Below are 57,671 nucleotides of genomic sequence, written 5' to 3' on the forward strand. Positions count from 1 at the left end.
TCCTCCTTCACACGGGATGTAATACTGGTTCTCGGCATCAAAGCAAGATGAGAAGGCTGTATGGATGCAATGACACCAAGCTCTTTAAAACGTGGAAGATCATTCGGGTTAATGACTTCGACGTGCTCTAAAGCATGTCGGGAATCCCGCTGTCCATTTATTTCTTGTGCCTCTTCAAACGCATCTAATCCTAACTGAACCGCTCCATCCCCAATCGCATGGAAGCGAATTTGAAAACCCTCTCGGTCTGCTTCTGCTACCCAAGACTTGATCATTTCCGGCGAAAAGGCGACATGCCCCTTCGTTTCTGGTTTATCAAGGTAGGGATCAAGCATGTAAGCAGTATATCCAGTAATAACACCATCAATATATTGTTTTAGTCCTGCTAATCTTAGTTTATCTGAATTAAATCTATTCCGTAGTTGTTTCACCCGATTTAGATCTCCATTCAAAGCAGGATAAAAATGGATACGAGTGGTTAGACGGCCGGCTTCATCAAATTCCCCGAAGGTATCAAAACTTTCCAGCTTTTCAAGAGCACGCTGGGCGTACAAATCGTTCACGGAAGTGATTCCTTCTCTTTTAGCCTGCTGAAGAAATCCATTCAACAGCTCATACTGTCTTTCTTTAGAAAAAGCAAGTGCGATATCCGCTACCAAAGCAACCGCTGTTTCAATTAACACACCTGACGGTTCCCCTTGTTCGTCCTTCAAAATAGTTCCAAAAGGAGGATTCTCTGTTTGGCGAGTTATTCTGGCAATTTCTAAAGCTTTACTGTTTACCCAGGCATAGTGTCCTTCAGCATGAAAAAGCAGAACTGGACGATCAGGGATAACCTGATCTAGGGAGAAACGGCTAGGAAACCCTTTCTTCTCCCAATTTCCGCTATCCCATCCATTACCGATAACCCAATCGTCATTTGGTCTCTTATCCGCAAATTCCTTCGCCATCTTTGCTGCCTCTTCTTCAGATGCCGCTTCCCCTAAATCAACACTAAAGTTGCTAAAAAGACTGCCAAGCATCACATGCAGATGAGCATCATGGAACCCTGGGAGAATTAGTTGGTTATGGAAGTCATACTGCTTTGTTTCTTTCCCCGCATAAGACTTGCTCTCTTCAATCGAACATACAGCGATAATCTGATTTCCTTGAATGACGATTGCTGCCTCTTCCGGATGATCAGCAAGGCCGGTAAATACTTTATTTCCTGTTAGGATCAAATCTGCATTCATTTCATATCTTTCCTTTCTTTATATAGAAGATTAGAGATTTTCTACAGAATCCATTTGGATTTCTGGAGGTCTTTGTTTAAACGCTTTCGTTATCACCATTAAATAAACCAATCCAATACAAAACCACACGATGCCCAATGTCAGAGAATAGGAAGCAAGATTACAAAGAAGCCAAACATCCGAAACCATTCCAACAATCGGGAACAGCAGGTATTGAATTGTTCCAGTAATGGAACGTTCCTTTCGTCGCAAATAAAAGTGAGCGATCACGGATAGATTAACGCAAGTGAAAGCGAGAAGAGCACCAAAGTTGATCAGCGAAGTAGCGGTTGCCATATTAATAAATAAGGAAGCCAAACTAATCGCACTAACAATTAACAGATTGTTAAAGGGTGTTTTATATTTTGGATGAATAAAGCCGAAAATTCTTTTTGGCAATACACCATCCCGGCCCATTGAATAAAGTAAACGTCCCACACTTGCCTGAGAAACCATTGCTGATCCGAAACAGCCAATAGAAATCATCACGATAAACAACGAGGCCAAAAAGCTCCCGCCCACAGACTGAATGATCACGTATGATGCGGAATCGGGATCACTAAACGAGGCATAATTCGGATAGACAATCTGCGCTAAGTATGCAACTAGCGTAAAGATAGCTCCGCCTGAAAAAGTAATAATCAGAATGGCCTTGGGCAGAACTTTTGTGGGGTTCTTAACTTCTTCCGCGAATGTAGTAATTGAATCAAATCCTAAAAAAGAGAAACATAGAATCGATGCACCCGCTATGACTGCAGAAAATCCTGCTTCAGGCTGATAAAATGGTGTCAATGTAAACAAGGAGAAAGCGCCTTCATTTGTAACCATATATTTGATAGAAAAAAAGCAAAATAAAATAATAAATAAAGCAGAAAAAGCATTGATAAGAAAATTGACTTTGGTGGCTAGTTTGACTCCTCTCACATTCACAAATGTAACTAGGATAATCATCCCCAAAATCCAAATAAACTTAGGAACACCTGGTATAGCGGCATGCAAAAATGTACCAAAAATCAAATAATTGACCATCGGAAGAAGTAAATAGTCAACCAGAATACTCCATCCTACCAAAAAACCAGCAAACGGAGAGATGGATTTCTGCACATACGTATAAGCAGAACCAGCTACTGGATAAGCGGAGGCCATTTTGCCATAACTTAATGCTGTAAAAAACATTGCAACCAATGCTAAAATGTAAGCAGAAGGAACCATACCGTGGGTTAGTTTTGCTGCTATTCCATATGTACTAAATACCGTTCCAAGCGCCATAAAGGATATTCCAAACATAATAAGTGGTAACAACGTAAGTGAGCGTTCCATGTGTGTGTTTTCCAAATTAAAATCCCTTCCTTGTAATAAGTTTTGCTAATGTTAAATTAAGATAATAGTTAAAATCTTTATCCTCCTTTATTGAGCGAATTGGCTGAAATTTTAAACATCTCGAATAAATACTAAAAGATTGTCTATGGTGGAGGTCAATCTGTATTTTTAAATAAATTTACGAAAAGCATGGAGTATACTCCAGGAAAGAAGTGAAAGATGAGAATTAGTTCATTTGCTAAAAAATTCAATGTATCTATTGATACGATTCGCTACTATATGAATCTTGGATTGCTTATACCTGTAAAAACAGGGACATATTATGATTTTGATCAAACATGTGAAGACGATATGAAAATCATTACTGAATTAAAATCGTTTGAATTTACATTAAATGAAATCAGGGAAATCATTGATTTAAAAAGGATTACATTGCTGCGTGACCATGAAGATTTGGCTCTCTACATGCAAATGCTTGAACGAAAAAAAGAAGAAATCTCCTTTGAAATTTCTAAACTTTACTCGACGATACAAGAAATTGATCAGAAAATTGATGCCGTTCGCCAAAAGGAAACCAGCAAACCAGGAACGGGTTTTTCTTTGTCGTTTATCCCTTTTCTGCGTTGCCCTGTTTGTTCCGGTTCTTTTCAATTTCAAAACGCACTGATTCATAATGATTCGATTATCGATGCCTCTATTCATTGTACATGCGGCTATCATGCAGAAATTCATAAAAGCATATTGTATGCTCCTGACCTTGATGACTCCACTCAAAATAGCGCATACTTGTATGAGCAAAAAACGGTAAAAGAAATGAGCCCTGAACTCGTCAAAGTGATTGAGAAATGCAGTCTCTTCACTTATCAAAAACTGAAAAATGTCGATTTAGAAAATAAAGTTGTTATGGAACCTTGCATTGATACCTTTGTATTTCTGCCAAAGTATTTACATCTGTTATCAGAAAATGCCTATTACATCTTTTGCGGCAGTAAACAAGAAATGGTCGAGAAGCTGAAGGCGAAAATTGACTCAATCAATCCAGCTTTGAAAGTCCTTTATATTGTCAACTCGTCTCTTCATTTGCCATTGGCAAATAAGAGCATTGATTATCTCATTGATAGCATTTCCTTCAACGACTATGCACTATTTAATCATGTGTTCCCTCTTGCAAAGCTCACAAATCTTTGTAAAAAAGATGCCACAATTATTGGATGCCTCGCTTATTATAAACAAGGCGCAAAATCTATACGTAAAATGAAGGAACTCTATCCGAGTGCCTATCTTAAAAACTTTGAAAAGGATTTTATCAAAGCTAATATCGATAACTATCAATTTCAGCTAACAGAGACTCTTTCAATCGGAGAGGTAAAAAAGCCGGGGATCTATATTGAGCATCATGTTGAGGAAGAAAGTATGATTTTCGAAGGGTACATCGCGAAAGAGGAGAACCACAGAGAATGAGAAATGGAATAATTTTTTGTTTAACATCCTATTTTCTAATGTTTACAATTTTAGTTGCGAGGCAATAGCGATATGAAGTGGTTGTAGTCGTCTCTTTACAAGCACAAGAAACGGGGTCCCTAATCAAATGGGACCCACCCAACTACCTGATTCACTATCAACTTGGTAACTCTAGTCTTTCTTGCAATCTTTTTGCCACTTCTTAATCAATGAATCTGTATGAATTTTTAGTGTGTTATATGCATCCTCGGATATCACCCTATTTTTTTTATGCTTGTCAAGCAACTCGTTAAACTTTTGCATGTGCTTGACCACTCTTTCTGCTGCTTCTCGCTTTTCCAAACGTACCGCTTGATCCAAATGGGCCTGCAAGGAACGGGCAGCACCATGGTTGGAAATTTCCCCATCTTTTTTGAATTGCTCAACAAGAGTTTTTATATAGGATGCGTTAATAAGCGTGGGATGACGGAACACTTCTTTCCCTTCGAACAAAGTCAGCAAAACTTTCGCTTCGCCAATTGTCGTTACAGGAATCTCAAAGAGATTTTTGTCCAAAACAACCAAGTCCGCTTTTTTCCCCACCTCTATAGAGCCTCTTTCATCTTCTTGGAAAATCAAATGGGCTCCGTTAATTCTATAGCTTGTAATCATCTCATCGAGAGTAGCTTTTTCCTTAGGCCATGCTACTTTATTTAGATCGGCTTCAGTGGTTGTGTCCGGATCTAATCTTGTTATCCCTACTTCTAATCCCGTTAAAGGATACATATCTCTTTTAAAAGTATCTGTTGAAGGAAAATCACTCGATGAAGCAACGGGTATTCCGGCTTCAAAATAGCTATTCAATCGATTAAGGTTCTTCAGCTGCTCACCACTCACACCCTGATACCAGCCTTTACCAAACCATGCAGGCTGAGGAGCAGGTATGACTCCCAAATTCTTAAACCGGGTAACATCATCTTCTTTAACCCAGTCTATATGGGTAATCACATGACGGGAATCTCTTTTACCGTTTGCTTCAGCCGCGTATTCAAAAGCACTTAAAGCATTATGAGATGGGTAAAATCCCTGATCGCCAATCGCATGGATATAGACGCGAAAACCTTCTTTATCCAAAGCAGCTACGGTCTCCTCTAAAACATCTTGATCCCAAACCAGTTTGTGTTCACCGACACCGTCAGCAAATATTTTAATGGTATCTATCTTGTACGATTTTCCTTGATATTTGTCGCGTAATTCTTTTAATCTTCCAATCTGTTCCGTTCCTTTGTTTTCATCAGCCCATAAACCTAAATCGTATCTTACAGTCAATTTTCTCTCATTATCCAGATCTTCAAATGCTTTAAGCAGATTTTCGGTTGGATAGTGAATCGGTACAAATGTCGAAGTGATTCCATCTTCAGCAGCTATTTTTTGCCAAGTTAGGATCGTCTCTTTATATTGCTGTACTGTAAAATCTGGTTGAGGAAGAGCGTTAATCACAAGGTTTTGGGCGGAAAATTCATGCAAAATCCCTGTAGGCTCTCCTGTTTTAGGATCACGTTCAATAGTTCCTCCCTGCGGATCAGGGGTATTTTCATCTATCCCTGCCATCTCTAGTGCCTTTGAGTTGACCAATATACTATGGTGACTATTTGCAATGAAGACAGCAGGTATATCAGGGACAACTTGATCGAGCAATTCTTTAGGAGTGACCCCTCTGGATTCACTATCGCGTTTAATTTCATCCCAGCCTACACCGCGTAATTGTTTAATATTGGGATGTCCCTTTAAATAATCCTTGATAGCCTGTTGACGTTCTTCCACAGTGGTATAAGGATTAAGACTCAGCCAAAAAAGACTTTCCGCCATAAGGTACGCATGGTTATGGCTGTCGATAAATCCAGGCATAAGCATTTTTCCCTTTAAGTTCATCACTTTAGTATTGTTGCCTTTGAAAGCTGCAACCCCCTTGTTATCACCAACATAGAGAATCTTGTCATCCTTAATCGCAACCGCTTCCGCCCAACTTCGATCTTTACCAACTGTATACACATCGCCATTTTTAAAAATCAAATCAGCCGCTTGATTCGAATGTTTCTTCGCTAACGTACTCCCTGTAAATACCGAATTAAAAAGTAGCACTATCAATAGAAGAAATAAATATTTTTTTATCATAATCAAACCCTTTCAATTGATTTTAAACTTTTACTGTTTCCCCTTAAAAATCAATCTATTTTACTTCATACTGCTTACAATGGATATTCATGGTCTTTCTCTTCTTCATCATCCGCATTCTAGTTATAAATTTGTTACTAGACTTTTACTACCGAAAACAGAAGAAATTTAATGATCCAAGGCATTTGATGAATCCGATCTTTACTTCAAGGACAAAACCTTCTTATGGATTACTTCCATAAAAAGGTTTTAAAAGTTTCTCTGCTTAATGTATGCGCATACATTATTCTTAATATTCAGATATATGGAAGCGGTATCTTTCCACTTTGTTATTTAGCCACTGTATCCTCCTGAGATAATGGGTGATCTACATGAGTATTCACTGCTTGATTTCTGCGTAAGAATGTAACAGAGATAAAAGAAACGACGGAAAGAATAGCAATAAAACTAGCGAGAGGAACCCAAGAATTATGATAAGCACTTAACAAAACAGTCGCAATCATCGGAGCTGTTCCTCCAAACAATGCGGAACCTGCTTGATAGCCAAGTGTTATTCCCGTGTATCCAACATTCGTGCTAAACATTTCGGTGAACATTGTTCCAATAATACTTGCAATGGCAGACCACAGAATTCCTAAACCAATAATTGAAACGGTATATGCCCAAAAGATTGATTGTGTTGATAATAAATAATAGTATGGAAAAGAGAATAGAGCAATCCCTGCTGCCCCTATCATAAAAACGCGCTTACGGCCGATTATGTCAGATAATTTCCCCATGATTGGGATGCACAATGTTGTAACAACTGTTGCGATCGTAATGATATTTAATGCTGTAGTCCTTGAGAAACCAATATTATCTGTAGCATAAGAAATAAAAAATGTTGTGAAAATATAGAATGGACCCACTTCTACACATTTTGCTCCTAATGAAATTAAGACAGCTTTCCAATGATATCGCAATGTCTCAAAAAGAGGAACTTTTACAACATTACCTTTTTGTTTTTCTTCACTGAATGCTGATGTTTCCTCAATTCCGCGCCGTATCCAGAGACCCGTAATGACTAAAACCGCACTTAGTAAAAAAGGAATTCTCCATCCCCATGATAGAAATTGTTCTTCTGGAAGTAAACTCACTAATGAAACAGCAGTTGTTCCGAGCAGCATGCCAAGAGGGATTCCCATTGCAGGGAAGCTTCCATAAAAGCCCCGTTTTTCTTTCGGTGCATTTTCAACTGCTAGGAGAACAGCTCCCCCCCATTCCCCTCCAACAGCAATTCCTTGAAGCAGCCGTAAAGATACAAGCAAAATGGGTGCTAAAATTCCGATTGCATGATAAGTTGGTAGCAATCCAATACATACTGTTGAAACTCCCATTAAAAGAAGTGAGATGACAAGGGTATTTTTTCTGCCGAATTTATCGCCCATATGACTAAAAACGAGACCGCCAAGGGGGCGGATAAAAAATGTTACTCCAAAAGAAGCATAAGCTAGTAATAAGCTGACAAATGGATCATGACTAGGAAAAAACAGTTTATTAAATACGAGTGCAGCTACCGTGCCATAAAGAAAGAAATCGTAAAATTCAATTGTACTACCTACTAAACTAGCGAATAATACTTTCCGGGAACTTACGGTTGATTTTTCTTTTCCCATTATTTTCATTCCTCCAACTATTTTCTTTTTATGGGTAAATTCATATCTACTGATCTGTTTAATTAACTCCATATACATTCCTTAGTTTAAATAGAGATCGTGTCGGTATAAGCTACTTTATTGAGAAATTTGACTGTAAGTTCTTTTTGACTCCCTTCTTTCAACCACTCTAGTTTACTGCTGCTCAGTTCATATCTACCTTCATGAGCGCTGTCACATTTAAAAAAACCTTGAATGGTTCTATATCCATTTGTTAGTTCGGCTTTATATAAACCTCGTTTGGGTAAAACATACTTCCCTTGAATATGAAACTCACTATTATTCAGCTTCTTTCTTGTACACAAATCCGTTGGAAAATGAGCAATTCCATTAATTTCATAATGTTTCCCCAAGTAATACGGTACGAGGTGAACCTTTCCATCACTTATTAGTTCTCTTATTAACGTTGAACTTATTTTGTTGTCATTCGTTGTCCTTTTTGGAATTACAGTAACTTCAAAGGGATTATTCATGCTGGCATTTCGTAAATAATCTACATTGCCCTGAGCTTTATAACCAAAGGTAAAGTCAAAACCTGCAACAATATGGGTAGCGTTGAGATCTAACACGTATCGATTAATGAATTCACTTGCAGGAAGGGACGCAAAAGGTAGGGTGAATTTCATCACAAAAATTCTTTCTACACCAAAACTAGATAGCTTTTCAAGTTTGGAAGACAGCGGGGTTAAATATCTTCTACTCGTTTCACATTTAATAATCTCACTTGGATGAGGGTCAAAGGTCATAACAGTAAATTTTAGATTTTTCTTTTTGGCGATGTTCTTTGCTTGCTGTAATAAATATTGGTGACCTAAATGAACACCATCAAAAAACCCTAAAGCCATGACATGAGGTTCTTGAATACGAAACGATTTATCCAGTTGGTGTGTTAAATGTAGAATTTCCAATATGCCTCACCTTTCCTACAATATAATTGAGATAATTTATCACTGTTGTTGTTCATTTTCTATTAATCAATATTTTTTCATAAGTTCATAGAATTCTTTTGTTAAAATTTATACTTTCCATTGACTAGAAAAAGCAACATAGACTTGGATCGACTGGTCAATAATAAAAAGAAGACTACTCCGCTTTTGAACTCTGTATGGTGTATACACAAAAATATAAGGAAAAGTAATTCTTCATTCATTAAAGAGAGTCGAAAGGCTTCTCGTTCTTTATGTCACGAGAAGCCTTTTGTAATGATGGATTCATCTATGAATGTTAGCTTTTATCCATTCAAAACGTTTACCTATTTATTGGTCTTTAGAGTAATAACGAACTTCAAAAATCTTACAGCCATCTGGAGATTTCCACGGTCCATGCTCCATTCCAGGAGGACGGCACGCCACCATTCCTGCTGTAAACTCTTCATTTAAACGTAAATCGATTAGCGATCCTTCAATAATGTATAACTCTTCCCAAAAATCATGGATTTGTACTCCATTAGGAGAAGTATCCGTCCCTGGAGCATTATGAAGAATTCTTGTCGCTACTCCTGTAGCAGGGTCAGAAGCAATGATTCTTTCAGAAAGACCTTCAACCTTACTAAAAGGCTTCACTTCAAAAGTGTGATAATCAACAAATTCGTGTTCTTCTTTTTTCTGATCTGCATAATAGCGAACTTCAAAAATTTTACAGCCATTTGGTGATTTCCATGGTCCATGCTCCATTCCTGGAGGACGGCACGCCACCATTCCTGCTGTAAATTCTTCATTTAAACGCAAATCGATTAACGATCCTTCGATAATGTATAATTCTTCCCAAAAATCATGGATTTGTACTCCATCTGGGGATGTATCAGTCCCTGCCCTCAGTTCAAGAATACGAGTTGCTACATCAGTGCCTGGAATCTGTGCAATAATTCGTTGGGATGCACCTTCTACAGTTTTTGAAGGAACAGCCTCAAACGTTTTATAATCCACAAATTCAAGTTCTGGTTTTCTAACAATTTCTATTTCCGATTTTCCCATGTCATACTACCTCCGCATCTGTCAAAATATGAACCTGATAATTTAATTGGATTTTGTTGTCTGTTAAGCGATCGTATAATTCTGCTGAAAATGCTTCCCCATAAATAAACTCACCACTTTTAATGGGAAGGGTTCCACAAAATACAACCATATCCTCACTGTGATATCCACGTTCCTCTATAATTTTAAGCAATTCTTTAGGATTCAAGAATTCTCCGAGTTTTCCAGTTTGGTACTCTTTTTTAACCCCATCAACAATCATCCAACTTCTCATTTCGATGTCATCCCAGCGATCTTCTACGTCCTCTAAAGGCCAAAATTGTGTTGAGATAGGCTTACTGCACACTTGTTTGGATTTCTGGATGGATACTGTTTCAAGCTCACGGTCCGTATGATCGCTTCCAAGCCCTAAATACCATTTTCCTTTCACACTCATAATGATCGCTTCCGCTTCTCCACTGCTACTTTCTTGAATAACCGAAATAGACGGACTTGTTGTAATAAGATTTGTTGAAAGATCGTAAATCATTGGAATTTGCGGAGGGGCCGGAACGCCGATCTCTTTCAATTCATCAATATGCTTTTTTACAGATTCTTGATCTTTTCCTGTGTAACCCGCAATAAGTAATCGTTTAGGATCTGCCGCAATGGTTCTCCCATGAACGTTAATGTTTATCAAATGAATTCCTCCTGTCTATCCAAGACCCGATGCTTCAAGTTAGGAAATACATCACGAATATAAGCGATCTGAGATGGGTCAATTTCTGTTTTTACAATAGTCTCTTCATCTCCTCCAGCAGCCACAACAATTCCCCATGGATCAACCACTTGACTGTGACCACCTAAAAGGACGCCCTGAGTATTACCGACACAATTGCTTGAGATCAAGAAACACTGGTTTTCTAATGCTCGAGCGGAATTGAATATTTTCCAATGCTCCAATCTTCCATGTGGCCATGCAGAGGTAACAAGCAGTAACTCTGCTCCTAAATCTACTTGTGCACGATACAATTCAGGAAATCGTAAATCATAGCAAGTTGATAAGCCTACTTTCCCAAATTCAGTATCTACTACAGCTGTTTCATTGCCTCTTGTCAATATTTGCCCCTCTTTTGAACCATAACGAAATAAATGCATTTTTCGATAGGTTCCTATTAATGCCCCATCAGGAGAAAATAGAACACTGGTATTGTAGTATTTTCCATTATTTTTTTCTATGAAGCTACCTGCAAATATATAGGACTGAATCTCTTTCGCCTTTGAGGAGAACCGTTGCACAAAATTCCCATTTAACTCTTCTGATTCGTCAATATAACTATCAAATGCAAAGTATCCTGTTGCCCACGTTTCAGGTAAAACGATCAGATCTTGCCCTTTTAATTCATCAATCATTGATTCTACACGACCTATACGATCATTTTTAGATTCGCTGTCTTTGATCTCTAATTGTATTGATGCGATTTTCATTTTTTTCAACATCCTTTTATCTATATTTCCTAAACTGGTTCCTCCACATGAGAGGGAAGAGAATAACTTTCTAAAAATTTATCCACCATTTGAACGGGCTCATCATATCCGTAATTTCTAAATGAATAGCCTTTTGTAACGAAAGGTGCGCCGTTATAGAACAATTCATACTGTTGATGTCTCCCTCCGAATTCTGAACCAATGATATCCCACACTAACTTAAACAACTTAATTTTCTCCTCAGCTCCAACTCCCGTAGAACGAATATATTGATACATATCATCTTTCGTTTCAGGATTGATGAGTTCTTTGTATGAAGATGGTAATTGTAATACACCTCCACCGCATAATTCTCTTAAAATTCTAATAACAGAAGCATAAATAGTCTCCTGTTGACCGACTACACCATAAAGGAAACGCGGGTCCGGACGTGCCACACCGTTTTTGTCAATGACACAATTATATTCAGAAGCTAAAAGATTACCTTCTACAGAAGCTGCAATAGAGGCCAGTTCTCCTAACTTCTCTTGGACAGAAGGGATTTTATCTATTCCATTCATAGCCGTAACTTTTCGAGCAGCACCAATCAAAAATTTTAATTTATTGCTAAATCTTATTTGCGCCTGATTATTTCCTAATACGTGAGCTGGTGTTTCATGGAACTGTGCCCTTAAGATATCTATATTTTTGTAAACAAAAATGTCTTTCCATGGGATAAAGACGTCGTCAAAAACAACCAATGAATCACTTTCATCAAAACGAGAGGATAATGGGTAATCAAATGTACTCGGTGATTTTTCAGCATAACTAGGTCTTGCATAAAATTTTAATCCCTTTGCATGGATTGGCAGTACAAAAGACAAAGCATAATCTTCATCACCAGGCCGAAGTGGAGTAAGACAACTTACAAATAAGTAATCTGATACGGCTGATGCTGTACCGAGCATTTGGGAACCTCGAACAACAATACCATCCTCTCTTTCTTCGTATACTCCCACTGGGAGGAATTTATCTTCCAGCTCATGAGCCGCTTTACTTCGATCAATTTGTGGGGGAATAATGACGTATGTTACATATAGATCCTCATCCCGTACATGTTTGTAAAAATTCAAAACATTATTTCCGTAACCTTCTCCTCCGCGATCAAACACTTCGGGTGAACTAGCAAATGCAGCCAAAAAGCTGGCAACATGATCGGGACTTCTTCCGACAAATCCACAAGTCGCTTCCGACCATTTAGAAATCGCCAATCTTCTCTCTTTTAGTTCTTCCCGGCTCTTTGGAATCATATAAATTTTGTTTGCTAAAGATCCATCTTCAGTCTTATATATCATCTCTTGAGACTCATCTGATGCTAAATCATATAAACCTGCAATGGTATGGGCAATTCCTTTAAAAGCTGGATGGGTCGTTACATCTTGAACTCGTTCTCCATTTATGTAGATTGCTCTATCATCTTTCAATGCCTGTAAATATTCTTTGCCTGTTCTAACCATAATTAATTCCTCCCCATATGTGGAATAAACAGATGTAAAAAGATAAGAAAAAACTACCAGTGAGTTAACTACTTTTATGTGTTCTGTATTATGTGTTGTGTATACATTGATTTGTTTAAATATTTAAAACTTTATAGCTATAAAAAAGGCCTGAAACGCAAGCGCTTTCATTGCTAATAAAATGTAGTATCACTTATAACTCACTACTTAATACCTGAACAATTCTTCCAAACTTTTATCGTTTAAACGTTTTCATTATTCAAATATTTCATCCATTAAATAGTGGTAAACTACCTTAGCACCCCCCTTCAAAACATTTGTTAAAGAATCAAGAATTATCAATAACAATTAATGTTTCTTTCGTTTTTTCTAAATGGTTTAAAATCATTTGTGAAGCCAGTTCAGGATTTTCTTCCTCTAAAGCTTGAATAATCTGTTTATGTTCCATTAAAACGTTTTTCATTCTTCCTTGCTTACTGACTGCTTTCAACCCCATAAGCTGAGTAAGATTATGAAGGTTGTTCAAAACTTGCTCTATTATAGTAAAGTTTGCTAATCTTGTCAGCGAGAGATGAAACTCATGGTCTAGCTCAACAAACCTAACAGCATCATCATTTTGCAATGCTTCTTCTTGTTGCTCCAAAATTAATTTTAGTGACCTCAACTGCTCAGGTGATGTAATTACTTTTATTAACTTTTTTACAGCCTCCACTTCAATAGCACTTCTTAGTAAAAAGACTTCCTCCTGCTCCTCTTGTGTAAGCTTTCTTACCGTCATTCCCTTCCTTGGAATAGAAACAAGCAGTCCTTCCTTTACCAAGTCTTGGATAGCTGCCCTTACCGGCGTTCTTGAAGTATTCAACGTTTCTGCTAATTGAACTTCTGTAAAGATTTCTTCACTAGTAATACCACCAAATAAAATTGCTTTCTTAATTTGCTTATAAACTTTGTCTTGTGTCGTTTTTTCCTTCGCAATTGGTTTTAATTGAACCCCTTCCATATCAATCCATCCTTTTTGATAAGTCTTTACCATATGAATAATTTGAATTTATATGAATGGTTTAAACTCTATATGTTTTATGTGTACATAATACAATTAAACGGCTATGTAAGTCAAATATATTTTTTATTTTTTTCTGAAATTTCAAATCAATCCATCGTATTCGAATCATTATAAAGTAAATACACCCAATCACAGAAAATTGTTATCGATGATTTGAAAAAATTTTTATACATAATTGTGGGTTTCTTCTATTGTTTGTTTCGTTCGGGTTTTCAATAGAATAAAACGCCCGCATACTTAATATGCGGGCGTTTTATTAATAAAAAAATACCTGTTTCCTTTTTCTAATACCTCACAGCAAAGAAGCATTAAAGGAATTCTACTGCCGAGGAACAACATTTTGCAGAAACATTAAAATTGCTTCGCTGCTGTTACTGCTCTATGAATTCCTTCTTCAATAATTTCCTCCATTTTATCAGGGAACTGGTTATGTCCTTCTACAATAACCGTCGTGATATCTGTCACACCCCAGAAGCCTAAAGCGGTTGTGATGAACTTAACAGCCATTTCAACAGATTGAGATGGGCCTTCAGAATAGACGCCTCCTCGCGCATTTAAGAGAGCAACCTTTTTCCCTTGAAGCAAACCGATCGGGCCTTCCGGTGTGTAACGGAATGTTTTTCCCGCTTGGCTTAAATAGTCAACGTAAGTATGCAGCACAGCAGGAACCGTGAAATTCCACAGTGGGAAAGCAAATACTACTTTGTCAGCGGAAAGAAATTGATCGACGTATTGATTCACAAGATCAGCTGCTTCTTTTTCTTCCTTTGTTAATTCAAGACCGCGTCCAAGTTTGAACATGCCATTAATTTTATCTGTATCATAATATGGCAGATTTTCTTTAAAAAGATCGAGTTCTATAATCTCATCCTCTGGATGTGACTCCTTATAACTATTAAGAAACGCCTCATAAAGCTTCACACTAACTGCTTGCTCAGCTGGACGTGAATTGGCTTTGACGAAAAGAACCTTGGTCATAATAAATCTCCTCACTGTCTGTTTTGATTTGAGTCAGTTGTTATAGCAACTTTTTGAGAAAAGAAGCGCTCGTGTCCTACTGGACATTCAAACACATCTTTGAAAGGATTCTCCTAACTTCCGTAAGCTCTTCCTTTGAAATTCCCTTGCATATTAGTTCATTGAATTCCTCAGCAATAGGAACTACGTGATTACCGAGTTCTTTTCCTTCATTAGTAAGATACACTCTCAAGGAACGCCTGTCTTGTTCATTGCTGATCCTTCGAATGAGTCCTTTTTGTTCCAGATTAAAAACCATGCGGGCAATGTTCGTCTTATCTTTATTTAATTTTTCAGCAATCTCATTTTGATTTAGACCATCTTCTTCCCAAAGAAGCATCATAATCAAGTTTTGTTCAGGCGCAATGTTAAAGGGACTTAATTTTTGTTTCACATAACTCGTAAGGGTTAAGTCTGTCTGGTGAATGAAAATACTAATGTAATCATGTAAAGCTAACTTCATATAGATTACCCCCATAAAGTTGCTGTAACAACTATTGCTACAACAACATTATAGCGCAGATCCTAAAGCTGTCAAATTAATTTTACTTTTGGATTGGTCTTTTAGTACATCAGAGCCTTTTTACGAATAGACATTTATAGGTATTTAACAAATTCAGCAATTGGTTTCCGATATCCCCTTGGCTTTCTGCTGCTGACCTTTTCTTTCCCAATAGTGATCATTAATACGGGTTCATATTGATCTGAAATACTTAACACTCTCTTTAATTGTTCTGGATCAAAACCAATCATCGGACAAGTGTCCCATCCTTTACTTTTAGCCGCTAGCATAAATAACATAGCCGACAAGGAAGCATTGCGAATCGCTTCATCCCGTTGGAAATGTTCTCCTCTCTTCTCATAAAGAGAAACTACATCCTCTATCTCATGATCGTATTCTTGCTTGCTTAGTATTCCAAGCATGAGTAACCCTTCATAGATTCTTCCTGCTTCTTTATAAGCATTTTTATCCCCTAAAACAACAATTACTGCTGAGGCAGTCCCCACTTTATATTGATTGTAAGCTGCTTGTTTTACCTCTTTTTTTAGCTCGGAGTTCATAACAACCAAATAATTTGTGTGCTGTAAATTAAAAGCAGAAGGACCCATTTTTACAAGCTCAAATATTTCGTTTACTTCTTTTTGGGTAATTGGATGATTGTCTAAAAAATTACTTGCTGACCGTCTTTCCCTGACTATTTGTTCAAATTGGTCCATCTTTATCCCCCTCAAATATATTCCTTGTGTTTTAGACGCTGTAGGCGGACGGTCCGTGAACCTCCTCCTGCGGAGTCTCATCAAGGCTCTCTTTTCGCTGCAATCAACGATTGAAAAAATAACATTCATCTGTAACAAAGCCTACTTTTCAACTGTATACTTCTTTATTACCGGCAGTATCTCTGTTGCAATTAGCTCAATATTTTTTGCCATTTTGTCAAATGGCACACCGCCAAAATCAGTCTACGCCATGAATCTTTGTTGCCCGTATAGTTCATCAATCAAGTGATAGCGTAAAAATTACTCAGGCGGTAATTCTTTTGTTTGACTGGATTTATGTACACGTGTTATGAGTGTGTACAATGTTTTCATTTCTTCCTCGGTTAATACATCGTCAAAAAATGACGACTGAAACGCCAGTTGAGCCGGCATTGCTTCTTCTAAAATTGCTTCACCCGTCTCCGTTAAGCTGATTGTTTTTGCTTTCCAATCTTGCTTGCGTACAATGTAGCCTTCTTTCTCAAGTCGCGAAAGCATACGAGAGATGCCACCTTGGGTCACGGTTGCTTTTTCAGCTAACTCCATTTGAGTGAGCGGCTGATAGACATGAATCTGCACGAGCACATCAAACTGTGCCGTTGTTAAATTAAATCGCTTTAAAAAGTCATTTGATAGCTGGTTACTTTGGTTTGTAAAACGCATCAAGCGTAACCAGATTAACGACCCCATGGTATTATTACGCATTCCGTTTTCCTCTCCATCCTTAGCCTCCTTATCACTTTACTATGCAAGTGATAAGAAATCAACCAAAAGTCTCGAATTCGAGATTTTAATCTTTTTTGTTATGCCAATAAAAACTTTCTTCCACTATAGAATACAAACTGCTCGTCCACTGTCTTGGAAAGAGCTTTATTTTAGACAAGCGACCTCAAGTGGTGCTGAACCAAAAAATAACTACATATATTTCGAATAAATATCCAAATGTAAAAAAGGAGGCATTCTGTGTTTATTTATGTAGTTAAGATCGGTGATTCATTATTTTCCATTGCCACAAAATATCAAGTGTCCATGGATAGTATACGTACAATAAACGGATTGAAAACCGATAGGTTAGTACCAGGACAAGATTTGCTTATTCCAACGGATATGTATATCGTTCAACCGGGTGATTCGTTATATTCTATTTCTCGAATGAGCTTCATCCCAATTGAAACAATACGTCTATATAACGGTCTGCAATCAGATGTTTTAATGATTGGAATGGGGCTATATCTGCCTCCCAGGCCTAAATACGAATCAGAAAATCTTAGCTATATAACGCCTTCTACACCAGAAAGAAATCGAATGATCGTTCAAGAGTTTTCACCAATCAATACCTACTTTGGAATTTTCGAGCATCATGTTCTGGAAGATGGAAGCTTGAGTCCTTTAGATGATCGGCAGTTAATTAGGCTATCAAGAGAGAATCATGTAGCACCTCTTGCGGTTATTACAAATTTAACTCCAACTGGATTTAGCCCTCAGCTAACAAGCCGAGTTTTGAACACTCCTGAAATCAGAGAGCGATTAATTAATAATATTTATAACCTGGTTAAAAGCAAAAACTATGCGGGTGTAAATATTGATTTTGAACAGGTGCGTGAAGGGGACAGAGATTTATACAGTGGCTTCCTGCGTTCGTTAAGTGAACGATTGCGACCCGAGGGATATTATACGTCAGCTGCGGTACCAGCTAAAACAAGCGATGCTATTCCCTGGCTAAAGGGATACGATTACGGGGGGATTGGCGCAGCTGTTGATTTTGTCTTTATTATGGCCTATGACTGGCACGAAGCAAGCAGTCCTCCTGGTCCTGTTGCGCCTATTAACGAGGTGAGACAAACAATCGATTATGCTCTTAACCACATGAGAAGAACTAAAATTATCCTTGGTGTTCCGCGTTATGGGTACAATTGGACAATGTCTAATGGAACGGTAGATAGCGCTCGGGCGATTTCTGTTTCTAGCGCAGTAGAAACGGCTATGAAATACCAAGTCCCTATCCAATATTCTACAGAATACCAGCAGCCTTTTTACCACTACCGAGACGAAATGGGTAAGCGGCATATTGTGTGGTTTGAAGACTCGAGAGCTCGTGCTCAAAAGCTTATGTTAGTTGTTAATTATCAGTTAAGAGGGATTGGCGCTTGGCAGTTAGGATTGCACTTTCCTCAATCGGCCGTCCTAGTGAAGGAATTCACCATTTCCAAAAAAATCATTTGATAAAAATACCTGCTTTGCAAAGAACGAAATTGGTCCATACTATTTACACAGATACTGATAGAAAAAATTGATCTTCCAAAATCACTATTCGTTGGAGTTGTTTATATGTGAAGACTACCAATTGCGATTTTTCACCAATGAAGCAGCAATTATCAAAAGGCATACAGCATATTACAAATGAGCTTCAGTATAGCTTAGAGGTGTTAGATAATGAAAATTACTGTCTTTTAAGCCAACTGGAGGACATTAAGAACAAATTTATTCAGATGGAATCTGTGGCTGCTTCCTTTTATTTAAACTGTTATTTGTCTGCTTTTACAGATAAGTATGCGGATCTATCCATTTGTGTTCAGCGGCTGTCCGATCGACGTCACGGTGCATTGATTGTTGTGCAACGGCGTGACCCTCTTGAGTCCTTCATTCAAAAAGGAACCATGGTAGGAGCTACTTTAACTCCTGCTTTATTAGAGGCCATCTTTTATCCCGGAAATCCTCTTCATGATGGGGCAGTGATTATTTATGAAAATCAAATTGTGTCAGCAGCTAATGTGCTGCCTCTAACAACTGCCGTTATAGGTGAAAAAAAGCTCGGTACCCGTCATCGTGCCGCACTCGGTTTAACAGAGCGGACGGATGCCCTTGTGCTAGTTGTATCAGAAGAGACCGGCAGAGTATCCTTTGCTTTAGATGGAAAGCTCCACCCTATTGTTACTGCTCAATCGCTACATTAATTTCTTTTCAACGCACTCTTTTTGGGAGTCGATATTCCTTCGCACAGGGAGTATCGGCTTTTTCATCTGAAAACGTCCTCTATACTCTATATTTTTTGTTAATATATTAACAATTCTACATATTGTATCCATTTTTTCCAACTTGTTATGTACAACCTTTTTATTATATTTTCCTAAAATATTATTTATAAATTACATATATTTTACTTATGCATAAATTATTTAAGAAAAATAAAAAAGGAGATAATCAACGTTATCTCCTTTTTAAAAACTTTTGTATAATAGTTTTTTCAACAATGGGAATATGACTTGCGGCAAATCATTCACGTCTGTTACAAATATACTGTACTTGCCATATATATTTTGTACAGTTGCCTTTTCTGATTCAGCAATTTCTCCATCCGCAAGAAACAGGTTAATTACCTCAATCCCTAGCTTTCTAGCTTCTAATACGGCTTCATGAGTATCGATAATGCCATTGCGGTCATAACTGTAAGCTGCCGGCTCTCCATCAGAGAAGATCAGCAGAAATTTCTGCTTTTCACTCCGTTGTATCATTCTCTCTTTAACAATCCGAATGGCAAATCCATCTCTGTTATCCTCTTCCGGTTTGAGTTGCAAAATTTCAGGTCCGCTCCCGGTTTGTAGAGAAGAACGGTAATCAATCACTGTATGAAAATAGTTAGGCTGAAGGTTGTCTGTTGCTTCATTCGTGTCTTCCCAAAAGCCAATGACCTCATGCGGCACTCTTACAGATTTTAATGCTTCATGAAAGAGAACGATCCCCTGTTTTGTTTGCTCCATTTTATCTTCCATGGAAGCCGAACAATCAACAAGAAGCGTAAAAGTAGCATCAATTTCTGTCGATGGCTCTTGCTTTTTATAAAATAGCCGCGGCTGGTCCTCTGTAAAAAAGCGCAAAAGCTTTTTATTTAACCTTCCCCTATGAAGATCGCTGCGCGGCTGAATTTTTTTGTGCTCCAATGTTTTTTCAATCATGTTTTTCAACTTTTTCTGTAGAGAAGCTATTTGTGACCTTTCGGCTTTGTATTTGCGTATTTCCTCTAAATGAGGAGGGTTTGCTTTCTTAAAAACCGGTACAGCAAAACGATTCTCTTTCCCAAAAACAGCTTGTCCGCTACTTTTCGCTTCTTTCTGCATTTGATCAGCTGAGAGGTGAGAAAAGTCTTTGCGGCTTGTTTTTCTGGCAGAGCCTTGCACCATAGCAAGCGCTTGATCGCCGTCTTCGCCTTCTCTCACTCCCTCGCCAGAAAGATCCGTTTTTGATCCTTGATCTAAGTCAAATTGCAAAAAACTGTCCCCCAGTTTGCTTGTTTCGCGGTGCCACGTCCGAAACTCTTCATCTATTACTTCTTCTTTGCCCGATTTCTCCTCTTCCAGCTTGTCATCGTTGACAAGCGGATCTTTTCTCTTTAACTCTTCATAGGTATCCCCTTTGACCTCTTGTGCACTAGAGAAATCCGGCAAATGGAAATATTGATTGAGCATGTCTCGATCCAACACTTCCTCCATCACTTCTACAATTCCTTGACTAATCTTTACAACCCCATCTGTTGAGCGTGCATCATAAAAATCCATAATCGACCGTTGGATAAACGGCATAGCGGCATCGATTCTATTATTCATAGATGGTGGCTGCATAGGAGACTCTGCGTGCAGCAACAAGTAATGTAAGTTAAATAAAGCATCCGTGAAAAGACTTTTAACCAGATTAGCATTTAACTGGGCATAGAAGTGCTGACGGTACATTTTTCTGCGGGCAGCAAAAGCTTGCTTCGTACCCGGCCGCTCTTTTTTACATATTTCTTCAAGGCGCATATCCTCTGCCAACACAACGAGCTGATTGGCAAAAGAAGCGACAGGAGAGTGTTTTGTCTGCTGTACAAATGCTCTGATCACCTGTTCGTCCGTGTGCTGCCAACTGCCGAGCGCACGCAAAAAGAGATCCGATTTGTACCCATGCCACTTATCCGCCTCTGGTCTGTGATTCCAAAAGTGGCTGACATACAGCTTTTTCTCTTGTTTGTTCACATAGGAATAGGGACTATATTCAATCTCCACTTCCGGCTCTCTCGTTAACGTTTTTGCCAAATCTGTTAATTGCATGAACAGGAAAGAGTCGATTGTTTCATCATTAAATTGGATAAACCGTTTCATGAATCCTCCTCATTCAAACAGTGTTTCAGCAATGTTTTTTACTGCTGCTTGTTCTCGTTCGTCTTCAAGCTTGTCAATAATTCCCCGTTGAACGGCCCGTAGCGGCGGCATAAATAAGGCTAAATCACACGTGTCGATCAGTGCCCGGATAGAAGCAGCTTCTTCAGAGATTTGTCCATTTTTCACTTGTGCAATCAAATCTTGGGATAAGACAGCAAAGCGCTGAATGAGCTTATCATCCTTCAATTGGCTTTCTGACTGGAGTACACGAATTAATGTTTCTCCACCAATATAGGGTACCTCTATGACGATAAAACGGTTTTTCAGCGCTTCATTTAATGGCACCGTCCCTACATACCCTTCATTGATCGCGGCAATAACACCGAAGGACGGTTCGGCCGTTATCACTTCTCCCGTAAAAGGATTGGTAATCATCCTCCGGTAATCCAACACACCATTAAGAAGCGGCAGCGTCTCCGGCTTGGCCATATTAATTTCATCGATATAAAGCAGATGCCCCTTTTTCATTGCTTTCACAACAGGGCCTGGCACAAACTCAATCGCATTCTTTCCCTCTCTCTCTATTATCGTTTTATAGCCAATCATGGCTTCTGCATCAAGATCCACAGAACAATTGATGCTATGCATCGGCTGTGAAAATATTGCCGACAATGTTTCAGCTAGCTTTGTCTTTCCAGATCCAGTCGGCCCTTTCAAAAGCACATTCTTACCTAAGGAAAGAGCGAGGACGGCATCAAACAAAATTGCTTCATCTTCCGGCTGGTATCCTTCTTTTCCAATCAGCCGTTTCTCTTCTGTATGTAAAAACATTTCTCTTCTCTCTGCTATTTTTCGCTCCACAGCAGGTGGCCATTCATTGATGAACAAATTAATCTTCCTCTCTACCATCATTTAAGTGATTTATCCCTATCATACATTTTCATTGACCTGACGTAAAACAGTTAGAACAATAAAAAAACTGACTGCCTTAGCAATCAGTCTTCATACTCATATATATACAGTCCTCTTCCTAGCTTACGCACCCGGTGATTCTCTCGCTCTAGTCCAACCATGAATGTCGTCATATTCGCAATTTTCTTCCCTGTTTCCCCTTCAATTTGGCGTTGAAGTTCAACTCCGCGAATCGGCGTATTCTGTTTTTTTAGTATAGTGACCGCTAACTGACGTAACTCTTCAAGGTTTTCACTGCGCCGCCCTCTTCGCTTTCTTTCTTTAGGCAAACCGCCAATTTTAGTAAGTGAGACAATCTCCTTAGAGGGCTCTGCTTTTACAGCTTCCATCATATCCAACTCTTTTAATCTCCGGAAAATCGCATCTCTCTCTTTTTGAAATTCCTGTATAATCCTTAGTTCTGAATTAGCCAATTGTTCCAGCCTGATCTTTAATGCAATTCTTTCATCAAACACCTAGTACTCCCCCTATAATGGACAAAAAACGTTATATTTATGTATAGAAAAGATGACCTACAAAATTACCAGTCTCTTCCCTGCCCATTATCTTAACAAAAAATCCCTGTAAATACTAGTTGTTCTTGTATTTTGTTTAAAAAGGGTGGCCCATTCGTTTTAATTATGTTCACTTTTATTGTTCAAAATAATCTTTATAAAAGCCTGATACCTTTCCTTTATCGTCTACAAGAAAATAAAATTCTTCCGTTTCATTTTTTACGTCGTACAGCTTCCCTGGTGTTAATCTATTTTTCACCATGTATTTCTTCGCATCTGTATGAAGACATTTCACTTTCTTGATTGTTTCTTTTTCTGTCCATTGAAGATGATTCATAACTTCTCCTTTCGATCACACGGTTATACTGATAGATCTATTTATATTTTTCTCCATTATCATACCATATTTAAAATTGAACTGGAAAGCTGTTTCATCAAACAAAGCTATCGCAAACAAGTTTACATAATAATGTTATAATAAATAAAAGCAAGCTACCCCATCGAAAGGGCTATCTAATTTTTTTAGGCACTGACTTTCGGATGAATTTGCCCATTTCTCTTTAAAAATCTAATCAGATTATGTATAATGACAGAAAATAAAGATAAATCTTTATTTCATTTTCTAAGCCACGGATATACTGACCTATTTCAAGGAGGTAATTTCATGAAAATCATGAGTAATGAAATGCTTGTAGCAGCCTATCGAGACGCAAAGAACAAAGGTCAAGACACAGATTGGATTAGAATGCTTCGAAACGAGGCGCAGAAGCGCGGCCTCAATGTGACGAAAAATTAACTAACTAAAAAAATGCCAGGTATGCCGTAAGTTGGCATACCTTTTTTATGCTACAAATAAAAAAACCAGCCATTCACGGCTGGTTTTTTCTTATTAACCTTCAAGAAGAAGATCTTCAGGATTTTCAAGTAAATCTTTTACCATTTTTAAGAAGCCAACTGCTTCTTTTCCATCGATTACTCTGTGGTCATAAGATAGAGCCACATACATCATTGGACGGTTTTCCATGCGGTCTTTATCGATAGCAACCGGACGAGTTTGAATAGTGTGCATGCCAAGGATACCTACTTGTGTACCATTAAGGATCGGTGTAGAAAGCAGGGAACCGAACACACCACCATTTGTAATCGTAAATGTTCCGCCTTGAAGATCACCAAGAGCTAGTTTGTTGTCACGAGCTTTTAGTGCAAGACCTAAAATATCGCTTTCGATTTCAGCGAAGTTTTTACGATCACAATCACGAACAACCGGTACAACAAGGCCTTCTTCAGTAGAAACGGCCACACCGATATCGTAAAATTTCTTCAATACGATTTCATTTCCATCAATTTCAGCATTTACATAAGGGAATTTCTTCAATGCAGCAACAACTGCTTTTGTGAAGAAAGACATAAATCCTAAGCGGACATCATGAGCTTCAAAGAATTTATCTTTTTTGCGTTTGCGCAGTTCCATGACAGCTGTCATATCAATTTCGTTAAATGTAGTCAGCATAGCTGTAGATTGCTTCACTTCTAGAAGACGGTTAGCAATCGTTTGACGGCGGCGAGACATTCTTTCACGAACAACAGGTTTGCTGTCATCTTGTTTTGGGGCAGCCGCTGGAGCAGCAGGCTTAGCTGCTGGTTGTTGTGGAGCTGCTGGTTTAGCTCCGTTAGCAGAATAAGATTCTACATCTTGTTTACGCACGCGGCCCATTGGATCCACTGTAGGCACTTCATTTAAATCAATGCCTTTTTCGCGAGCCATTTTACGGGCTGCTGGAGAAGCGATTGGGCGTTGCTTTGCATCTTGAGCTGCTGGAGCTTCTTTTACAACTTCTTGTGCTGGTTTAGCTTCCTCTTGCTGAGGAGCTGCCGCAGGTGCTGCTTCTTCAACAGGTGCCGGTGCTGCGCCATTTCCTTCACCTACAATAGCGATGACTTGACCAACCTCTACTGTATCGCCCTCTTCCGCTTTCAGCTCTTGAATAACACCCGCTTCTTCGGAAATTACTTCTACATTTACTTTATCTGTTTCAAGTTCAACAATGTATTCGCCTTTTTCAACTACATCTCCTGGTTTTTTCAACCATTGCGCAATTGTACCTTCTGTAATTGATTCTGCCAACTCTGGAACTTTAATTTCAGCCACTTTCGTGTCCTCCTCTAATATACATTCGTCTTATCTTGTTAGTTGTAATAAAAATATTTTATTTCAAAGCTGAACAGGCCGCAAAGACAGCCTGCCAGCTTTTCATCTAATTTATTAGCCTCTTGTAATAGCTGCTTTTAAAATACGCGCTTGTTCTTTCTTATGCACAATCGCATCCCCTTCTGAAGGGCTGGAGCGACGACGGCGGCCAATGTAACGAACGGTCGCTTCTTCTGGCGCTACATCACGAAGACGTGCATCCATATAAGTCCATGCTCCGAAGTTTTGCGGTTCTTCCTGCATCCATACTACCTCTTTCAATTGCGGGAATTGCGCTAAAAATTCTCTAATTTCTTCTTTAGGGAATGGATATAATTCTTCTACTCTTAACACGTGCAGCCAGTTAAGCTCTTCTTCTGCTTTGCTAATTTGTTCAGCCAAATCAACAGACACTTTACCGCTACACAGAACAACTCTTTCTACTTGTTCCGGATGATCTCCAAGTCTTGGTTCTGCTACAACCGGCTTAAAGGAGCCAGAAGCAAACTCAGAAGCCTTAGAAGCCGCAAGCGGATGGCGCAGCAGGCTTTTCGGAGTCATGATCACTAGCGGGCGCACTTCTTCTTTTTGCAAGATTGCGGCTTGGCGGCGCAACACGTGGAAGTATTGAGCCGTTGAAGAAAGGTTGGCTACTGTCCAGTTGTTTTCTGCAGCATTTTGCAGGAAGCGTTCTAGACGGCCGCTTGAATGTTCAGGTCCTTGTCCTTCATAGCCATGTGGCAGAAGCATAACAAGACCCGATTTTTGTCCCCATTTTGCTCGGCCAGAAGACACAAACTGATCAAACATTGGCTGCGCCATATTGGCGAAATCACCAAACTGGGCTTCCCACAGAACGAGTGTTTCCGGAGAAAATACGTTGTAGCCATATTCATAACCGACAACTGCTAGTTCTGTTAATGGGCTGTTAATGACAACGAAAGAAGCATTTGTTTCCTCTAAGTGATTTAAAGGAATATATTCTTGGCCTGTTTCAACGTCATGAAGAACAAGGTTGCGATGAGCGAACGTACCACGCTGAGCATCCTGCCCTGTTAAGCGGACTGGTGTGCCGCCCTTCAGGATGGAAGCGAAGGCAAGTGCTTCTGCATGGCCCCAGTCAATCTGTCCATCTGTTTCAAAGACATTTTCACGACGCTTTAAAATACGCTCAAGCTTTTTAAATACGTGTAAATCTTTCGGCCAGTTTAATAATTCGCTGTTAATTCTGCTTAATACGTCTGCTTCTACTCCTGTTTCGCTGGATGGAAGCTCGCGTTCAACGAATTTTGGCGGATTCATTACAATATCCGGATTCTCGTCTTTCTTCGGAACCGTTTCATACAAGTCTTTTAGCTTCTGTTCATTCTCCGCGTAAAGTTTTTCTGCTTCTTCCTTAGAAATGACTCCGCGGTTAACGAGCTTATCTGCATAAAGCTGACGAACGGTTGGGTGTTGATGAATCATTTGATACATCGTTGGATTTGTCGTCATTGGCTCATCCATTTCATTATGACCAAAGCGGCGGTAACCAATCAAGTCGATAACAAAGTCTTTACCGAAACGATTACGATAATCAACGGCCATAAGAGCCGCAGCAATACATGCTTCTGGATCATCCGCATTCACATGAACGATCGGCACTTCGAAACCTTTTGCCAGGTCAGAAGCATAACGAGTAGAACGTGAATCATAGCTTTCTGTCGTAAATCCGATCATATTGTTCGCGATAATGTGAATGGAACCGCCTGTTTGATAACCAGGAATCCGGCTCATGTTAAATGTTTCACTCACAACGCCCTGGCCTGGGAATGCAGCATCACCGTGAATTAAAATAGCCAACGCAGCATTTGTATCTTGTTCAGGCACACCTGGTTTAGCGCGGTTTTCCTGTGCCGCTCTTGTGTAGCCAGCTACAACTGGGCTAACGATTTCAAGGTGGCTCGGGTTGTTAGCGAGCGTCACACGAGTAATATCTGCATCTTCCTTAAAGCTGTGATCCGCTCCAAGGTGATATTTCACATCGCCCGTCCAGCCATATGTAGTCATCTTCATAGAGCCTTCAGGAAGCAGATTTTTGCTTGGCGCATGTTGGAACTCGGCAAAAATCATTTCGTATGGTTTACCTAAGATGTGGGCCAAAACATTTAAGCGGCCTCTGTGGGCCATGCCGATATTTACTGTTTTTGCTCCTATTTCTGTTGAATGCTTTACAAGTTCATCTAGTAGAGGAACCATCGCATCCAACCCTTCGATAGAGAAGCGCTTTTGGCCGACGAATGTTTTATGAATAAATTTCTCAAAGCCTTCTACTTGTGTCAGTCTCTTTAACAGCTGAATTTTTTGTTCGCTTGAGAATGTTGGATAATAATTAGTTGATTCAATTTGCTGTCTGAACCATTGTCTTTCTTCTAAATTATGGACTTGGGCTAACTCAAAAGCCAGTTTATCTGTATAGACTTTTTTCAAGTGTTGGATCGCATCATATCCGTCCCTCACATGTGCAGGTGCATCAGGACATAAATATTGAACAGGAACTTTTCGCAATTCTTCTTCTGTTAAGTTGAAAGTGCTTAATTCGATTCGGTACGTATCTTTATTCTTGTCACTCAGTGGATTAATATCTGCTGCAAGATGACCGTACGTACGGATACTGTCAGCCAGTTTGACTGCGTTAAACAAAACATTTAAATCATTGCCTGATGCAGGTACAGCTGTCTTACCACCTTCTTGGTGGGGTACATTTGCTACAGGTGCTCCCCACTCTTCAAACATCTGCTTCATTTCTGGATCGATTGATTCAGGATCTTTTAGATAGTGCTCGTACAACTCCATTACATATCCAAGGTTTGGTCCGGAGAACTCACTCCACGGATTCCCTTGGGCTGTCTGCATTTTCATTCTGAAAAACCTCCAACTATTTCGCCCATTAATTTTTGCTAAATGATATTTTGATGGGCTTACATTGTGTATTGCCTATCACTCTATACACCATGATACACCCAGGATGAAAATTTATACTGCCTACAAGGACATCTTACCACTGCAAGGTATTGAGGGAAAGCATTAAAGCTTAATTTGCCAAATATGCCACGTATTTTTTATTAGTATAATTTGACAAGTGGAAATTATTCTGCTAAGCAGCAATTTTACAGCATTTCCCCGCTTGATTCATTCCTCTATCTTCATCTCAATAGAGCAGCATCATTTTTTCCATGTACAATCTTACTACTCTTGCGGCGAAAAACCAATATTTTTTCATAAAAAAGTCGCATTTATTATACAACTTGTCAAGTAAGCACTTCTTCGCTGTGTTATGAGGGAAATTTGCTGCTTCATTCCATGAATAGGACTTGCGTTTTTATATGATTAATGAAGCAATGCTTAAAATAAATGCTCGATCGATGATTTCATAGAAAATAAAGAGGTATATATTATAGAAAAAAGCGGAGGACGACTGGATGTTTTCATTTTTTTCTAAACAATTCGAAAATCCGGATGGCTTGCTCGGCCAAGCAGCAGGCAAAATTATGTCAGTGGAGAATCGAACCATTAATAAATGGACGCTTGATCTTTTAAACATCAAACCGAATGACCACGTGCTCGAAGTTGGCTTTGGACCTGGCTTCGCTATCGAAGAAGCAGGCAAACGCTTTCCTTCTATCTATATTGACGGAGTGGATGCGTCCGAAACAATGAAACATACGTGTGAAAAGCGAAACCAATTGTTAGTAAGTGAAGGAAGGCTGCGTCTATTCGTCAAGGATATTGCTGAATTCGAAACAGATAAGCATTATGATCGGGTTTTGTCAGTCAATAATTATCCGCTCTGGTCAAACCGTGAAAAAGGACTTGCCGTCTTATATCAGCTGGTGAAACAGGATGGACAAATTGCCATTACCGTCCAACCACGCGAGGAGAATGCCGACGATACTAAGACAAAGCAGCTGGCACGAATGATCTGCAACGACCTGGAGAAAGCCGGTTTTTCCGGCGCTGCCGTTCATTACAAAGAAGAGCGGCCGGTGTTAACCGTTTGCGTGACGGCTATTAAATAAGAAAAGTGTGTGCAAACGCACACACTTTTCTTATTTTTTAAATGAATAAATTCACATTAGCATTCTCGGCCTGACCAAGATAGGTAGCTACCCCGCCAATTTCTACCCCATCGATCAATTCCTCTTTACGGATGCCCATAACATCCATGCTCATTGCACAAGCAACGATGCGAACTCCCATGTTCATCGCATTTTCCATTAGTGTTTCCAAGCTGTCTACGTTTTTCTTTTCCATCACTTGACGAATCATTTTTGCGCCCATGCCACCCATATTCATGTTAGAAATAGGCAAATGCTTAGGACCCGCTGGCATCATTTTCGTAAACATTTTTTCCATAAAATCTTTTCCATCCTGAGGAATTTCTTCATCACGGCGCAGAATGTTCAATCCCCAGAATGTGAAGAACATCGTGACCTTCTTTCCCATAGCGGCTGCGCCTGTTGCAATAATAAAGGAAGCAATCGCTTTATCTAAATCCTGGTTAAATACAACGAGAGTCGCTCCTTTATTAGTCTTTTCTTCTCCTGCTTGTACAGAAGCTTCAGGTTTTCCCGCTGCTCCTTTGCGCATGTAGGCAACCGTTGTTTTCCCTGTTGTTTCACTGCCGATAAACGTGTTTCCTGTATTCGCACACCATGCTTTGGCATCAGCAATAAATCCTGGATCAGTTACCTTTACTTCTAGTACTTCTCCATCTTTCATTTGATTCATTGCTTGGAACACTTGGCTAATCGGCCCTGGACATTGTAACCCTGAGCAATTCAATTCCTTATCTGGTTTTATTTGTGTCCCCTCTATCTTCTCTTCTTTCTCATTACCCGTAGATTGAAGATATTCAGCATAAGCACGATATCCGCCCGCTACATTATAAGCATCAAATCCATTCTCCAATAATAACTGAACAGCTGTTTCTCCACGCTTTCCGGATTGGCAGGAAATATAGACAGGCTGATTCTTAGGCAGTTCGCCCAAATGCTTGGATAGTTCTCCGAGCGGAATATTTTTACTTCCTTCTATATAGCCCATTAACCTCTCCGATTCCTCACGAACGTCAATCAGTAAAGCACCTTCCTTTACTAGATGATCAATTTCTTTTACCTCTACTGTTTTACTCAATTTTATTTCCTCCTTCTACATATACACATGGGGGTATATTTTCAGATAAAAAAATATCCAGTCACTGTATAATTGCATTTTATTATAAAATAATCTCATTGTCAAATACCCTTATAGGTATATTTCAAAAAGTGAGCGGAAAAACATTACGCAAGATAAGCAGTTTATCTTTTGTCATTCTCATGTGAAAGCACACTACATAACATTTAAAAAGCTTAGGGATTATTATGGTCCTAAGCTTTTTCCTAATCCGTCTCCTTTTATTACATATTAGGATCGTACAAGACTCGTTTATCATCGTTCTGAGCGTTTCTGCCTAACATAAAAGATGATAGAATTCATCACGCTAAAGATAACAATTATCAAGAACAGATAGGTCGTTATTTCATCTCCCCCTAAACCGAGCTCATCAACGATAATTGCGTCATAATATAACAGTTGGGCAGATACAATGACTAAAACGACCGATCCCCCCACCACGAATAAATGATGAACCTTTCTTCTTAAAGAAGGAAGCAGCGCGATAAGAAATAGAAACAACATTGCCACAATTAAAGTAATAAAGACAGGCCGCAATAAAGTGAATGCTCCCATAGTTTCAAATGAATCGTATGTATACATAGAATCTCCACCATTCTATCTTTTGATATACATATTCTACCATAAAAGCAGTCTCACTTTGTCAAGGCCGTCTTTCCCAAGGCTCAATTTGACCAATGGTTAGTAGTTTTTCTTTCTTCTTAACAGCTTCAATTACACCTTTAGAAATCTCCTCATTTGTTAACCATCTTGGATGACTGCCTTCATCGATAAAACCTAATTGAACTTGATGATAAAAGTAACTATCAGCTAAAGGACGCTTTCTCTTGATTTTATCCGCATCCGAACTGCTGCCTAAAATATGAAATAGTTCCCATTTATTCTCATTGGCAGAAACCTCTTTTACTATAAGCTCAAGTGCACGTTCAGCAGTCGAGTGGATCCAAGCGACTACCATATCGATATCTCCGTTTTGCTTAATGGTTGCCTTTACTTTCTTTCTTAATTCATATTCATTGTGATAATCAACTAGTATAGGTGTTACACAGCTTTTTAAACCGGTTCTTTCTATTAATGATTTCATGCGCCCAGCATTTCTTGCGAGGATGGATACATGATAGCCGTTATCTAATAGCCAAAGTGATACTCCTGCAAGCATCCCCGTTCCACCTACTACTAATACGTGCTTCATTCTTTCCCTCCCTTACGTAAAACTAAATTTTATATGGAATGTTCATTGTTCTTAAATTTCCTGTTCTAACTATCCCTTTACTGATCAACTCATGCTTTATTGTAGCGCGGCTATCGGCAAAAGAATCGAATAAATGCTGTAGATTGCAAAATAAAAACCCCTAATTAAAATCAGAGGTTTCTCATAAATCAGATTGCATAGCTTTATCAACAGCTGAAATTGTAGATTCAATGGTTTCATAAGTTTCAATCATGAGGTTTGTAAGATATGTTATTTGGTAGCTATTGTTCTGGTAGCTTACGAATAATAGAGGTGTGCCACTATTACTTGTAAAAGTTAATGATATTTCACAATTATGGTATTCCTTCAGGGTTTTTAACATGGTTGCTGTATGGTTTGATGACATATCTTGTGGTACCTCCCTTCTATTACAGTGAGAGGATGACTAAGAACAGTCTCTAAATTCTCAAAATAATATAATTTTTACTTCTAGATTTACTATAACATGACAATAACTTGAAATTCACGAGGAATTTGAAAGGGGTCTTTTTGCTTAAATTCGACTTTTTTCGATAATGACCGCTTTAAATCTCTTTATTAGATTTTAAGATGAGAAATAAATTTATTTTAAACTGCTAAAAACATGTCGTATTACAACAAGAATCGAGTGTGAAACCGTTAAAGTCTCACACTCGATTCCCTATCATTTCTCTACATTAGTAGAATACTTCTCTTCATTAATTCACTTTAACCGTAGCGTGAGGAATCAATTGTTTGATTTCCTCTTTTTTTCCTTCATGGAACAATTCAACGATTTTACTGCCGACAATGACCCCATCACAATACTGGCCAAGTTCCTCTGCTTGTTCTTTTGAAGATACGCCGAATCCGGCTAGTACGGGAACCGCGCTTTTTGATTTAATACGCTGCAAATAAGAGGCGACATCATCCTGGTAGCTTGCGCGGACACCTGTTGTTCCCTTTACTGTTACTGCATAAATAAAGCCCTCCGCTCCATCTGCAATTTTAGCGATCCTGTCTTCAGGACTCGTCAAGGTAGCTAAACGGATTAACGCAAGATCCTTCTGCTTCAGCGCTTCACTTACTTCTCCTTCTTCTTCAATTGGCATATCGGGAATGATCACACCGGATACCCCTGCTTTGCGGCTATCTTCAGCAAACGCTTCAGCCCCGTATTGAAAGACTGGGTTCAAATACGTCATCAAAATGATTGGGATCGTAAAAGAATCTTGATGAATGGTTAAATACTCCAACACCCTCTTCAACGTTACCTCATGTGCTAACGCCCGCTTTCCAGCTTCCTGAATAACAGGGCCGTCGGCGACCGGATCAGAAAAAGGAATGCCGATTTCTGCCGCGGTAACACCCGCTTCCTGTAAATAAAGAAGCTGGTCCTTCAAAGCATCGAGTCCGCCGTCCCCAGCCATAATATAAGAAATAAAGGCTTTATGGTCTTTTTCTTGTACGGTTTGAAAAGCTTTTTCTAGCTTGAATTTACTCATGTTCTTTACCTCCTAATCTTGCTTGAATGGCTTCTACATCTTTGTCCCCTCTGCCAGATAAACAAACAGCGATACATTCGTCTTTCTCCATCTTTTTTGCGAGCTTCGCAGCATAGGCGATCGCATGCGAGCTTTCCAGTGCTGGAATAATCCCTTCTGTTTGCGTCAGCAGCTTGAACCCTTCCAGTGCTTCTTCATCAGTTATCGATGTGTATTCGACCCGGCCGATTTCTTTTAACAGGCTGTGTTCCGGTCCGACACCTGGGTAATCCAGCCCCGCTGAGATAGAGTGCGCCTCTTGGATTTGGCCGGCCTCATCTTGGAGAAGGTACATTTTACTGCCGTGCAGGACGCCGACCTTTCCTTTCGTCAGCGAAGCAGCATGCTCTTCCGTATCCACACCATTTCCGGCAGCTTCTACCCCATACATCTTTACACCTTCATCATTAATAAACGGATAAAACATGCCCATTGCGTTGCTGCCACCGCCCACACAAGCCACAACTGCATCTGGAAGCTTTCCTTCTTTTTCCAACATCTGCTCTTTCGTTTCCTTGCCAATGACACTTTGAAAATCACGAACGATCTGCGGGAACGGATGCGGTCCAAGAACAGACCCCATAATATAGTGAGTGTCCTCCACATTAGCTACCCAGTAGCGCAACGCTTCATTGACCGCATCTTTCAACGTGCCGCTTCCCTGGGTCACACTGACCACCTTCGCCCCTAACAGCTCCATCCGGAATACATTCAGCTTTTGACGGCGAATATCTTCTTCTCCCATAAAAATGACGCATTCTAAATTCAGCAATGCGCTCACCGTCGCTGTTGCCACGCCGTGCTGACCGGCACCTGTTTCTGCGACGACTTTCTTTTTCCCCATGCGCACCGCTAACAGCGCCTGCCCGATCGTATTGTTAATTTTGTGGGCGCCGGTATGATTTAAATCTTCTCGTTTTAAATAAATTTTCGCCCCGCCCAGCTTTTCGGTTAAATTCCGGGCAAAATAAAGCGGGTTTTCCCGGCCAATGTAATCTGTTAAATAGTCATTGAGCTCCTGTAAAAATGCAGGATCTTGCATTGCTTCCTGATAAGCTTCCTCCAATTCAAGAACCGCCTGCATTAATGTTTCCGGTACATAACGGCCGCCAAATGGTCCGAAGTGCCCTCGCTCATCTGGTTGTACATATGTAGTCATCTTTCGTTACTCCCTTCACTGTTTGAATAAACTGTTTTATTTTTTCCCGATCTTTTACTCCGTCTGTTTCCACTCCACTTGAGACATCTACGGCAAACGGACGGACCGTTCCAATCGCTTCTTCTACATTTTCCATGTTTAGTCCCCCAGCTAAAATCAGACGGGAACGATCAAAAGATTCTTTTTCTAAAAGCGTCCAGTCAAAAGATGTCCCGTTGCCGCCCCGGTAAGGGCCGGCCGGACTATCAAGCAAAATAAAGTCTGCTGGATAGCTCAGTATATCTGAAAGTTTCGCCCCTTTTTCAAAGCTGAATGCTTTAATCACCGGTAATCGCAGACTTTTCGCAAACTCAGGCGGTTCATCACCATGGAGCTGAATCACATCGAGTGAAGCCTGATCGGCAATGGATTCTATTTTCTCTAATTCCTCATTCACGAAGACCCCGACTTTTAACGGACCTTTCCCCAGACCAGCAGCAATGTCTTTCGCCTGTTCAGCTGACAGCTGCCGCTTGCTTTTGGCAAACACAAAGCCAAGTGCATCGGTTCCGATTTGTTTGGCGTACAGAGCGGTCTCTACGTCCCGAATGCCGCATATTTTCACTTTCATGCTCGTCACCTCACAGGCTGATTTTCAATTCACGGAACGTTTTACCGATATTCCCGCTCTTCATAAAGGTTTCTCCGACTAAAATGCCTTTGGCTCCAGCCGCTTTGACTCTTTCTACATCAGCAGCTGTGCGGATGCCGCTTTCGGCAATAAACACCTTTTCAGGATGCCAATAAGACTGCAATAGCCGCTCAGTCACTCCCAGATCGACCACGAAGCTTTTTAAATCACGATTGTTAATACCAATGACATCGGCATCAATGAGAAGAGCCCGCTCCATCTCTTCTTCATTGTGAACTTCAAGCAATACATCGAGCTCCTGCTCCTTAGCATATGAATAGAGACTTGCCAGCTGGTCTTGCTGAAGAGCGGCTGCAATCAGTAAAATAATATCCGCACCCGCTGCTTTTGCCCGGTCAATCTGGATAGAATCAATCATAAAATCCTTGCATAAGACTGGGACCGTCACGTTCTGGCGCACTGCTTCCAAATCGCTCATCGTGCCTTTAAAAAAAGGTTCGTCTGTTAAGACAGAAATAGCATCGGCACCGCTTTGTTCATATTCTTTTGCCTGCCGAACAGGATCAACGTCTGGATGAATATCTCCTTTAGAAGGGGAGGCCCTTTTAATCTCAGAAATAATGTTCATTTTTTTAGATTCATAAAAACGGGTATATAAAGATCGTTTTTCCTGTTTCTCTTTTGGTATACTCACCTGGAAAGTCTGCTTCAATCGCTCTACTTCCTCCTGTTTCTTAGCCAGAATTTTATCTAAAATGGTTGCATTCATACTGGGATCCTCACTTTCTGCCGATGTTTTGAATAGTCAATTAAATACTGTAATTTTGATAAGGCTGCACCTGAATCAATGCTTTCTCTCGCTAGCTCGATGCCTTCTTGAATGGTTTTTGCTTTGCCATTAGCGAACAAGCCAATGCCGGCATTTAAGAGAACGGTATCGCGTCTTGCTCCTTTTTCCCCTTCCAGAATGCTTTTTAAAATTTCGGCATTTTCTTTTGCTTCGCCGCCGCGGATCGCCTCTAGACCATAGACAGGGAGTCCAACTTCTTCTGGTGTGACGATCATTTTTTTCGTCTCCCCTGATTCAAGTAAAATCAAATGATTTTCCCCTGCTAAAGAAGCTTCATCCATAAAACCTGCTCCATTTAGCACAACCGCTCGCTTTCTTCCAAGACGATTCAGCACGTTGGCCATCATCTCCAGCATATCCCGGCGATAAATACCGAGCAGTTGGGTATCAAGGTGAACCGGATTTGTTAATGGACCGATTAAGTTAAACACCGTTGGAATTTTTAAATCCCGGCGGACTTTCATAATCTTTTTTAATCTCGGATGAACGTGGGGCGCGAATAAAAAGGCGATGCCGTTCTCTTCCAGAAGCTCATCTGTTTCCCCTTCTAAGTAATCAAGAGAAATGCCGAGATGCTCTAATACATCAGCGCTGCCTGTTTTGCTCGATACGCTGCGGTTGCCATGCTTCGCTACTTTTACTCCCGCACCTGCTAATACAAAAGCCGATGTCGTGCTGATATTAAAGCTTTGCGAGCCATCTCCACCGGTTCCGCAATTGTCCATTACGCCCGGCAGTTGCTTCCCTATACCAAGTGCATTTTGTCTCAACACATTCACAAGCGCAGCAATCTCTTCCACCGTTTCCCCTTTTGCCTTTAAAGCAACGAGGAAAGCGGCAATTTCGCTGTCTGTTGCATCCTCCTGCAGGATTTCTTCAATGGCCGCCTCCATTTCTATTTCCTGCAGTGACTGGTGATCGGACAATTTCAGTAAGTATTGTTTCATGTTCTTCTCCTTTCGGTACTGACGGAAAAATTGCTGAATCATATCCGTTCCTGCTTTTGTTCCGATGGATTCAGGATGAAATTGCAACCCGTACACGGGGTACTCTCGATGGCGAAGCGCCATAATTTCTTCATCGTCCGCAGATGTGGCGAGTACCTCCAGCTTTTCTGGAAGCGACTCTTGATCAACAGAAAGCGAATGATACCGCATGACAGGAACTGGGCCAGCTAGTGCCTGAAACATCCCTTTGCCGTCATGCTTAATGAGTGAGATTTTTCCGTGCTTAATCGTTTTTGCGGGCTTGATTTTCGCCCCGAATGCGGCCGCAATCGCCTGGTGCCCCAGGCAAATGCCAAGGATCGGAATCCGGTGAAAGAAGCTGCGAACCACGTCGATACAAATGCCCGCTTCCTCCGGTGTGCCGGGACCGGGTGATAATACGATAGCTTCCGGTTCAAGGGCTTCAATCTCTGCGAGTGTCATTTCATCATTGCGGATGACCCGTACATTTTTTCCTAAAGAACCGATTTGCTGATACAAGTTATACGTAAAGGAATCGTAGTTATCAATGAGTAGGATCATTATTTTACCTCCAGCAATGCTTTTGCTTTATGCATTGTTTCTTCATATTCTTTTTCCGGAATGGAATCATACACGATACCGGCTCCTGCCTGAACATAGGCTTGGTTGCCTTTCACAATCATCGTCCGAATAGCAAGGGCAAAATCGAGATCACCATTTGATGAGATATAGCCGACTGCTCCGGCGTACAAGCCTCGCTTCGTTGACTCTAAGTCATTAATAATTTGCATCGCCCGGATTTTTGGCGCACCCGATACTGTTCCGGCAGGCAGGCAAGCTGACAGCGCTTCAAGGGGATGAATTTCCTCCTTTAGTTCTCCTGTTACTTCCGAGACAATATGCATGACATGCTTATATTTTTCAATCTTCTGATATTTAGATAAATGAACGCTCCCAATTTTACATACCCGACCAAGGTCATTACGGCTTAAATCTACCAACATTCGATGTTCAGCTATTTCCTTTTCATCATTAAGCAGTTCCCGTTCTAGCGCTGTATCTTCCTCTTCATTTACTCCTCGTGGCCTTGTACCGGCTATTGGGTTGGTTGTAACTTCCCGACCATTAATCCGTATAAGGCTCTCAGGCGAAGCCCCTAATACCGTATATTCATTAAAATCAATATAAAACATATAAGGCGAAGGATTGGATGTTCGTAAACGCCGGTATAGCGAAAACGGATTGCCCTCGAATGCTGCCTTCAGTCGCTGGGAAAGGACTACCTGGAAAATGTCTCCGCGAATAATGTGCTGTTTGGCTGTTTCAACCAGTTGGCTGAATTGCTCTTTATCCACATTGCCAGCAAATGAAAGATGATCTAGCACTTCCGTCTGCTTTGGCTGGCTCGCGCCGTTTACGCAATTTTCCAAATTCAGTAACGTTTCTTCCAGCTCCTCTTCTGACCGGTCACCAAACAGATCAACTGCGGCAAGTGTTACTTTCTGCAACAAGTGGTCATAAATGATAAATGTATCGTAAAACATGAAGTGAACATCCGGCATTTCCAGTTCGTCTTCTAGCGATTCACCGATATGCTCATCTAAAAACATAACATCGTACCCGATATACCCAATCCCGCCCCCAAAGAAAGGAAAAGGCTGTTCAGTTGTCTCTCTGTTATATAGCATTTCTTTTAACTGGTGGAGACTATGGCCGAAAGACGAATCTCTCACTCCAGTGCGGTGATTGATTCGTTCTGTCTCCTGGCCAGCCGCTTTATATTCGGCTGCTGGATTCATTCCAAGAAAAGAATACCGCCCGCTTTGTTCATGCTTATAAGAGCTTTCAAGCAGAAATTTCTTTTCTCCCTGCATTTGATGATAAAGCATAATCGGTGTCAGCATATCGCCTTCCATTTCCTTCAATTTATAATTCATTTTTTCTGTTGTTTTCATCTCTCTTTCACCTCTTGAGCGTTTAATAAAAATAAAAAAGTCCTCCGCAGCAAGTGAATAGATCACTGCTGCGGAGGACGGATTAACCGCGGTGCCACCTCGCATTGAAGCTCTAAAGCTTCCTCTTCGTCCAGACGGAATATTGATCCCGTCTGGGTCCTGGTAACGGTGGAAGCCGGGCAGCCATTTCCTGCTGCCTCTCCGAAGTCCATTCAGCCTGATATGCGGCACCGGCTCTCACCTTCCCGGCTCTCTGTTGCGCGCGTCACAAACTTACTCTTCTTCGTCAATGAATTTACCTATAAATTTAAAAAACACAAAAAGCCCCCTATCGCAAAGGACGGGGAGCCGTGGTGCCACCTTTATTGACTGCGGTTCGTGCAGTCCACTCTGAGAGCATCGAAGCTTATTGCTTGAATGCCTGTCTTTTGTAACGATAAGACGTTCGCCGCAGCCTACTATCGAAAGGAGTTCGGTACGGAAGCTCGGAAGGCCATTCACTAAAATGTTTGCACTGATTTGCACCAACCATCAGCTCTCTGAAGCATTCATTAAAGCTACTCTTCTTCGTCAACACTTGTTATAAGTCGTTCTTTGTTTTGTTGTAATACATCATATTCTAATTTTATATAAAAAGTCAACCCTTTGTTTGAATTTTTTTATTTTTATAAGCCTGATGGTCGTCTCACTTTGTTAAAAATAGATTTTCCAAATTTTTATAGGTATTTATAGACAAATCTTCCTAATGATTATATCTTTTTACCTATAGGTTATGAACAAAGTAGTAATAGATGGGGTGAGATCAATGACTGTGCATGTAGCCAGGCAACCAATTTTTAATCGAAAAGAACAAACAGTTGCTTACGAGCTGCTCTATCGCGACAGTGACGGCAAACATCCTGGAACGTCAATAAACGGTGATGAAGCAACGATCGAAGTATTAGCGAACAGTCTCTTAAACATTGGACTCGATAAGCTTTCCAGAGGAAAACAAGTATATATCAACTTCACAGAAAATTTGCTTTTGCAGCATTTTCCTGAAATTTTGCCGGCAGAAAAAATTGTCATTGAGCTATTAGAAGAAATAGAAACAACTGCCGGAATAAAGGCTGCTTGCAAGGAATTAAAGGCAAAAGGCTATACTCTCGCTCTTGATGACTTCCTTTTAAGAGACGAAAATAAGGAACTGATACAATATGCGGATATTATCAAGGTAGATTTTCTTAATACGACCAAAGCTGAGAGAGGCAAAATGAAACGGGACATGGCTGGCCTTCCTCTTATATGGCTCGCAGAAAAAGTAGAAACAAGGGAACATTTACAAGAAGCGCTGGATGAAGGATTCTTCTTTGCTGAGCCTACAATTATCAGCGCTAAATCCATTCCCCAGTTTTCAGGACGCTACTTTGTTATTTTGCATGAAGTCATGAGTTCCGAACCTAACGTTTATAAAATAGCCAAACTTATTGAAGCAGACTTGTCTCTTTCCTACAAGTTATTAAAGCTGCTCAACCGGACTGTTTTTATTCAAAGAAAAAAAATAAAAACGATTCATCAAGCCATTATGCTTATTGGTCTTGATGAATTAAAAAAGTGGCTGTTTGTGATGATGTTCAGCTCGTCTGATTCGATGTGTTCAGAGGAGGTCATCCGTGTTTCTTTGGTGCGGGCAAAAACGTTAGAATTACTTGCCTTATGCTACCTTCACGATGAACCTTCATCTCTGTTTTTTCTCTTAGGCATGCTCTCGATGATTGATGTTTTCATCCATAAGCCAATAGAAGTGCTCCTTCAAGATTTGCCGGTTGATGAAAAAATAAAAGAAGCCCTTCTCTTTGAAGACGGGACACTTTTTCAGCTGCTTCATTTGATAGTGGAAATGGAGAGAGGACATTGGACAGCTGTCAGTGAAATCAGCCATGAAATGCAAATGGAGGAACGGGTATTATTGGCCTGTTATCAAGACGCATTCCAATGGGCTGACATGATTATAAAAACAGAAGCAGGCCTAGATTATATCTAGGCCTGCTTCCAATTGGAACGTCCGCTCAATAAAGAGACCGCTATAAATGTGACAAGTGATAACAAAATGGGCAAAACCACTGTATGCATCCCAAATGCATTGGGATAAAACGTATTAAAAAGAATATAGGAGACCATACCTGTAATCATTGCGGATGCTGCTCCTGCTCCGTTTGCCCGCTGCCAGTACAAGCCTAAAACAACCGGCCAGATAAATACAGCTTCAAGACCGCCGAATGAAAATAAATTGAGCCAGATAATTAAATCAGGAGGCTGTAGAGCAACGATAAAAACAACCACTCCAATAATCGTCGTCACAATAAAGCTTAGCTTTTTCACTTTCTTTTCTTCTGCCTCTTTATTAATAAAGTGCAAATATAAATCTTTTACAACCGCACTTGATACGAGCAGAAGCAAAGAATCTACCGTAGACATAATCGCCGCCATCGGGGCCGCAAGAACAATGCCGGCCAGCCAGTCCGGCATTATGGTCATTGCCAGTTCAGGCATTACCTTATCGCCTATTGTCACACCAGGAATAATTGCGCGCGCCATCACTCCAATCAAGTGCATGCCGAGCATAATCACCCCTACCACGATGGTGCCGATAATCAGCGCACGGTGCATGGCCTTGGCGTCTTTATAACTCATTGCTCTGACAGCTACTTGTGGCAAGCCAACAACACCGATGCCGACCAACACCCAAAAAGATGAAACATAAAGCGGTGTTAGACTGCGATCATTTCCATAGGGGCTTAATAGATTGGGATTTTCTGCTCCGAGAGTCATCATAATCTTCTCCATGCCTCCACCGGCCTTCAAAGCAGCCACAAATAAAATCACTGTACCAGCAACCATAATAAGGCCCTGAACCATATCAGTAATTGCTACTGCACGAAATCCGCCAATTACCACATAAATTAAGACAGAGGCTGCGAAAATTATTAAGGCGGTAGTATAGGAAAGACCAGTAAGTGACTCTACAAGCCGTGCTCCGCCAATCCATTGGGCCACCATAGCAGAAAATAAGAAAATAATAATGCTGAGTGCGGCCAATATAACAACAAGCTGACTTTTATAACGGGCAAATAAAAAGTCCACAAGGGTTACGGCCTGATACCTTCTCGCCATGATAGCAAACTTCTTTCCAAGAATCATCAAAACAAAATACCCGGTAGCCACCTGGCTCATCGCCAGCAGCACCCAGGAAAGCCCATAATTATAAGCGGCTCCAGGACCACTCAAAAAACTGGAGGCACTCCCATACGTCGCCGCCATCGTCATGGCAAGAATAAATCCCCCCAGCTCGCGGCTGCCTAAAAAATATTCCTGAATAAATGAGGACGAACTTTGCACATGCCTTGAGGCATAAATCCCAACTAAAAAAATCAGTACAAGAAACACAACAAGCGGCCAAATTACCGACATATTCATCGCTTCTCACCTTCTTCATCAAACGGTACTTCTTTAAAGAAGTATTTTACTGTAAAGGCTACGAGAAAAATCATTACAATAAGGCCTACTACACAGCTGAAAAAAAACCAAGCTGGAAGTCCGAAGATGAAGCTGTAATTTTCAGCTGGACCACTGCCAAGACCATATGCAAAACCGTACCACCAAATAAAATTAAAAACGACTAACAAGATTCCTATCCACGCTTCTTTTTTAGCTATTTTGAAACGGGAATCCTCCTGTACCTTTTTATTCATGTTTCCCTTCCTTTCTTTAACAGGAGCTTAGCAGCCTCTTATAACATTACGATACGAGCCCAGCAGATGCAATCCGTTTCATAAAAAAGAAAAGACAGCACGTTAAACGTACTGCCTTCTCACACATATCAGCAATGCTTCAGTCTCATTAAAAGAGGGGGTAATGAGAATGAATTTCAATTTCAATTATAACCGATTCACATTTATTGTCAACCATCTTTCTTTATTATTTAGGCTATTTTAAATATTATGATCGATAACTGAATGGGAATAGAGGAAAACAACTGAATGGGAATAGAGGAAAACCCGTACAACTAAAAGTTTCCCTTGCCTTATTCAAGCAGAACACCATCTAAATTACAGCAGAATGTGATTTAATCACTTCCCAAACATTCACGGCATATAGTTACAGTATGGGCAATTGAGTTTTTTTCTATGGAGTCGTACGTACACATTTGTATAGGGTATATTCTTCACACCGACAAAATGTCCTGCCTGTTTAGACTACTGTCTCTTCGAGTATGTGTTCATTAAGTGAACAATTTTTCATTAAACGTACGAGTTTTTCAACATAACGGCGGTAAAATACTCATCCCCCGGAAATATTGCCCGATTTGATGTATTCATACCAATTTTTTAATAGGCTCTGTTAAAGCTAAAGGTTGTTTTTTCTATTGTTGATCGTAACGGAAAAGAGAGTCCTTGTGAGCCCCGTAGAAGTACATACGACGTCGAGGCTCACGGACCGCCCCTGCAATGAAAATCAACGCTCAAGTATAAATAGAACCATTTAATTAAAGAACAGGGCGATTAAGAAAAAGGAATCGAAGCAATTAGCGGAGAATAAAAAGTGACTAAGACTGTAATAGATTTATATAAAAAGTGAAAAGGATGATGGTTATGGTTTATATTGCTCTTCTGCGGGGGATTAATGTGGGTGGAAAGAATAAAATTGACATGAAGCTGCTTAAACAAACATTTGAGCACGTCGGGATGAATGACGTAGTGACATACATCAATACAGGTAACATTATTTTTTCACACAATAGCCTATCAAAAACTGAACTATCACGTATTTTGGAAGAAGCAATCTATAATGATTTCCAATTACAAATTAAAGTAGTAGTTCGTAGTGTCGATGATGTCAGAGGAATTATGAACGCTATTCCTGACACATGGAAAAATGATAAAAACATGACGAGTGATGTCATGTTTTTATGGGATGAAATCGATGATGAATCGGTACTTGAGAAGCTGGTTATTAAACCAAATATCGACACAGTGAAATATGTCCCCGGCGCGATTCTATGGTCGGTTGACAAGAAAAATGTAACCAAAAGTGGAAAGACAAAGATCATCGGATCAAAGATATACAAACAAATTACGGTAAGAAATGTCAACACTGCCCGTAAGATATATGAACTGATGCAAGCTCAAAACAGTTAGTTCTTCTGATGATGATTATACAATTGATTTTTATCGTTTTGATCAGAGTGAGAGAGCTTCAATAAGATTTGAATAAAGCTTAGATTTTCAAACGACTTGATTGCTAAAAAGTGGAATCGTGTTTATTATTTATCAATCCATTTTGCCATTCTTCTTAACGACGATTACTCTTCTTATCCATGCACTTACGTTAAAACGCTTCCCTAAATCTGTTGGCGGGCAGCTCGCTGGATTCGCAGCGCCACTGTCCATTGGCTTTGTGGTCGATGCAGCCGGCGGCTCTTTTTTCTCTGTTGCCCGGCTGCTTGTAGGATGCGTGTTCTCAGCTTCTTGGCTTTTTAGCGCTTAATTTTAGCCAAGATGCTATTTTCCAAAAGAATCAATTGTTACTCTTGATAACAGACCGGCACAATCTGTATAAAATCGCTTGTACACAAAAATCCCCTGATTGCAGAGTGGTTTTCCTCTCTGCGATCGGGGGATTTAGTCCGTTAAGCTATGCTTTATGTATACTGGATTTGACCTGTATGAAAATCAAGCTGCTTAACCTCACAATCCGTGAACTGATCACGGAACACCGACAGGATATCAGATGCTGTTCCTTTTGGCGCAAATGTTAAAATTGTCGGGCCTGCTCCGCTAATAACCGTGGCATACGCCCCTGCTTCATGTGCAAGCTTTCTCGCTTCCGGCAATTCCTTAATCAACTGCAACCGATAAGGCTCATGAAATTGATCTTTCTCCATGAGCTTGCCAACAAGCTCATAATTGCCAGCAGATAACGCCGCAAGCAGGACATTGGCCACCGCGCTCGCTTCTACCGCTTTTTGTCTTGTAAAGCTTTCTGGAAGAACGCTTCGTGCATCACTCGTCTTCACTTCATAAGATGGAATGAGAACGACCACATCTACATCAGGAACAGGAAGCTGCACAATATCAGCTTCTTCGCCGAATGAAACGCCTGCGACCATGCCGCCAAACAAAGAAGCTCCAATATTATCAGGATGCCCCTCCATTTGATTGCCGATCTTTAGCTTTTCCTGATCAGACAGCTGCAAATTCGCATACCGATCTGCCAGTTCAATGCCGGCCGCAATAGCTGCTGCGCTGCTGCCAAGTCCGCGGGCAAGCGGAATTTCACTGTCCATCACGATGTGCAAAGGCGGTAAAGTGCCACCATAGGCATTCGCCGTTTTCTCGGCCGCCTGATATACAAGATGAGTCTTATCATTTGGCAAACCGGCAAGCGCCGGTGAACGGTGTTCAAAGTGCCATTCAGAGGCTGGTGTAATCTCCAGTGTTAAATATAAATTTAAGGCAAGGCCGAGGGAATCAAACCCCGGCCCGAGGTTGGCCGTGCTGGCCGGTACTTTCATTGTTACCGGCGTACTCATGCACGAACCACTCCTTGGATAAAATCAAACACAGCTTTTTCTTCATTTGGCAGAACAACTGGCTTTTTCGCAATTTGGTCAATCGCTGTTTGTGGATCTTTCAAGCCGTTTCCTGTTAAGACAGCCGCAACCGTAGCACCAACTGGAATTTCACCAGATTTACGATGTTTAATAATACCAGCAATGGATGCACAAGAAGCCGGCTCTGCAAAAATCCCCTCTTCTTTTGTGATTAATTCAAAGGCTGCGAGGATTTCCTCGTCTGTTACGAGGTCGATTTTACCGCCAGATTCATCTCTTGCGGCAACTGCTTTATCCCAGCTTGCCGGATTCCCGATGCGGATCGCTGTAGCCACTGTTTCCGGCTGTTCGATCACCATGTTTTTCACGATCGCTGCTGCTCCTTCCGCTTCAAAACCGTGCATTTTTGGAAGACCTGTGCCAAATTTTTCGTTATATTCTTTAAACCCTTTCCAGTAAGCTGTAATATTACCGGCATTTCCTACAGGAATAGCTAAAACGTCCGGCGCTTTGCCAAGCTGATCACAAATTTCGAAAGCAGCTGTCTTTTGGCCTTCAATTCGGTATGGGTTAACTGAGTTAACAAGCGTAATTGGTGAATGCTCGCTAATATTGCGGACCATTTTTAACGCATCATCAAAGTTTCCTTCGATTGAAACGATTTCAGCACCGTACATCATCGCCTGAGCTAGTTTTCCCATGGCGATTTTGCCTTCAGGGATAACGATAATCGCACGCATTCCCGCACGGGCTGCATAAGCCGCCGCCGCAGCTGACGTGTTGCCGGTAGAAGCACAGATTACCGTGTTGCTGCCTTCTTCTTTCGCTTTTGCTACAGCCATAACCATGCCGCGGTCTTTAAAAGAACCAGTTGGATTAGTTCCCTCTGTTTTTACATGAAGATCAATATCAAGCTTTTTAGACAAGTTGTGGAGCGGAATCAACGGTGTGTTCCCTTCCATTAAAGACAGTTCCGGTGTTTGTTCTGTTACCGGCAAAAATTCCTTGTATTGTTTAATTAAGCCTTCCCATTTCATCTTGTTGTTCCCTCTCCTTCAACCCGGTAGAAGCTTTCCACACCTTTGACTACACCTAGGTCTTTTACTTGTGTTAATACATTTTGGTAGTTTTCCATCGAAGCTTTATGAGTAACAATCACAATTTCCGCTACTCCTTCTTCTTCAAGCGGCAACTGAAGAATTTTTTCGAAGCTAATCGAATGACTAGAGAATAATTTTGTCAGTTCGGAAAAAGCACCTACTTCATCACGAACGTGTAAACGGATAAAGTATTTAGCGAAACATTCATCCGCCTCTTTTAATTGACGGTCAAATTGCGGTGTCAGCACGCTGCGGCCATTTACGCCGAGACGCATATTTTTAACAACCGCTAAAACATCACTTACAATAGAAGTAGCAGTCGGTAAGCTTCCCGCTCCCGGACCGTAGAACATTGTTTCACCGACGGATTCCCCATACACATAAACAGCGTTATATTCGTCATGAACAGAAGCAAGCGGATGATTGTTTTCTAAGAATGTTGGTTGAACACTTACTTCCGCCCGATCATTTTCCTGTTCAGCGTAGCCGATCAGCTTCATTGTGTAACCGAGCATATTGCCATATTTCAAATCGTCTTTCGTTACGCTTGAAATGCCGCTTACGGATACATCATCCAGCTCAATATCCATAGAGAAAGCGAGGCGGGCGAGAATCGCCATTTTGCGTGCTGCATCCAAACCTTCCACGTCAGATGTTGGATCGGCTTCCGCAAACCCTAAGTCTTGGGCATCTTTCAAAGCCGTTTCATAAGAAAGACCGTCTTTCGTCATCTTCGTTAAAATATAGTTTGTGGTTCCGTTCACAATCCCCATCATCTTTTGGATTTTATCAGAAGCCAGACCATCCGCCAATCCTTTAATGATTGGAATGCCACCGGCTACACTTGCTTCATAGAATAAATCGCAGCCATTTTCCACAGCGATTTTCTGCAATTCTGAGCCATGAAGAGCGATTAAGTCTTTGTTAGCAGTAACGACCTGCTTTTTCAAATTTAAGGCATCAATTATGTACTGGCGTGTTTCTTCAATTCCACCGATGACTTCAACAATCACATCGATTTCTGAATCATTAATTACATCGTACGGATCTGTAGTGAGGAGGCTGCTATCGAGTTCGACATCCCGAACTTTGTCTGGATTCTTCACTAGTACTTTTTTAATTGATACTGGGCATCCTACTTGATGAATGAGCTGCTCCTGATGATTTTGAATCATCTTTACAACCCCTGTACCGACTGTGCCTAACCCTAATAAACCTACTTTTACGTTGTCTCTCACAATTCCTCACTCCCGTGTTCTTTTCTAGTGTACATTTGTTTTTATATAGTAGACATTATATATGCTTCCTTTCCTGATTACAACCTATTATGCTACTAAAATAAAATTCTTTTCGCTTTTCTAAATTTTATAAAATATTCCCCTATCTTTCAACTTTATTTAGTCAAAGCCGTTTTGCCCTTTTTATCCTCTTTAACTATTGTAAATAGCCTATCCCTGCGGTCGCTTCTCATAAAAAACCCGTGTTGTGTGTCATAGGTCTGATTGGAGTAAATCGTTCATCTATAAAAAGAGAAGACCGGCAACCAATTGGTTTTCCGGCTTCTTTACCTGCTTATCACTTTAAAAACTTTCGCCTGCCGTCTCGTTATCCTTATATTGTTGTGTATATTTGAAAAACCGTTTATACATAGAAAACGCTATTCCTATCCAACGGTTGTTAAATAGATACAACTTCGATTTTCAAATTTTTATGTTCTTTGTTTGCTGCCTAAAAAACATCCACTTGAATAACGGTGTCTGTCACAGTGGTTGCGGCACTTGTCGTTACTTTTAATGAAAGACTGTCCCCTGCCTGGAAAGAAACGGATGCCGCATTATTGATATTCGCAGTTTGTGTACCTGTTAATGAAACGGCAAGAAGCGTATCAACACCATTTCTCCGAACGGTCCAAATATCTGTATTGCCAGCTCCCGGCCCGGTTAACGACCGGATACTTAATGATTTTAAAAGACACTTTTGGCTTAGCCGGATAAAGATTTCCGTACTTGAAACAGCAGCTGTTCCCGGACGATAAAATCGGGTAGCTCCTTTAGGCAAGCTGCCTGGATCTCCCCAAATCACAGTAGAAGGCTGTAAGACAGCAGAGAAATTTAAATTATTAGCATTGGAATTAAACAGATTTGTCGTACCCACAGTGAGCGTTCCCGCTGTTTGAGAAATATCAGCTGTCACCCCTTGAACGGTTGATGCCCGTATTACCAGTTGTGCTCCTATTTGATTGACTTCCGCACCTATATATGAACCGCCCCCTCCTGCGCTTGTCACTAAAAAATTATTGTCACGGCAATTAAACCGATGGGCAGTTGTGTTTACTAGCAATGCTCGTTTTGTGCCGAGACCCGCTGATCTCACTACTACTACTGACGACCTGACAGCATCTACATAATCCAAGGGATTTCCTGTGCCATAAGAGTGAACTCCATAAACATTCGATGTACCGGTGGTTGAAGCAGCAGAGTTATCCACTGTTAGGGACGTTGTTCGCAATTTAGCGGTCTGCGAGGTAGTTCCAGGAAAAGCGATCCCGACTAGGGAAACGTGGTTGGAGGAAGTTAACAGCAAACTGACGTCTTCTACTCTTGTATTTTCACCCATAGTTACTAAGGTTGAGTTTGCCGTTACATTTTGTTGGCGAATCGTTACAGTTGATAAACTGAGACCCCTTAATGAATTCCCTGGAGGCATCACTATTTTCTCGTCATACATTCCTGGAAATACAAGAATCGTTATTCCTGTAGCACCTAATGCATTTATGGCTGCTATCGCTCCGTTAATCGTCTTGAAGGGAGACCCTCCAATTGAACCTTTAGAATCATCCCCTGATTTAGTTACTATCGCTGTATTAGGCCTAGATATTAATAATTCTATGATTCCAGTTGGCATAACGTATTCTCCTAATGTTAAATTCTTCTCTGCCTATGATTCATCCTATGCGCACGGCTGAGAACTTAGAAATGAAACCGATTTAAGGGAAATGCTATCGAAAACGGCAAAAGTGCCAGGATTCTGTTCTAGCTTATAAGCACAGGCACTTTGTCTAGTAATTAATAAAATATAGTAACTGAATGAAGAGGTGATTTGATTGAACTTATGCCCAAACTGTCATTTTAGCGATCAATCATGTAGATGCTCATCTAGATATAGCCCATCATGTAAGTATTGGGTGTCTATTGGGAAACATCCTTATCCTCCCAACAAACCTTATCAACGTGGGATAAACTGCAAGAGAACACGTACCAACAATTATCGAAAAAAAACACACACAAGAAGCACATGGCCTCGTTTCTATTCCTGCCCCATTCCTGAACGTTCGGAAGAAAAAAGTGAACCCGGTCCTCCTGGTCCACGCGGCCCTCAAGGAAGGCCCGGACCACAGGGATTACCTGGTCCTCCTGGGCCTCCCGGTCCTCCTGGCCCCTCTATTCCAAGTCCCATTCCTGCACAAAATTCACTATACTTCACTTTTTCAGATGGACAAAAACTTACTTATACTAACAGCGATGGATTAGAGCAATACGGAACAACAGAAATATTGCCACCGAGCCAAGTTTCTTATATCAATTTGTTTATCAATGGCATGATCCAACCTCAGAGTGACTACAAAGTAGAAGCAGGAGAATTAACTTTATTGACGGATCAGCCCCCGGCAGAAGGCGTACCGATTACGCTTCAATTTATAACTATTAATGGATAAAAAGTGATAGCTGCTTCTCTCTTATCTTGAGGAATAAAGGGATATAGTAAAATAAAAAATGGACTAGTTTCCCTAAAGGGAAACTAGTCCATTCAATAAAAACCCGCTAGTTAACTACAACTTCAATAAGAATTGGAGTGGCCGGATCAAGCACGTCACCGCCTGGAATCGTTATTTCTGTAGGAGTAAGAGTTGAAGTATCAGCTGTTTGCGGCTGAGCATTTATATATAAAACATAATAAGCAAGTGACCCTGGAAATGCTGTGGCAGCTGCTCCCGTATCGTCAGTAAAAGCTGTAGCCGCAATGGCAAAGGTCGCACCAGTACCTGTCCCGTCTCCTATGGTAGCGAAAAACTTTCTCGAAGCCATAAAGGGTTTAATAATTGGCATTCACGTTCACTCCTTTCAAAAAGTTTGTCCCTGCACTATTATCTTATTCTGGTGCCTTTTTTTAGAAACGACTAAATCTCCCAGTCCATCCGTCTAATTTTAAATGGCGTCCGTGCAGTCAGGCCAGACGGCTGTTATTTTAAAGAGAGCACATGCAAACAGCCACCAACTTACCGCAAGGAATGTCAGTGGCTCAAACTCCAAACAATTGTATTCTCCCGTCTAGGGGCGACTCTTTTATTCCCTCTTCTGAAGCCTGAAAAGACTTCCACTTTATGCAAATTAGTGGAAGAGCAATTTGTAGCCTGAGGGATCAACATAACTACTATCTTCTCTCATCCTCATAATGGCTTTTCTCCATACTCTGCCCACAACAGAGGGAATTTTTTCCGCAATCCTTCTTCATCCTCCTCCTCCCAGTCAAACTCCATTTCTGGTTCACCTTCATCATCTTTTACTAATTGATCATACACCTTGAAATACGCCTCATCATCTAGTCCTGTTTTTTCCTCATAAGCAGAGCTGGCAATATACAATAGTTCCTCCAGCTGTGGAATGTCCTCTTGCTCTTCTAATCTCTTAAAATGCGGGAGAAGAGTTTCTGGGTTCTTAATCGCTTCTTCATACGTCTCTTGTCCAAGGTAAAGCATCCATGCTCTAAAGTAATCAAAGCAATCATCTGAACATCCCCCCATAACGATGTAAGCAGCCGCCCACAAATCAGATGTATAGGATTGGTAATAATGCTGATTGAAAATTGAATCAAACATAACAATGTCCTTGATCGATTTTCTCGACAAATAGGTGACTAACCACTCGATTTGCTCGTCTATACTCTGCCCTTTCTCTTTAGATGTCCCGAGCAGCTCCCAAAACCGCTCTTCTGTCATCGCACTTTCTTTAATTACTTGATAAGCAGACCTTGACCATATATATCCTTTTTTTAATTTAGATTGAATGAGCCTCTCTGCTTCCTTTTGACAAGCCGCCTCTGATTCAAAATCTTTTACTTTTACCGATCCCCCTGTGCCAACCTTTCCATATGTTACAGTAAATGAGTTGCCGGACACGTATATTTTCCAAAATTTATTAGATGTATCATTCTGATAAATAAGCAATGTTTCCACTCGTAAGCACTCCTTCGTGCGACATAATAAGCTCTTTCCACTGATTAAAGAATTAAAAGGCAATATGGCCTTGCCTTTTAAACTCTTCTCACATATGTCCTGTTTCACCATTAAAGCAAGTGAAAAAAGAACAAAGTGACTTACCCCATGCATCAAATGTATATAGTTTCTTCCTGATTGACATGGTATTTATATTCTATCAAATGCACTTTGATAAAAGTACAAAACCTGTACTCTAACTACAAAAATAACTACTTAAAGAGGAGTGAATTTTGCATCGTCTCTGGATGGATGATAATAGGCACACTCACTTACCCAATTCTCTTCCGACTCTTTTATTTTCACTTAGGCTATGTTAAAGGAAAAGGTTGATTAATTGTAAAATGGTATGAAGAACCCGCTTCACATATTTAAATTTGCTTAATCCCAACTGGATATTTATGTTAAAATAAATCCGAATATTATGAAGAGACGTACTTAAACTAACGAGGCAGTTTAGTGGAAAAAGGAAGTGTTGTTTTGGTAAGTGTAAAATCAAACAAGAATTATATTTGGGTATATTTCATAACATTTTTTACACTATGGTGCATCAGATAATTATGGTTAGTTCAATATTTAAATTTGATGGATTCCGTTCCCAGAGCTATAGCATCAGCTGTCACTAAAATAGCTGTTTGGATTGTTCCAGTCATATTTTTAGTTAAAATTGTGGAAAAAAGTGACCCGTCTTCCTTTTTAGGATTACGTAATAATATTAAAAAAGGGCTAATATGGACAGGTTGGGTATCCATAATCTTCATATCCTATTTTGTAGTCGTTAATGTCATTATTTTAGAGAAAAATCTTAATTTTCAAATAGGATTTAACCAATGGCTTAATACTGTTCTGTTAGTTGGAATAACCGAGGAAATTGTCTTTAGGGGTTTTTTATTAAGAAAATTTGTAGATTCTTATAGATTCTGGATAGCGAACACAATTACATCTTTACTTTTTGTATCTATCCATTTTCCTATTTGGTTTTATAAAGGTCTGTTTGAATTTCCTAATATTTTGGGTTCTATAATAAGCGTTTTTGTATTGAGTATTGTATTTGGGTTTGTATATAAAAAAAGTAATTCTCTTTGGTCAGTAATTATTATTCATTCCTTGTATAATTTGTTAGTGTTACTCTTCTACTAACAAAGGCTTTAGTAAAAAACAGACAGCAAAATTCATGAGCTTGGAGATAATTTCCCAGCTCATTTTTTATGTGCATTTGTATTTTCTATGAAACAACATGAGTAATCTTTACATTTAGAATGCCATGTTTCTCAGCCTTAACTTATCTGCGGTTTCCCAAGTACTATGAACACTTGCCAAGATAAGCATCTGCTTTTTCCTGTCCAACTCACTTTCCATTTTCCTTTTGCCGAGAAATTGAAACCACACTAAATAAAGCTGTAAATGCTTCTAGAAACACCATTAAACTGTCTGTTAGCGACCATCTCGTTTGCCGTAACGAACCACTGATTTACTTCCACAATGCCGACAATGAAATCCATGAGAAAATTTTCTCTCTCAATTCACCAATTAAAGCCTCATGCTGTGAAACTATTGCCCCATATTTGCTATTTTAAAATGCCCCGTTTCCGCGATGGAGCGATGATTTACATCAACATAACAACCAAATTGTAACCTTTATGTTAAATGATTACCTAATTTTCAATATAACTGACTTTTAAACATATTGATTCAGAAGAAAATAATTGACTTTATAAAAAGAACACACTAAACTAGTAGAGTATTTCAAACAAAGTACTTTAAATAAAGTACTTTGTTTGAATCATATTTAGCTTAAGAAAGGGAAAAGCAGCCTATGAAATTTATTCAGTTTTTAAAAACAAAAGGGGCCATTGCTGCCATATTCATGGGGATTTTCTATTCAATCGCCATGCTGGGCATCTTCTTGCCTGGTTATTCAGCAATACCAGGTAATGTCGATAAATTACCGATTGCCATTATCAATGAGGATACCGGTGCCTATGGAGCAAAGATTGCCGACCAGTTACAAGAAAATTTACCATTTAAGAAAATCGAGACTAATTTAACGAACAGTCAAGCGTTAAAAGACTTGGAGAAAAATGATTTAGCCTTAGTCGTACGTATCCCTGAGACCTTCTCTGCTGATATGCAAAAAGACAAAACGGCATCAAGCATCGATTTTACAATTAATGAAGCGGGAGCAACTGTCGTTTCATCCACTATGAAGTCCGTCGTTACAGAAATTAATAATCAATTAAGCGAACAGTTCTCGCAGCAAACCGCTCAAGGCGTTCTAATGAACTTTAACGTCCCTGAAAAGCAAGCTGCTGAATTAGCCAAAAAGATTGAAACAGCGTATGTAGGAAATATAGTAACAGTCAATAAAATGCCAGATGGTATGAATAATAATATGCTGCCCATGTTTTTAACCATGGCCGGTTATGTTGGTGCGATGATCGGAGCTATGCAATTGGTAGGCGCATTTAAGTCAAGCCGCGGAAAAGCAAGTAAAACATGATTATTCCTGTATGTACAATTAGCCGCATTATTAATTGCTGTTGTCTCATCCTTCCTTGCTGCAGGAGTAGCTTATCTAGTCAACCAACCGAGCGGTGACCTATTCTTTGGTTTACTAGGCCAACAAATTTTAAATTATATGGTATGTTTTAACTTCACAGCTATTTTGATCTTCCTGGTTGGCGAAGGCGGCATGGTATTAAACTTACCTATTTTGTTGATCCAAACATTAGCCAATGGCGCCACATTGACACGTGATATGATGTACTTGCCATATAAATGGATGAGCTACATTTCACCAATGTATTACTCGGTTCAATCGTATTTTGCGAATCTGTATGGCAGCATCAGTCCAAATCCGTATATCTGGTCGATGATTGCTGTTGGAGCAGTTGCCCTGTTAATTAACATAGCGATTGTAGCGTTTTTGCATAAATCATCAGCAGTAGATCAACAAAAAACAATGACGGAAGCTGAAAGCGCCGAAACCCCTGCTGAAATTGGCATGTAGTTTTGCTAAAATGAGGAGAACTCTTCTTAAAGGAGCAAAAAGAGAATGTCCATCCAAATTTTTATTTTGAGCAAATTGATGGAGGATAATAATTATCCTTATAAGTTGAAAAAAGAGCTTTCAGAGCCTATTCCGTTGGATAAACTAGCTGGATTAACAGAGAGTAAGTTATACTACCATTTTGAAGCGTTAGCAAAACAGGGGTTAATTGAAACGGTTGAAATTATAAAAGAAGAGCATCGACCGGATAAGCAAGTCTTCGCCATTACCTCTAAAGGCCGCGAGGAACTACCAAAAAAAATCTACAAACTATTTGAAAAAGCGGATGCCATTAGTGACATGCTAGTAGGACTCGCCAATATCAAGTATGTGGAGCGTCACAAAGTAGTAGATATACTAGAAAATAAACTTAAAAATTATATTGCTCGTTGGGAGCATATTGCGGATTTTAAAAAGCATGTTTCCATAGAAAAGGATAAAGAAAAGTTAAATGAGTTTATAGGTGGGTATGTTTCTACTAAAGCAGAGCATACAATTAAATGGCTTGAAGAGTTAATTAAGCGAATTCAATGCGGGGATATATAATAAAAAGGATAGGCTTCCAATTATAAACCGGCAGCACATGTAGAAGGCTTTCCAAACAAACTTATGAGGAACCATCAAATCGCAGAGCACGCTTTTAAAAATAACGAAAAAACCCCTTTCCAAAAGTGAAAGGGGTTCTTCATTAAGTTGAAAATTGTGGAGAAAGCACTTAAATCACCATCATCCAATTATTACCCCTCTTGCTCAATTTCCCCAGCCTCTTGGAGATACGATAAATCAAAGGGATGATTCATCCTTCTCAAGCACTGCTCACTAGGGCTCTTTAGCTTATTTCACTTATCCACGTGCAGACCAGTTATCCTTTGTAATGATTCCACGTGCCACTTTTTTTCTTTTACCCAGGCGCACAAAAAAGAACTGTTCAAAGAGCCGATAACATTCGGTTTTAGAACAGTTCTTAGGAAAGATTAATATTTGTCAAAATTAAATTCGCTGAGGGAATCTGCGTGACTGGCGATCATCGCAATGATAGTATTGGCTTCTTCTTTACTGAAAATGAAATTCGTCTCATCTTCTAATAATTCATCATCCACTGTTTTTATCCGGTTCACTCTGCGAAGAACACCATCACCCGTCTCCTCAATCACACCAAATTGATAAGTGACTTCCACTTCATCTTCATGAGCGTAAGCAGTGACTTCCGGTGTCGACCATTCTACGTCTATTTCTTGAAATACCCTCTCAGAATCATCGTCTACTATCATTTCCAACTCATCGTCGTCTTCCCAATCGCTGCCACCTTCCATAAATTCGTGGAAGCTTTCATGAACTTCGTCAATAATATCTTCAATATCTGGAAGAACAGTTTTGGACATTTGTTCAAAATCCAATTCTAATGTTTTTACGTAAAATTCCTCGTTATACGGGTCAAAAAATAAAGTACAGAAATATTCACTCTCATCCTCGCTCGTCTCTACAAAGAACTCGATCCTGGGATGCTTCGCTGCTCTGTCAATCGTCATGTGGCCCACTTCATCGTATTTCTCACAGATAGACTCAAGATGATCTTGCAGCTCCCCGCTAACCCGGTCAAACCATTCCAATGACATACTGCATCCCTTCCTTTCAGGTAATCAGGTTTAGTATGTCTTTAAGCTCCGGCTTTATTCATTACTGCCAATAGCTTTCTTTATTGAGTTTTCTCGTCTAGCTGTAAGCTCGTATAAGTAAATAAAAAGGAACAGAAGCAATAAACCAGCACATCCTCCAGCTATAACATCCGTTAAATAATGGACGCCTAAATAGATCCGGCTTGTGGCAATAAGAACGACTAATACTATAGTGATCAACAGCCAACTGGTTGAATATTTTTTGCCTATTTGGAGACTATAAATGAACAAATACAATAAAAACCCAAGCAACACAGTCGAATTCATTGTGTGCCCACTTGGAAAGCTGTAACTTCCCTCGTGTACTAGCGAATGGAATGAAGGGCGTTCTCTCCCAAAAAACTCCTTAAGCAAACTGTTTGCCAATCTGGCTCCCCAAAAGACAAGCATAACAAAGAATGCTTCATGGTACTTTTTCTTAACCGCCAGTAGAACTGCTATGACAATAGCTACAGGAAGAAGGACTTTTATGGAACCCATCTGGGTAACTAGGTGAAAGAAGTTGTTTAAAAACCCTGTTCGTATCCTTTCAAAAAACAATATCACGGCTACATCATACTTTTCGAGCAAAGGTTGTTTAAATGTTAAAGATAGTAAGAAAAATACCAACAAACTCATCCAAAAGAAAAATGTTCTCATGCTCTGTATCCCCCAGCTTATTTAAGCAGCTTAGCTTATCATTTATTATGTTTAACTTTACTCGGATATGCTTTTCATTATACATTACTAAAATGATCTTCTTTGCTGATAGGCGATGTAAAAAACAATTCACTTCCACTCTTATCCATCTGCTATTATGTTACAGAAATAGGCCAATCTAAAGGGCCAATCAGTGGTCGCTATTACAGCGATAGCTGATTGGCTTTATCGGTTCATCTTTCCCTACCCTTTATGTCTAAATATCGCTTTTTTATGAATATATTACAGCAGTTATTGGATGAATGACGCTGCTTTTAACCCGGATAACGTTGCTCCTTCCATCGTGGCAAAATAAGGCTGTCTCGTATAATCACCAGCTAAAATCAAGCCCTCCACTGGCGGCTTTTGAGTTGGCCGAAGGCTTTGACAGCCCGGTTCTAGGCTGTGAAAATCATACTCATGATTTACCTGGCGATAACTGAGTATTTTGCCCTCCAAATATAGTCCGATCTTTTGTGCATCCTCTAAGACCAACTTTAAGGTTTCTTCAGGAGCTAGACGGAGAAACTTCTCAGGCGGACTTAATATAATTGATAGCCGTCCCCGAGAAGCTCGAAAGGTCGTACGAGACTGTTCAGCAAAGCTCGACAGGCACGTAAAAGGAGCAAATGTAGTGACATCAATAGGAAGAGCCGGTTCGGTCATTTCGATTTGGAAGCTGACTGCGGGCATGAGCGGCAACTGAAACATCGGCTGAAACCAATTATGCTTCTCAAACGCCGGTTTCAGCAACTGCTTGGCAGCATACAATGTAACCGCTAGTATTGTGTGATTAGCCCGGTGTATTTCGCCA

54 protein-coding genes, 2 pseudogenes and 2 other annotated features (2 of these 58 only partly in view) are annotated in these 57,671 nt (G+C 40.1%); of the genes and pseudogenes, 13 read left to right on the forward strand and 43 right to left on the reverse strand.

Annotation, left to right across the window (positions count from 1 at the left end; all coding sequences use genetic code 11):
* Both ACH0BF_RS15955 and ACH0BF_RS15960 read right to left on the reverse strand, forming a co-directional pair.
* On the reverse strand, positions 1-1,232 hold the 5' portion of the coding sequence (locus tag ACH0BF_RS15955) for an amidohydrolase (protein WP_406909671.1). It extends 418 nt beyond the left edge of the window; only the first 1,232 of its 1,650 coding nucleotides appear in the window; the start codon lies at positions 1,230-1,232; its stop codon lies off the left edge, out of view.
* A 30-nt stretch (positions 1,233-1,262) separates the two neighbouring features.
* Positions 1,263-2,606, reverse strand: coding sequence for an APC family permease (locus ACH0BF_RS15960; protein WP_340854249.1), 1,344 nt, complete (start codon positions 2,604-2,606; stop codon positions 1,263-1,265).
* 204 nt (positions 2,607-2,810) lie between these two features.
* Here ACH0BF_RS15960 and ACH0BF_RS15965 point away from each other — a divergent pair, with 204 nt between their 5' ends.
* Positions 2,811-4,052 carry a MerR family transcriptional regulator gene (locus tag ACH0BF_RS15965; protein ID WP_340854251.1) on the forward strand — a complete coding sequence of 414 codons (1,242 nt, stop codon included), beginning with the start codon at positions 2,811-2,813 and terminating at the stop codon, positions 4,050-4,052.
* A 171-nt stretch (positions 4,053-4,223) separates the two neighbouring features.
* On the opposite strand, the gene ACH0BF_RS15970 is transcribed toward ACH0BF_RS15965, so the two are convergent.
* From ACH0BF_RS15970 to ACH0BF_RS16030, 13 genes and pseudogenes are all read right to left on the reverse strand, one after another.
* Positions 4,224-6,206, reverse strand: coding sequence for an amidohydrolase (locus ACH0BF_RS15970; RefSeq protein ID WP_406909672.1), 1,983 nt, complete (start codon positions 6,204-6,206; stop codon positions 4,224-4,226).
* Positions 6,207-6,535: 329 nt separating this feature from the next.
* Entirely contained in the window at positions 6,536-7,861 is a 1,326-nt protein-coding gene (locus ACH0BF_RS15975) for an MFS transporter (protein ID WP_340854254.1), read from the reverse strand.
* An 86-nt stretch (positions 7,862-7,947) separates the two neighbouring features.
* Positions 7,948-8,808: an adenylyltransferase/cytidyltransferase family protein gene (locus ACH0BF_RS15980; protein WP_340854256.1), complete on the reverse strand. Its 861-nt coding sequence runs from the start codon at positions 8,806-8,808 to the stop codon at positions 7,948-7,950.
* A 348-nt stretch (positions 8,809-9,156) separates the two neighbouring features.
* Positions 9,157-9,873, reverse strand: a complete 717-nt coding sequence (locus ACH0BF_RS15985) for a cupin domain-containing protein (RefSeq protein ID WP_340854257.1) — start codon at positions 9,871-9,873, stop codon at positions 9,157-9,159.
* Position 9,874: 1 nt separating this feature from the next.
* A complete protein-coding gene (locus ACH0BF_RS15990) occupies positions 9,875-10,552 on the reverse strand; it encodes a DUF2848 family protein (RefSeq protein WP_340854259.1) in 678 nt (225 codons plus the stop codon).
* Positions 10,549-11,340, reverse strand: coding sequence for a carbon-nitrogen family hydrolase (locus ACH0BF_RS15995; protein ID WP_340854261.1), 792 nt, complete (start codon positions 11,338-11,340; stop codon positions 10,549-10,551). The genes ACH0BF_RS15990 and ACH0BF_RS15995 overlap by 4 nt, the downstream gene beginning before the upstream one ends.
* Positions 11,341-11,369: 29 nt before the next feature.
* Positions 11,370-12,836 (reverse strand): 4-hydroxyphenylacetate 3-hydroxylase family protein, encoded by a 1,467-nt coding sequence (locus ACH0BF_RS16000; RefSeq protein WP_340854262.1) that lies wholly within the window; start codon positions 12,834-12,836, stop codon positions 11,370-11,372.
* 328 nt (positions 12,837-13,164) lie between these two features.
* Positions 13,165-13,836: a GntR family transcriptional regulator gene (locus ACH0BF_RS16005; RefSeq protein WP_340854263.1), complete on the reverse strand. Its 672-nt coding sequence runs from the start codon at positions 13,834-13,836 to the stop codon at positions 13,165-13,167.
* 414 nt (positions 13,837-14,250) lie between these two features.
* A complete protein-coding gene (locus ACH0BF_RS16010) occupies positions 14,251-14,877 on the reverse strand; it encodes an FMN-dependent NADH-azoreductase (RefSeq protein ID WP_340854264.1) in 627 nt (208 codons plus the stop codon).
* A 76-nt stretch (positions 14,878-14,953) separates the two neighbouring features.
* Positions 14,954-15,379 carry a MarR family winged helix-turn-helix transcriptional regulator gene (locus ACH0BF_RS16015; protein WP_120031076.1) on the reverse strand — a complete coding sequence of 142 codons (426 nt, stop codon included), beginning with the start codon at positions 15,377-15,379 and terminating at the stop codon, positions 14,954-14,956.
* 134 nt (positions 15,380-15,513) lie between these two features.
* Positions 15,514-16,134 (reverse strand): nitroreductase family protein, encoded by a 621-nt coding sequence (locus tag ACH0BF_RS16020; protein WP_406909673.1) that lies wholly within the window; start codon positions 16,132-16,134, stop codon positions 15,514-15,516.
* 141 nt (positions 16,135-16,275) lie between these two features.
* Positions 16,276-16,410: pseudogene (locus ACH0BF_RS16025) on the reverse strand (LLM class flavin-dependent oxidoreductase); the annotation flags it as partial.
* Between the two features lie 24 nt (positions 16,411-16,434).
* Entirely contained in the window at positions 16,435-16,878 is a 444-nt protein-coding gene (locus tag ACH0BF_RS16030; RefSeq protein ID WP_120031074.1) for a MarR family winged helix-turn-helix transcriptional regulator, read from the reverse strand.
* 258 nt (positions 16,879-17,136) lie between these two features.
* Between ACH0BF_RS16030 and ACH0BF_RS16035 the strand changes: the two genes are divergently transcribed.
* Together ACH0BF_RS16035 and cdaS are read left to right on the forward strand one after the other, a co-directional pair.
* Positions 17,137-18,396, forward strand: a complete 1,260-nt coding sequence (locus ACH0BF_RS16035; RefSeq protein ID WP_406909674.1) for a glycosyl hydrolase family 18 protein — start codon at positions 17,137-17,139, stop codon at positions 18,394-18,396.
* Positions 18,397-18,503: 107 nt separating this feature from the next.
* Positions 18,504-19,127 (forward strand): sporulation-specific diadenylate cyclase CdaS, encoded by a 624-nt coding sequence (cdaS, locus tag ACH0BF_RS16040; RefSeq protein WP_120031072.1) that lies wholly within the window; start codon positions 18,504-18,506, stop codon positions 19,125-19,127.
* Positions 19,128-19,391: 264 nt separating this feature from the next.
* Here cdaS and ACH0BF_RS16045 read toward each other — a convergent pair whose 3' ends face one another.
* The 4 genes from ACH0BF_RS16045 to ACH0BF_RS16060 all read right to left on the reverse strand — a co-directional run bounded on the left by ACH0BF_RS16045 (position 19,392) and on the right by ACH0BF_RS16060 (position 23,108).
* Entirely contained in the window at positions 19,392-21,305 is a 1,914-nt protein-coding gene (locus ACH0BF_RS16045; protein ID WP_340854267.1) for a vWA domain-containing protein, read from the reverse strand.
* Between the two features lie 9 nt (positions 21,306-21,314).
* Positions 21,315-22,136, reverse strand: coding sequence for an ATP-binding protein (locus ACH0BF_RS16050; protein ID WP_259455758.1), 822 nt, complete (start codon positions 22,134-22,136; stop codon positions 21,315-21,317).
* A gap of 164 nt (positions 22,137-22,300) precedes the next feature.
* Complete coding sequence (locus tag ACH0BF_RS16055) at positions 22,301-22,732, reverse strand: Rok-like winged helix domain-containing protein (protein ID WP_120031066.1); 432 nt, start codon at positions 22,730-22,732, stop codon at positions 22,301-22,303.
* 175 nt (positions 22,733-22,907) lie between these two features.
* Positions 22,908-23,108, reverse strand: coding sequence for a DUF6501 family protein (locus tag ACH0BF_RS16060; RefSeq protein WP_120031064.1), 201 nt, complete (start codon positions 23,106-23,108; stop codon positions 22,908-22,910).
* A 327-nt stretch (positions 23,109-23,435) separates the two neighbouring features.
* On the opposite strand from ACH0BF_RS16060, the gene sda reads away from it, so the two are divergent.
* Entirely contained in the window at positions 23,436-23,567 is a 132-nt protein-coding gene (gene sda, locus ACH0BF_RS16065) for a sporulation histidine kinase inhibitor Sda (RefSeq protein ID WP_120031062.1), read from the forward strand.
* Between the two features lie 93 nt (positions 23,568-23,660).
* Here the strand turns inward: sda and odhB are convergent, their stop codons facing one another.
* Both odhB and ACH0BF_RS16075 read right to left on the reverse strand, forming a co-directional pair.
* Positions 23,661-24,920, reverse strand: coding sequence for a 2-oxoglutarate dehydrogenase complex dihydrolipoyllysine-residue succinyltransferase (odhB, locus tag ACH0BF_RS16070; RefSeq protein WP_120031060.1), 1,260 nt, complete (start codon positions 24,918-24,920; stop codon positions 23,661-23,663).
* A gap of 114 nt (positions 24,921-25,034) precedes the next feature.
* On the reverse strand, positions 25,035-27,860 hold the full coding sequence (locus ACH0BF_RS16075; RefSeq protein ID WP_340854268.1) for a 2-oxoglutarate dehydrogenase E1 component: 2,826 nt from the start codon (positions 27,858-27,860) through the stop codon (positions 25,035-25,037).
* A 560-nt stretch (positions 27,861-28,420) separates the two neighbouring features.
* Here ACH0BF_RS16075 and ACH0BF_RS16080 point away from each other — a divergent pair.
* Positions 28,421-29,017 carry an SAM-dependent methyltransferase gene (locus ACH0BF_RS16080; protein WP_406909676.1) on the forward strand — a complete coding sequence of 199 codons (597 nt, stop codon included), beginning with the start codon at positions 28,421-28,423 and terminating at the stop codon, positions 29,015-29,017.
* A gap of 37 nt (positions 29,018-29,054) precedes the next feature.
* Here the strand turns inward: ACH0BF_RS16080 and ACH0BF_RS16085 are convergent, their stop codons facing one another.
* The 9 genes from ACH0BF_RS16085 to trpE form a co-directional block, all read right to left on the reverse strand.
* Positions 29,055-30,134: a DsrE/DsrF/DrsH-like family protein gene (locus tag ACH0BF_RS16085; protein WP_340854270.1), complete on the reverse strand. Its 1,080-nt coding sequence runs from the start codon at positions 30,132-30,134 to the stop codon at positions 29,055-29,057.
* Positions 30,135-30,428: 294 nt separating this feature from the next.
* Positions 30,429-30,755 (reverse strand): hypothetical protein, encoded by a 327-nt coding sequence (locus tag ACH0BF_RS16090; protein ID WP_340854271.1) that lies wholly within the window; start codon positions 30,753-30,755, stop codon positions 30,429-30,431.
* A 61-nt stretch (positions 30,756-30,816) separates the two neighbouring features.
* The gene (locus ACH0BF_RS16095) at positions 30,817-31,365 is read right to left on the reverse strand and encodes a short-chain dehydrogenase (RefSeq protein WP_406909677.1); all 549 of its coding nucleotides are present in this window, start codon (positions 31,363-31,365) and stop codon (positions 30,817-30,819) included.
* A gap of 737 nt (positions 31,366-32,102) precedes the next feature.
* On the reverse strand, positions 32,103-32,888 hold the full coding sequence (gene trpA / locus ACH0BF_RS16100) for a tryptophan synthase subunit alpha (protein ID WP_406909678.1): 786 nt from the start codon (positions 32,886-32,888) through the stop codon (positions 32,103-32,105).
* Positions 32,881-34,086, reverse strand: a complete 1,206-nt coding sequence (trpB, locus tag ACH0BF_RS16105; protein WP_406909679.1) for a tryptophan synthase subunit beta — start codon at positions 34,084-34,086, stop codon at positions 32,881-32,883. Before trpB ends, trpA begins: the two co-directional genes overlap by 8 nt.
* Positions 34,061-34,696 carry a phosphoribosylanthranilate isomerase gene (locus tag ACH0BF_RS16110; protein ID WP_406909680.1) on the reverse strand — a complete coding sequence of 212 codons (636 nt, stop codon included), beginning with the start codon at positions 34,694-34,696 and terminating at the stop codon, positions 34,061-34,063. Before ACH0BF_RS16110 ends, trpB begins: the two co-directional genes overlap by 26 nt.
* Positions 34,697-34,706: 10 nt before the next feature.
* Entirely contained in the window at positions 34,707-35,486 is a 780-nt protein-coding gene (trpC, locus tag ACH0BF_RS16115) for an indole-3-glycerol phosphate synthase TrpC (RefSeq protein ID WP_340854276.1), read from the reverse strand.
* Positions 35,483-37,096 carry a bifunctional anthranilate synthase component II/anthranilate phosphoribosyltransferase gene (locus tag ACH0BF_RS16120; protein ID WP_340854277.1) on the reverse strand — a complete coding sequence of 538 codons (1,614 nt, stop codon included), beginning with the start codon at positions 37,094-37,096 and terminating at the stop codon, positions 35,483-35,485. The genes trpC and ACH0BF_RS16120 overlap by 4 nt, the downstream gene beginning before the upstream one ends.
* Positions 37,096-38,595 carry an anthranilate synthase component I gene (trpE, locus tag ACH0BF_RS16125; protein WP_406909681.1) on the reverse strand — a complete coding sequence of 500 codons (1,500 nt, stop codon included), beginning with the start codon at positions 38,593-38,595 and terminating at the stop codon, positions 37,096-37,098. Before trpE ends, ACH0BF_RS16120 begins: the two co-directional genes overlap by 1 nt.
* Positions 38,561-38,789, reverse strand: a binding site (T-box leader). It overlaps the preceding gene by 35 nt.
* A gap of 34 nt (positions 38,790-38,823) precedes the next feature.
* Positions 38,824-39,073 (reverse strand) — a binding site (T-box leader).
* A gap of 222 nt (positions 39,074-39,295) precedes the next feature.
* On the opposite strand from trpE, the gene ACH0BF_RS16130 reads away from it, so the two are divergent.
* Positions 39,296-40,513: an EAL and HDOD domain-containing protein gene (locus tag ACH0BF_RS16130; protein ID WP_406909682.1), complete on the forward strand. Its 1,218-nt coding sequence runs from the start codon at positions 39,296-39,298 to the stop codon at positions 40,511-40,513.
* On the opposite strand, the gene panF is transcribed toward ACH0BF_RS16130, so the two are convergent.
* Positions 40,510-41,946 (reverse strand): sodium/pantothenate symporter, encoded by a 1,437-nt coding sequence (gene panF, locus ACH0BF_RS16135; protein WP_120031026.1) that lies wholly within the window; start codon positions 41,944-41,946, stop codon positions 40,510-40,512. The genes ACH0BF_RS16130 and panF overlap by 4 nt on opposite strands.
* Complete coding sequence (locus ACH0BF_RS16140) at positions 41,943-42,221, reverse strand: YhdT family protein (protein WP_340854281.1); 279 nt, start codon at positions 42,219-42,221, stop codon at positions 41,943-41,945. Before ACH0BF_RS16140 ends, panF begins: the two co-directional genes overlap by 4 nt.
* A 900-nt stretch (positions 42,222-43,121) precedes the next feature.
* On the opposite strand from ACH0BF_RS16140, the gene ACH0BF_RS16145 reads away from it, so the two are divergent.
* The gene (locus ACH0BF_RS16145) at positions 43,122-43,667 is read left to right on the forward strand and encodes a DUF1697 domain-containing protein (protein WP_340854283.1); all 546 of its coding nucleotides are present in this window, start codon (positions 43,122-43,124) and stop codon (positions 43,665-43,667) included.
* A gap of 118 nt (positions 43,668-43,785) precedes the next feature.
* The gene (locus tag ACH0BF_RS16150; protein ID WP_120031020.1) at positions 43,786-44,016 is read left to right on the forward strand and encodes a hypothetical protein; all 231 of its coding nucleotides are present in this window, start codon (positions 43,786-43,788) and stop codon (positions 44,014-44,016) included.
* Positions 44,017-44,170: 154 nt separating this feature from the next.
* On the opposite strand, the gene thrB is transcribed toward ACH0BF_RS16150, so the two are convergent.
* From thrB to ACH0BF_RS16170, 4 genes are all read right to left on the reverse strand, one after another.
* Complete coding sequence (thrB, locus tag ACH0BF_RS16155; RefSeq protein ID WP_340854284.1) at positions 44,171-45,061, reverse strand: homoserine kinase; 891 nt, start codon at positions 45,059-45,061, stop codon at positions 44,171-44,173.
* Positions 45,058-46,119, reverse strand: a complete 1,062-nt coding sequence (thrC, locus tag ACH0BF_RS16160) for a threonine synthase (RefSeq protein WP_406909683.1) — start codon at positions 46,117-46,119, stop codon at positions 45,058-45,060. The genes thrB and thrC overlap by 4 nt, the downstream gene beginning before the upstream one ends.
* The gene (locus ACH0BF_RS16165; RefSeq protein ID WP_120031014.1) at positions 46,116-47,420 is read right to left on the reverse strand and encodes a homoserine dehydrogenase; all 1,305 of its coding nucleotides are present in this window, start codon (positions 47,418-47,420) and stop codon (positions 46,116-46,118) included. The genes thrC and ACH0BF_RS16165 overlap by 4 nt, the downstream gene beginning before the upstream one ends.
* A 490-nt stretch (positions 47,421-47,910) precedes the next feature.
* Positions 47,911-49,086 carry a hypothetical protein gene (locus ACH0BF_RS16170; protein WP_340854285.1) on the reverse strand — a complete coding sequence of 392 codons (1,176 nt, stop codon included), beginning with the start codon at positions 49,084-49,086 and terminating at the stop codon, positions 47,911-47,913.
* A gap of 280 nt (positions 49,087-49,366) precedes the next feature.
* Here ACH0BF_RS16170 and ACH0BF_RS16175 point away from each other — a divergent pair, with 280 nt between their 5' ends.
* Positions 49,367-49,897 carry a DUF4183 domain-containing protein gene (locus ACH0BF_RS16175; RefSeq protein ID WP_406909684.1) on the forward strand — a complete coding sequence of 177 codons (531 nt, stop codon included), beginning with the start codon at positions 49,367-49,369 and terminating at the stop codon, positions 49,895-49,897.
* Positions 49,898-50,003: 106 nt separating this feature from the next.
* On the opposite strand, the gene ACH0BF_RS16180 is transcribed toward ACH0BF_RS16175, so the two are convergent.
* From ACH0BF_RS16180 to ACH0BF_RS16190, 3 genes are all read right to left on the reverse strand, one after another.
* Positions 50,004-50,288, reverse strand: a complete 285-nt coding sequence (locus ACH0BF_RS16180; protein ID WP_120031008.1) for a DUF4183 domain-containing protein — start codon at positions 50,286-50,288, stop codon at positions 50,004-50,006.
* A gap of 341 nt (positions 50,289-50,629) precedes the next feature.
* On the reverse strand, positions 50,630-51,415 hold the full coding sequence (locus ACH0BF_RS16185; RefSeq protein WP_340854287.1) for a DUF4240 domain-containing protein: 786 nt from the start codon (positions 51,413-51,415) through the stop codon (positions 50,630-50,632).
* A gap of 608 nt (positions 51,416-52,023) precedes the next feature.
* Complete coding sequence (locus ACH0BF_RS16190; protein WP_340854288.1) at positions 52,024-52,206, reverse strand: hypothetical protein; 183 nt, start codon at positions 52,204-52,206, stop codon at positions 52,024-52,026.
* Between ACH0BF_RS16190 and ACH0BF_RS16195 the strand changes: the two genes are divergently transcribed.
* Positions 52,124-52,594: a CPBP family intramembrane glutamic endopeptidase gene (locus ACH0BF_RS16195; protein ID WP_406909691.1), complete on the forward strand. Its 471-nt coding sequence runs from the start codon at positions 52,124-52,126 to the stop codon at positions 52,592-52,594. The genes ACH0BF_RS16190 and ACH0BF_RS16195 overlap by 83 nt on opposite strands.
* A 114-nt stretch (positions 52,595-52,708) precedes the next feature.
* On the opposite strand, the pseudogene ACH0BF_RS16200 reads toward ACH0BF_RS16195, so the two are convergent.
* Positions 52,709-52,884, reverse strand: a pseudogene (locus tag ACH0BF_RS16200) (IS1595-like element ISSpps1 family transposase); the annotation flags it as partial.
* A 386-nt stretch (positions 52,885-53,270) separates the two neighbouring features.
* On the opposite strand from ACH0BF_RS16200, the gene ACH0BF_RS16205 reads away from it, so the two are divergent.
* From ACH0BF_RS16205 to ACH0BF_RS16215, 3 genes are all read left to right on the forward strand, one after another.
* On the forward strand, positions 53,271-53,954 hold the full coding sequence (locus tag ACH0BF_RS16205) for a YhgE/Pip domain-containing protein (protein ID WP_406909685.1): 684 nt from the start codon (positions 53,271-53,273) through the stop codon (positions 53,952-53,954).
* Positions 53,955-54,146: 192 nt separating this feature from the next.
* Entirely contained in the window at positions 54,147-54,464 is a 318-nt protein-coding gene (locus ACH0BF_RS16210; protein ID WP_406909687.1) for a hypothetical protein, read from the forward strand.
* Positions 54,465-54,509: 45 nt separating this feature from the next.
* Positions 54,510-55,049, forward strand: a complete 540-nt coding sequence (locus ACH0BF_RS16215; protein ID WP_120031000.1) for a PadR family transcriptional regulator — start codon at positions 54,510-54,512, stop codon at positions 55,047-55,049.
* Between the two features lie 428 nt (positions 55,050-55,477).
* On the opposite strand, the gene ACH0BF_RS16220 is transcribed toward ACH0BF_RS16215, so the two are convergent.
* From ACH0BF_RS16220 to ACH0BF_RS16230, 3 genes are all read right to left on the reverse strand, one after another.
* Entirely contained in the window at positions 55,478-56,119 is a 642-nt protein-coding gene (locus ACH0BF_RS16220; protein WP_120030998.1) for a hypothetical protein, read from the reverse strand.
* Positions 56,120-56,173: 54 nt separating this feature from the next.
* Complete coding sequence (locus tag ACH0BF_RS16225; protein ID WP_340854290.1) at positions 56,174-56,818, reverse strand: phosphatase PAP2 family protein; 645 nt, start codon at positions 56,816-56,818, stop codon at positions 56,174-56,176.
* A 291-nt stretch (positions 56,819-57,109) separates the two neighbouring features.
* Positions 57,110-57,671, reverse strand: the 3' end of a protein-coding gene (locus ACH0BF_RS16230; protein ID WP_406909689.1) for an FAD-dependent oxidoreductase. The gene runs 794 nt beyond the window's last position; only the last 562 of its 1,356 coding nucleotides appear in the window; its start codon lies off the right edge, out of view; the stop codon is at positions 57,110-57,112.

Source organism: Pseudobacillus sp. 179-B 2D1 NHS (assembly GCF_045370945.1).
Classification (GTDB): Bacteria; Bacillota; Bacilli; order Bacillales; family Domibacillaceae; genus Pseudobacillus.

What these genes read in the sequence shown, in the direction of transcription:
- ACH0BF_RS16210 (WP_406909687.1), top strand. Translation starts at nt 54,147, where the DNA reads ATGGTATTAAACTTACCTATTTTGTTGATCCAAACATTAGCCAATGGC.
- ACH0BF_RS16080 (WP_406909676.1), top strand. Translation starts at nt 28,421, where the DNA reads ATGTTTTCATTTTTTTCTAAACAATTCGAAAATCCGGATGGCTTGCTC.
- ACH0BF_RS16220 (WP_120030998.1), bottom strand. Translation starts at nt 56,119, where the DNA reads ATGTCATTGGAATGGTTTGACCGGGTTAGCGGGGAGCTGCAAGATCAT.
- ACH0BF_RS16225 (WP_340854290.1), bottom strand. Translation starts at nt 56,818, where the DNA reads ATGAGAACATTTTTCTTTTGGATGAGTTTGTTGGTATTTTTCTTACTA.
- ACH0BF_RS16000 (WP_340854262.1), bottom strand. Translation starts at nt 12,836, where the DNA reads ATGGTTAGAACAGGCAAAGAATATTTACAGGCATTGAAAGATGATAGA.
- ACH0BF_RS16145 (WP_340854283.1), top strand. Translation starts at nt 43,122, where the DNA reads ATGGTTTATATTGCTCTTCTGCGGGGGATTAATGTGGGTGGAAAGAAT.
- trpA (WP_406909678.1), bottom strand. Translation starts at nt 32,888, where the DNA reads ATGAGTAAATTCAAGCTAGAAAAAGCTTTTCAAACCGTACAAGAAAAA.
- ACH0BF_RS16020 (WP_406909673.1), bottom strand. Translation starts at nt 16,134, where the DNA reads ATGGACCAATTTGAACAAATAGTCAGGGAAAGACGGTCAGCAAGTAAT.
- ACH0BF_RS16180 (WP_120031008.1), bottom strand. Translation starts at nt 50,288, where the DNA reads ATGCCAATTATTAAACCCTTTATGGCTTCGAGAAAGTTTTTCGCTACC.
- thrC (WP_406909683.1), bottom strand. Translation starts at nt 46,119, where the DNA reads ATGAAATGGGAAGGCTTAATTAAACAATACAAGGAATTTTTGCCGGTA.
- panF (WP_120031026.1), bottom strand. Translation starts at nt 41,946, where the DNA reads ATGAATATGTCGGTAATTTGGCCGCTTGTTGTGTTTCTTGTACTGATT.
- ACH0BF_RS16060 (WP_120031064.1), bottom strand. Translation starts at nt 23,108, where the DNA reads ATGAATCATCTTCAATGGACAGAAAAAGAAACAATCAAGAAAGTGAAA.
- ACH0BF_RS16005 (WP_340854263.1), bottom strand. Translation starts at nt 13,836, where the DNA reads ATGGAAGGGGTTCAATTAAAACCAATTGCGAAGGAAAAAACGACACAA.
- ACH0BF_RS16045 (WP_340854267.1), bottom strand. Translation starts at nt 21,305, where the DNA reads ATGAAACGGTTTATCCAATTTAATGATGAAACAATCGACTCTTTCCTG.
- ACH0BF_RS16090 (WP_340854271.1), bottom strand. Translation starts at nt 30,755, where the DNA reads ATGTATACATACGATTCATTTGAAACTATGGGAGCATTCACTTTATTG.
- ACH0BF_RS15995 (WP_340854261.1), bottom strand. Translation starts at nt 11,340, where the DNA reads ATGAAAATCGCATCAATACAATTAGAGATCAAAGACAGCGAATCTAAA.
- ACH0BF_RS16095 (WP_406909677.1), bottom strand. Translation starts at nt 31,365, where the DNA reads ATGAAGCACGTATTAGTAGTAGGTGGAACGGGGATGCTTGCAGGAGTA.
- ACH0BF_RS16205 (WP_406909685.1), top strand. Translation starts at nt 53,271, where the DNA reads ATGAAATTTATTCAGTTTTTAAAAACAAAAGGGGCCATTGCTGCCATA.
- ACH0BF_RS16140 (WP_340854281.1), bottom strand. Translation starts at nt 42,221, where the DNA reads ATGAATAAAAAGGTACAGGAGGATTCCCGTTTCAAAATAGCTAAAAAA.
- ACH0BF_RS16110 (WP_406909680.1), bottom strand. Translation starts at nt 34,696, where the DNA reads ATGAAAGTGAAAATATGCGGCATTCGGGACGTAGAGACCGCTCTGTAC.
- ACH0BF_RS16120 (WP_340854277.1), bottom strand. Translation starts at nt 37,096, where the DNA reads ATGATCCTACTCATTGATAACTACGATTCCTTTACGTATAACTTGTAT.
- ACH0BF_RS16190 (WP_340854288.1), bottom strand. Translation starts at nt 52,206, where the DNA reads ATGGATACCCAACCTGTCCATATTAGCCCTTTTTTAATATTATTACGT.
- ACH0BF_RS16010 (WP_340854264.1), bottom strand. Translation starts at nt 14,877, where the DNA reads ATGACCAAGGTTCTTTTCGTCAAAGCCAATTCACGTCCAGCTGAGCAA.
- trpE (WP_406909681.1), bottom strand. Translation starts at nt 38,595, where the DNA reads ATGCGAGGTGGCACCGCGGTTAATCCGTCCTCCGCAGCAGTGATCTAT.
- ACH0BF_RS15975 (WP_340854254.1), bottom strand. Translation starts at nt 7,861, where the DNA reads ATGGGAAAAGAAAAATCAACCGTAAGTTCCCGGAAAGTATTATTCGCT.
- ACH0BF_RS15970 (WP_406909672.1), bottom strand. Translation starts at nt 6,206, where the DNA reads ATGATAAAAAAATATTTATTTCTTCTATTGATAGTGCTACTTTTTAAT.
- trpC (WP_340854276.1), bottom strand. Translation starts at nt 35,486, where the DNA reads ATGAATGCAACCATTTTAGATAAAATTCTGGCTAAGAAACAGGAGGAA.
- trpB (WP_406909679.1), bottom strand. Translation starts at nt 34,086, where the DNA reads ATGACTACATATGTACAACCAGATGAGCGAGGGCACTTCGGACCATTT.
- ACH0BF_RS16050 (WP_259455758.1), bottom strand. Translation starts at nt 22,136, where the DNA reads ATGTTTTTACATACAGAAGAGAAACGGCTGATTGGAAAAGAAGGATAC.
- ACH0BF_RS15965 (WP_340854251.1), top strand. Translation starts at nt 2,811, where the DNA reads ATGAGAATTAGTTCATTTGCTAAAAAATTCAATGTATCTATTGATACG.
- ACH0BF_RS16015 (WP_120031076.1), bottom strand. Translation starts at nt 15,379, where the DNA reads ATGAAGTTAGCTTTACATGATTACATTAGTATTTTCATTCACCAGACA.
- ACH0BF_RS15985 (WP_340854257.1), bottom strand. Translation starts at nt 9,873, where the DNA reads ATGGGAAAATCGGAAATAGAAATTGTTAGAAAACCAGAACTTGAATTT.
- thrB (WP_340854284.1), bottom strand. Translation starts at nt 45,061, where the DNA reads ATGAGTACGCCGGTAACAATGAAAGTACCGGCCAGCACGGCCAACCTC.
- ACH0BF_RS16215 (WP_120031000.1), top strand. Translation starts at nt 54,510, where the DNA reads ATGTCCATCCAAATTTTTATTTTGAGCAAATTGATGGAGGATAATAAT.
- ACH0BF_RS16030 (WP_120031074.1), bottom strand. Translation starts at nt 16,878, where the DNA reads ATGCGTAATAATACCATGGGGTCGTTAATCTGGTTACGCTTGATGCGT.
- ACH0BF_RS16130 (WP_406909682.1), top strand. Translation starts at nt 39,296, where the DNA reads ATGACTGTGCATGTAGCCAGGCAACCAATTTTTAATCGAAAAGAACAA.
- ACH0BF_RS16170 (WP_340854285.1), bottom strand. Translation starts at nt 49,086, where the DNA reads ATGCCAACTGGAATCATAGAATTATTAATATCTAGGCCTAATACAGCG.
- sda (WP_120031062.1), top strand. Translation starts at nt 23,436, where the DNA reads ATGAAAATCATGAGTAATGAAATGCTTGTAGCAGCCTATCGAGACGCA.
- ACH0BF_RS16075 (WP_340854268.1), bottom strand. Translation starts at nt 27,860, where the DNA reads ATGAAAATGCAGACAGCCCAAGGGAATCCGTGGAGTGAGTTCTCCGGA.